Genomic DNA, 45,713 nt, shown 5'->3' on the forward strand with positions numbered 1-45,713 from the left:
GAAGAGGAAGGTCATGGTCAGTAAGGGCAAGCCACCCAAGTATACCTCTTTGAGGTGAATGTTGGGTTAGATTTTCAAATGAGTGATCTATTCCGTCTTCGGTAAGATTTTTATATGGGTTGACACGACATCACCGAACAAGACCGGTCCGCCGCCATTTTGTCACAGCGGCTGGGCATCCACAATCATCACCATACACCAGGCCGTCAGATAGATAAGGGAGAAGCGGAAAGTCCGCAATGCCCATGCTTCCTTGTTCGATGCCCAAAACCCGTATGCGGCAAGCCCCAAAAAGACCAATCCAAGCAACGTCATCACAATCAGGTAGATCCAGCCGACCAGTCCGCTAAACACCAGGATGAGCGAAGTCGGCAACAGCGCTGCGGTATACAGCAGGATTTGCCGGATGGTCGCATCCACCCCGCGAACGACCGGAAACATTGGAAATCCGCCCGCTTTGTAATCCTCCACCTTGAGAATCGCCAACGTCAAAAAGTGGGGCATCTGCCAGAAAAACATCACAAAAAAGAGCACCCAGGCGAAATAATCCATCTTGCCGACAACCGCTGTCCAACCAATGACAAACGGGATGGAACCCGGAATCCCGCCAAACAGGGTTCCCAGGGCGGTATAACGCTTTAATCCTGTATAGACAAGCCCATACGAAACGATTCCAATCAAGGCCAGAAGCGCCGGCAGCTCTCCTGCTCCGCCCAGCGCTGTCAGCCCTGCTCCCAGGATGATGAGGGAAAGGACCCCCATGATCACTGCCAGCAAGAGCGCCACATTCGGCGAAATGCGTTTCTGGGCCAGGGCACGGTGTTGCGTCCGGGGCATCAGAATGTCCCGATCCCGGTCGAAATAATTATTTAAAATGGCTCCAGAGGCGACCGCGAAATAGGTCCCAACCATGGTCAGAGCCAACATCAGCCAATCCGGTCTTCCACCTGAAGCCAACCAAAAGGCGGCAAAGGTCATCATCAGGTTGGCAAGGGTAATGCCAGGCTTGGTCAGCTCAATATAATCTCTCAGACTGGCTTGTCCGCCAGCATCTGCAACAGGCTTCTCCAATTCACCTGAACCGGATGAACGGGAATTGGCTGCCCGGATCAGATTTCCTCGCATCGCATGTTCTCCTTTCCATCGATCAAAAACCTTTCACGATTTGGGTAACCCTTGCCTTTGTCGATAAAACGCGGATGATATCTGAAAATACCCTCTCCAATGTACCATACCTTTTGATTTTATTGCAATGAAGATCATTCCCATCAAACCTCTGCCATCGGAAACAGATATGCCAGCGCATCCGGCAAATCCTTCTGCCAAAATCCCCAGTCATGCCCCCCTTCCTTCACCTGAAAGCATACCTTGATGCCGCATTCCCGGAGGATCTGCGCAACCTGCCGGTTCCATTCCAGGATGTTCAACCTCCCTCCCGGTGTCTCTGCCGGCGCTTCATGGATGCCGACCGTTTGGTAGACGTCAAGGGGGGCGTTTCTGCCGTTTTGCCGCAGCCATGCATGCATCTCCGGGTGGAACGCACCTGACTGGCTCAGCACAGCGCGAAAGGTGTGCGGCGACTGAATCGCCGTCATCAGCGCCTGTGTCGCTCCAAGCGAGGATCCGCCAATCACCCGCCCGCGAGCCGCGGGAATGGTTGCATAGACTCGGTCCATGTAGGGGATGATTTCATTGAGAAGAAACAATTGGTATTGCCGAAACCTGGCGCCCGCCGGACTGTATTCCGCCAAACGGCGTGCTCTCTCCACCGGAATACCGGCGATCAATAGCGGCTGGATTCGCCTCTCACGGATCAGCCGATTGGCTGTCGTGGCAATGCGGCCAAAGCGGAAATAATCTTCTCCATCCTGCAGGTACAACACCGGGTAGGCCCGCCTATCGGTATAATCCGGGGGCACGTAGACCTTTATCGCACGGCGTTCCTGCAGGTGGATGCTTTCCACTTGGTGTTTATCGATTCGCCGTTGATAGACGGGCTCGGTCATTGGAACATCCTCCTGCATCGTGTCATGGTATACAACAGTATAACAGCAATATAAATAATATATAACAGAGAATGATTTCCGTGCGAAAAAATCATTTTGTTCTCTCCAGCATAACTGATGTTATCCCTCATTGACAAATATTACTGGCGATCTGATATAGTATGTGTTAAGAAACGTAAAAATTATCTGTAATAATACAGTTAGTATGCTGATTATAACAGCGAGGTGAATAGGATGGGCTTTGCCGTCAAATTGCAAGAGGATTTTCCCGTCATTCAGATTCTCTCCCCGGAAGGAAAAGTGACCGATCCTGATCTGGTGCCGCCGCTTTCCGACGAGCAGCTTCGCCAGCTGATGAAAAACATGGTCTTCACCCGCGTCCTCGACCAGCGGGCCATCAGTCTCAACCGCCAGGGCCGGCTTGGCTTTTACGCGCCGGTTTCCGGACAGGAAGCCTCCATGCTGGCCTCCCAGTTTGCCCTGGAAAAAGACGACTTTATCCTGCCCAGCTATCGGGACATTCCGCAGATGATTTTTCATGGCTTCCCTTTGTATCAAGCCTTTCTCTTTTCCAAGGGACATATCCACGGCGGTCAGATTCCGGACGGCGTTCACGTGCTCCCGCCCCAGATCATCATCGCCGCCCAAGTGACACAATGCGTGGGAGTCGCCAGCGCCTTCAAGCTGCGCAAGGAAAAGCGGGTCGCCATCTGTTACTTCGGCGACGGCGCCACCTCGCAAGGTGACTTTTACGAGGGACTGAACTTTGCCGGTGTGTACAAGGTCCCTGCCATCTTTTTTTGCCAAAACAACGGCTACGCCATCAGTGTCCCCTTTGGCAAGCAAACGGCGAGTGCCACCATCGCGCAAAAATCGGTTGCCGCCGGCATTCACGGCGTGCGCGTGGACGGCATGGATCCGCTGGCTGTTTATGCCGTAACCAAAGAGGCCTTGGACAGAGCCAGGGCCGGAGAAGGCCCGACCCTCATTGAAGCGCTGACGTACCGATTTGGACCGCATACGATGGCCGGTGACGATCCGACACGTTACCGGACAAAAGAAGAAATGACCCTCTGGCAGGAGGAGCGTGATCCGATTGTCCGCTTCCGCATCTATCTGAAGGAGCGGGGTATCTGGTCGGAGCAGGACGAACAAGAGGCGGTCGAACAGGCCAAGGAAGAAATCGCCGCCGCCATGAAAAAGGCGGAATCCTACCCACCGATGACGATCCCGGAACTCATGGAAGCCATGTACGTGAAGATGCCCGAAAACCTGGCCGAACAGGCCGCTTTTCTGAGAAAGGAGGAATCGTGATGGCCAACCTGACGATGATTCAGGCGATTAACGATGCCCTGCGCACCGCGCTGAAAACCTACCCGGAAGTCCTCGTTTTCGGCGAAGACGTGGGCGTCAACGGCGGTGTTTTCCGCGCGACGGACGGCCTGCAAAAGGAGTTCGGAGAAGAACGGGTCTATGACACGCCGCTGGCCGAGTCTGCCATTATCGGTTCTGCAGTGGGGCTGGCCATCATGGGCTTTCGGCCGGTCGCAGAAATCCAGTTTTCCGGCTTCTACTTTGAAGCCTTTGACGCCCTTCTCAGCCAGGCGGCACGAATCCGTTTCCGTTCAGGCGGTCGTTACCATTGCCCAATGGTGGTTCGCTCCCCGTTTGGCGGCGGCGTCCGTACGCCGGAACTTCATGCCGACAGTGTCGAGGGCTATTTTCTGCACGCCCCGGGATTGAAAGTGGTCATCCCGAGCAATCCTTACGAAGCCAAGGGATTGTTGCTTTCGGCAATCGAGGAGGAAGATCCGGTCATCTTTCTCGAACACATGAAACTCTACCGCTCATTCCGCCAGGAAGTGCCGGAAGGATATTACACCATTCCCTTGGGAAAGGCCAATATCGCCAGGGAAGGCGCTGACGTCACCGTCGTCGCATATGGGGCAATGGTTCAGGCCGCTCTCAAGGCCGCCGAGGAACTGGAACAGGAGCGGCAGGCCAGGATTGAAGTGATCGATTTGCGTACCATAAGCCCCATCGACACGGAGACGATCATCCAGTCCGTGCAAAAAACCAATCGCGCCGTCATCGTCCACGAAGCTCCCAAGACCGGCGGCCCGGCGGCGGAAATCATCGCGCGGATCAACGAAAGGGCCATTCTACACCTGGAGGCGCCCGTGATGCGGGTCACCGGATACGATACCGTCTATCCCTTCACGATGATCGAAGACCAGTGGTTGCCGACGTCGGATCGCATCAAACAGGCCATCATCGACGTTCTGGATTTTTAGGATCGCATTTCACCTTTTTTAAGGAGGAACAAAGGGATGACGTTTGAATTTCGCTTGCCGGACATCGGCGAGGGAATCGCCGAAGGAGAAATTGTGAAATGGCTGGTGAAAGAAGGCGATCAGGTCAAAGAAGACGACATCATCGCCGAAGTGCAGACCGACAAGGCCGTGGTCGAAATCCCGTCGCCGGTCAACGGCAAAGTCCTGAAACTTCATGCCAAAGAAGGGGAGGTCGTCCGGGTCGGTTCCGTGCTTGTCACCTTTGCTACCGAAGAGGCAACGACCCAGGTTGACGGCCAGCCGCAGACGGCCGACGAAAAGCCGGCAGATCAAAACCAGTTTGCCATCGCCGAACAAGCACTCGAAAAAAGTGCTGCAAAACCGGTCCCCCCCTCCATCCAGCCTCCGGAACCGGCACAGAAGAACCAACCGGCCGGCGGTGAACAGCCAGCAGCGGACGATGACAAGCAACCTCCGGCCTCCGCACCTGGGCGTGCCATGATCTTGGCCACTCCTGCCGTACGCAAATACGCCCGTGAAAAAGGCGTCGATCTCTCGCTCATCCAGGGAACGGGCCGGCACGGTCAGATTACCAGGGAGGATGTCGACCGGGCATTGCGGGCAGCCGCTTCGGAGGCTTCTGAAGGCTCCAGAGAAGCAGGTACGCCAGCAACGGCAACAGTGCTGCAAGAACCGGTTCCAGCAACGGCAGCGGCTCAGCAAGCATCCAGGGAGAAAGACGCAGCGCGGGAACACCGGGTCCCCTTGCGTGGTGTGCGGCGGGCCGTGGCGGAGAGCATGGTCCGCTCCAAATACACCGCCCCTCACGTCACGATCATGGACGAAGTGGATGTCAGCCAGCTGGTAGCGCTGCGCACACGGCTAAAACCAAGGGCAGAAGAACAAGGCATCAAACTAACCTACCTGCCATTTGTCATCAAGGCGCTGATCGCGGCCGCCCGGCGCTTTCCGGAAATCAACGCCTCACTGGATGACGAGGCGCAAGAGATCGTCTATAAACACGAGTACAACATCGGCATCGCCACGGCCACCGAGCAAGGCCTGATCGTCCCCGTGATTCATCAGGCGGATCGCAAAAGCATCCTGCAACTGGCACAAGCGATCCAGGTACTGGCGCAAAAAGCCAGAGAACGCAAGATCTCCCTGGAAGAACTGCGCGGCGGCACGATCAGCATCACCAACATCGGCTCGGCTGGCGGTCTCTTTTTCACACCGATCATCAATCATCCTGAAGTGGCCATTCTCGGCGTCGGCCGGATCACGGAGAAACCGGTCGTCCGCAGCGGGCAGATCCTGGTGGCGCCGGTGATGTCTCTCTCCCTGAGCTTTGATCATCGCGTCATCGATGGCGAACTGGCCCAACGTGCGCTAAACTATATCAAGGAACTTCTCAAAGATCCAGAAAATTTGCTGATGGAGGTGTAACACAGGGTGGTTGTAGGCGACTTTTCACGTGAAGTGGATGTGCTCGTCGTCGGTGGAGGCCCAGGCGGCTACGCGGCGGCCATCCGTGCCGCCCAGCTGGGCAAGCAGGTGACGTTGGTTGAAAAAGAGGCTCTGGGCGGCGTCTGTCTCAACCGGGGATGCATTCCCTCCAAGGCGCTAATCAGCGTCGCAGAGCTGTATGAACGCATGCAACACGCGGAAGAGATGGGCATTTCGGTGCAGGGCCTCAAGCTGCACATGGACAAAATCCAGCAATGGAAAAACAAGGTGGTTCAGCAATTGACCTCAGGCGTCGCGTCGCTGCTCAAAGGCCACCAGGTGGAAGTCATCAAGGGGGAAGCCTACTTCACCTCGCCTCATGAGGTCCGCGTCGTCTCCGGATACGAAAATGAACGCCTCAGCTTCCGCCACTGCATCATCGCCACCGGCTCCCGGCCCGTCGAACTGAAAGCTTTTCCCTTCGACGAACAAAAAATCCTCTCCTCCACCGGTGCCCTCAACCTGCAGGACATTCCGCAGCGCTTCCTCGTCATCGGCGGCGGCTACATCGGCGTGGAGTTGGGAAGCGCGCTTAACAAACTGGGAAGCGAAGTGATCATCCTGGAAGGAATGCAGACCATCCTTCCCGGCTTTGACAAGGCGATGGTCCAGATGGCCGCGCGCCTGCTGAAAAAACAGGGCATCACCATTCACACCAACGCGACGGCTACTTCTGCCGACATCGAGGGCGAACGCGTCAAGGTCAAGGCCGAAATCGGCGGCAAGGAGGAAGTGTTTGACGTGGACGCCGTGCTGGTCAGCGTCGGGCGCCGGCCCAACAGTGACGAGCTGGGCCTGGAAGCCATCGGCGTGGAACGGAACGAACGCGGCTTCATCAAGGTGAACCAACAGCAACAAACGTCTGTCCCTCACATCTATGCGATTGGCGACGTGGTGGGAGAACCCATGCTGGCGCACAAAGCTTATTATGAAGCCAAGGTGGCCGCCGAGGCGATCGCGGGGTTGCCAAGCGCAACCGATTACCAAGCCATGCCCTTTGTCATCTTCAGCGATCCGGAAATGGCCAGTGTCGGCCTGACCAAAGACGCCGCCAAGGAACAAGGCATTGAAGTCGTCACCGCCCGCTTCCCCTTCCAGGCCAATGGCCGTGCGCTCTCGCTCAACAAACCGGATGGCTTCGTCCACATCGTCGCGGACAAATCGACGCAGCACGTCCTTGGCGTGCAGATCGTCGGCCCCGAGGCCTCGACGATGATCGCGGAAGCGGCCCTGGCCATCGAAATGGGAACAACATTGGAAGATCTCAGCCTCACCGTCCACCCGCATCCCACCCTTTCAGAAGCCATCGCCGAAGCGGCGGAAGTGGCGCTCGGCCGGGGCATACACATGATGAGCAAATAATCAAGGAAACCATACCCAGATCCTCCTGTCTGGGTATGTTCTTGTTCAAACGGGCCAATCTAAAAAACGAAATACACATCGATCCAGACTACAGCTCGGAAGGGATTCGCATGCCCAAATTCACACCATGGATACTGTTCATTGGCCTCTTGTTGCTCGGCCTCTTTTGCCTGCAGCCACCCTCTCATGCGTCTGCCGTGGAACCACCGGAAAGCTCGCACCAGCCTGTTCACATCTACATCAATCTTTGGCAACGCCAGCTGCACCTCATGGAAAACGGCCAGATTCGAAAAACGTACCGGATTGCCCCCGGCACGCCTGACACACCCACCCCCATCGGCGATTACCTGATCATCCAGAAATCGGCCGATTGGGGAGGGGGATTTGGCACACGCTGGCTGGGCCTGAATGTCCCCTTTGGCACTTACGGCATCCACGGAACCAACAAGCCCTATCTGATTGGCCAGTCCGTCAGCAGCGGCTGTATCCGGATGCGCAATCAGGATGTGGAAGAACTGTACACCCGCGTGCCGCTGAATACACCGGTTCGCATTGACGGCCCTGTGCTGGGGGCGGAAGGACTGAATTACCGCATCCTGGTGGAAGGTTCCAGGGGCTCGCTGGTACAAATCGTGCAAAACCGGCTCAAAGCGGGCGGGTATTATAAAGGAAAGGTCAACGGCATCTTCGACCGGCAAACCGAAAGTGCCGTCAAGCGTTATCAAGAAGACCATCATCTGCTGGTGACAGGGCAAATTCACTTTGCCGATCTGGTAGAACTTGGCATCGTCGAATAAAGGGCTTCCTGAAGCGCCTGTTCCTCAACCGGAATGCGCACCTTGAGCAAAAAAATCAGATTGAGCAACGCCGGCACAACAGCTGTAAACCAGGCCCCAAAGATCAGAGGGAGCGTGATCATCTCCACAATCACCACGATATAATTCGGATGCCTCATCCAACGGTACGGCCCTTTTTTGACAAGATTCATGCCTGGAACCACGTAAATCCGGGTATTCCAGTAAGGCCCCAACGTGTGCATCACCCATCCACGAACAAACTGTGCCAGGATGAACATCCCAAGCGGAAGCCACCACCATTCAGGCGCCACCGGCTGTACGATCACCACCTCGACCCACCATGAAACGAAAAACAACAGGTGAATCATCACCAAATACTTATAATGGTCACCTCCTACTTCGTATCCCCCCTTGTTTCGCAACACCCTCCCATTTCTTGCGGCGACCGACAATTCGGCCAGGCGTTGAACGATCACGCCAAGGAACAGGATCCAAAAGAGCCATCGCACCTCCGTCATCACCTCGCGATCCCTTTCACCACTGCAGCAATACCTGTTCAGCGCTGAAACCCGGCCCGAGGGCAAAAAGCAGCCCGTACTCCCCTGAACCCGCCTCTTTCATCGCCTCTTTCAAGACAAAAAGCACCGTCGGCGAAGACATGTTCCCGTAGTTCTTCAGCACATGCAACGAGGAGCTGAACTTGACCATGGGCACCTGAAACATATCGGCGTAAGCCTGAATGACTTTGACTCCACCCGGATGGGCAATCAAATGATCCAAGCACTCCAACCCCTTGAGCTGTTGTCTCTGCAAAAACCGCTTCACGGCATCAGGCAAATAGCGACGGACAAATGCCGGAATGTCTCGCGAAAAAATCACGTCCAAACCATCGTCCGTCACATTCCATCCCATCACATCCAGCGTATCATTCCAGGTCGTACTCATGCTGGCGAGCCATTGCGGCCCCTCTCCGCCCGCCGCATCCCCGCTGATCAAGGCAGCTGCGGCTCCATCCGCGAATAACGATGCGGCGATCAAGTTGCTTTTCGACACATCGTTGCGCTGAAAAGTCAGTCCGCACAATTCCACAGCCAGCAGCAGCGCACGGCCGCGGGGAAACGCTTTCGCCCATTCACAGGCCAATGTCAGTCCGACAGCCCCCCCTGCGCATCCGAGCCCCCAGATCGGCGTGCGGCGGATATCCGCACGGAAAGGCAAGCGATTCATCAGCCGTGCATCCAGGCTGGGAGTAGCCAGTCCGGTACTGGATACCACAATCAAATGGTCCACCTCTTCCGGCGAAAGATTACACGCCTTGAGGCAACTCATCGCCGCTTGCACGCCCAGGTCGCATGCCGATCGGACATACAAATCATTCTTTTCCGAAAATGAATGCGACTCTTCAAACCATTCCGGAAGGGTGCAAAAATATCTCCTCTCAATGGCGGCATGATCAAACACGGACAAGTATCGTTCCAATGAAGGGCGCATGCCCTGAAACAATTTTTCCGCCATTTTTTTGGCTTCCGTCTGATGAAGACAATAAGCTGGAACAGCCGTCCCAACCGCCTCGATGATCGGCACTCCTGCTCACCCCTTCCCTAGCTGGCCAGGTTGTTCCATAAGTCATAGAAATAGTACACCTCAGTCAGCACGGACTGTTCGTCCTCCGCCACAGCAGCGCCCCTGATTCGCGCCAGCGTTCCGCTGATCTCCATAATCATCTCCCGCTCCACGCTGAATTGAATCCTGTTGACCACATGATGCCACGCCTTGTTGGCCTCCACCGATTTTGCACGCGCCAAGCCCCAGTCCTTTTGCTTCACCACCTGTTCCAGCTCCCGGACCAGCCTGAAAACATCATCATCTGCCGCAAGCGGTTTTTTCAACAGGCTCCCGCTGGTCATCACCGCAATGCTCAATGCCAGAATCAATATGGGCACTCCGTATATAAACCATTTTGTATTCATGAACATCACCTCGCTAAAACGGCCCGCGATAATCCCCCATGTCGAACTCCTCTCCGACCCGATCGCTGTATTTGTCTACATACAGCTGGCCATCTGGCAAAATGGCCGCAAACGCAACCTCCTTTGGATCGCTCACCCCGTGCGCCTGCAGCTGCCACTGCAGCCACTGTTTATCCTTTTTCCGTTGCTTCAGATTTTGCTCCAGCAGCTGGCCATCCAGAATCAATTCGGTCATCAGCCCCGCCGGCTTTACCGGGATATTCAGATCTTTCGGCGTCACCGGTTGGTACTCCGCTTTTGGCAGCACCGAGAGATTGCCGTCCGGTTCATAAATGGCAAAAGCCACCTGCGTGATGTCAAACATGTTTTTCTGCCGCAGCAACATCAAAAGTTCATCTTTTTTGATCCTCGATGAGGCAATGTTCCTTTCCAGCATCTTTCCATTGTGAATGACCAAAACGGGTTGCCCGTCCACAATCTTGGCCAGATAACGGCTTTTCATCGTGATGAGTTGAAAGAGAATCGTCAAGACGACAAAGGTGCTCAAACCCATCCAATGGGCCCATGCCTTCGTGGACAAGTCGGTAGCCAGCGTGCCGGCCATCGAACCAATCGTAATGCCATTGATATAATCGAAAAAGGTGAGATTGGCCATTTGCTGCTTGCCGAGCAAGCGCGCATAAATCAACAGCGTGAAAAACGCAATAACGGCCCTTACAATGACGACAAATGTTTCTTCCATCATCCCGCCTCACCCCGTAATCTGCCGCCTGCTGTCAACTCATCCCAAACAATGCTTTGTTGTTATGATGTGAATAAACAGCCATGGATATGTATGTTCCGCCCGGATCATGGGACGGGCAAATGCGCTTTTTGCTCCTGACGCGACTCGGCGAGCAGTTCGCTCACTGTCACAAACCGAAATCCCTTTTTTTGCAACTTCCGGATCACCCTGTCCAACGCCTTCATCATCGTCTCCTGATGGCCGCCACCGTCATGCAAGAGGACAATATCGCCACTTTCAGCTTCAGTGACCAGCGTCTCTTCAATGATGGAGGCAGGATTCTTCATGTCCCAATCCTTCGGATCCACGGACCAAAGAACAATTTTAAAACCCAGTTGTTGGGCTGAAGCGACGACGTCACGATTCAATTTGCCGCCCATCGGGCGGAAATAGGCAACCTCTTTCCCCGTAATCTGTTTAATCAGCTGTCCCGATTTGGCCAAATCCTGATAGATTTCCACCGGAGACAACTTGGTCAGATCGCGGTGATAATAGCCGTGATTCCCCACTTCGTGTCCCTGGAGGACGATTTGTTTCGCCAGGGCAGGATGCGCCTTCACATGGTGCCCATTCAAAAAAAAGGTGGCACGAATCCCCTTGTCCCGCAACATCTTCAAGATTTTCCCCGTATAGACGGGATGCGGGCCATCGTCAAAAGTCAAGGCGATCACTTTTTCTTTGGTTTGGACGCGGTAAACGGGGGCAACGAGCTCATCATTGCCGGGGATCCCCCCGAACACGTCCTTCGATTCAGGAAAAAAAAGAAAGAGAAGGCTGGCCGCAAACACGGCCAACCCCATGCAACTCGGCAAGACAGACCTGCGGAACCACACTCTTGCGACCAGCTTGCGCATTTGCTGCTTCTCCTCATTTCTCGTTACTCGTCGGTCCACCCAACTGGAACACTTCCTTATTATCTGGCGAAAGAAAACATTTTATTCCCGGTATCCAAGCATCCGCAACCCGTTGAGAATGACGAGCAACGTACTGCCTTCATGTCCGATCACACCCAGCGGCAACGTGATGATCTGGAAAAAGTTGGACAAAATCAGAAGACAGATCACCGCGATTGAAAACACGATGTTCTGGCGAATGATCCGGTTCGTTTTTTGGGCCAGGCGGACCATGTAGGGCAGGCACGACAGTTCGTCCTTCATCAAAACAATATCTGCCGTTTCCAAAGCGACATCTGTACCGGCCCCCATCGCAATTCCCACCGTTGCACTCGCCAATGCCGGCGCATCGTTGACGCCATCACCCACCATGGCGATCTTCCCATGTTTTTTACGCAACTGTTGGATATACGCCACTTTCTGATCCGGCAAGCAATTGGCGTAATATTCATCCAGCCCGACCTCATTGGCCAACGCTTGCGCTGTCGCCAGCGAATCTCCGGTCAACATCACGGTATGGATTCCTTGCCGTTTCAATGTTTGGATGGCTTCCACGGCTTCCTGCCGGATGACATCTTGCACGGCAAACAATCCAACCAGCCGCTCATTCTGCTGTACAAACATCACCGTTTTTCCTTGTTTTTCCAACCGTTCAGCCGTTTCGATCGCGCCGTCGGAAAACGGCACTTCCATGTATTCACGCTTTCCGACTTTCCACAAACTCCCGTTCACGAAGGCCTGAACGCCAAATCCCGTCTCTGAGGACATCTCATCCGGGCGAAAAAGCCGCAGCCCTGATTCCCTGGCTTTTCTGACCACCGCCTCTGCGAGCGGGTGTGTCGAAAACTGCTCCACGGAAGCCGTCATCTGCAACAGTTCTTCTTCAGACAAATCATCCACCAGAGATACCACATCCTTGACTTCGGGAACCCCTTTGGTCAAAGTCCCCGTCTTGTCCAGAGCGATGACCTTGATCTGCTCCAGTGCCTGCAGCTGCGTCCCGCCTTTAAAAAGCACCCCGCGGCGGGCGCCATTGGAAATGGCGGAGAGAATCGCAGGCATGATGGATGCGACCAGGGCACAGGGAGAGGCCACGACAAGAAAAACCATCGCACGGTAAAAAGCCTGTTCCCACGTCCACCCTAAAAACAGCGGAGGAATCGCCGCAACAAGGAGGACAGCGAACAAAACCACCTTGACATAGGTTTTTTCAAAGCGCTCCACAAACGTCTGTTGCGGCGGTTTTTCCGTCTGCGCCCGCTGAACCAGCTCTATCATCCGCCGAAAAAGCGTCTGATTGTGCGGTTTATCGACGCGAACCAAAATGCCCCCATTCCCATTGATTGTCCCGGCCAGCACCTCATCTCCGGGATTTTTTTCCACAGGTACCGATTCGCCGGTAATGGCCGACTGATCGATGGTCGTGGAACCTTCGATAATCGTCCCATCCGCCGCGACCAAATCCCCCGGTTTGACCAGAATGACCTGCCCAACGCGCAACTCCTGCACGGGTACAGTTTTTTCCGCCCCATCCTCATACAGCCGCGCCTCCATTGGCTGTAAGGCCATCAGTTTGCTGACTTCCTGGTTGCTTCTGTTCATCGCATAAGTTTCAAGTGCCCCGCTGAGCGCAAAAATAAAGATCAGCATCGCCCCTTCTGCCCAATACCCGATGATGGCCGACCCCACCGCCGCCAGAATCATCAACAGGTTGACAGTCAGCTGCCGCTCAAAAATGAGTTCTTCCAGGCCTTCTTTCGCCTTGAAATAGCCGCCGATCGCAAAGGCGAGCAAAAAGGAGACGACAGATGCCTTTTGCCATCCAAAATGCCCCATCAGCCATCCGGCGATGATGAGCAAGCCGCTCGCCGCAACGGCAGAGATTTCCATATTTTGCCTGATCAAATCCCTGGTCGACTGAATTTCTGACGGGTTCATCTGCAACTCCTCCACTTTCGTTCATCCTCTCCCTGATAACGAATTTCATTCTTACAAAGTTCCTCTAAATGACGACATGCTGCCTTTTGTCAGGCAGCATGCGTCAAACCATCTCCAACTAATGTATACTTATTATAACTTAATAATTATTATAAGTAAAGGAGAGGCCATGCCCATTCGTCAATCCTCGATCCCCTCATACGCTTTAATGCGTTCCCTGACCACTTTTGGTATCGGTACGGCCTGGCGCGTCGTGAGGTCATATGATACATACACGATTTCCGCGAGCACGATCACCTCTTTGGTCTCTTCCCGTTGGATCGCAAACTGGACGGTGAAACTCGTATTTCCAAGGCGTGTCGTCCGGCAAAAGATGCGCAGGATATCATCGAGATAGGCACTCCCCTTAAACTCTATGGTCGTCTTTACCAGGACAAAATCAAATTCCTCCCCTTCCGGCAAGGGGCGCACCACTTCCCGGAAATATTCTGTAATCGCCACGTCCATATAGGTCATGTAGTGCGCATTAAAGACAATTTTCTGCCCGTCAATTTCCGAGTAACGAACGCGCAATGTGTGTGAAAACTTGTACCCTTCCATGATAAACTCCTTTCCGGCAGCCCATGATGAATCCTTTGAATCGTTTTATGTCATTATATAGACTTTTAACTGCTTTGAAAACATTGCATCGTCTCTATAAAACAAAAAAGTGATTCGGAGTACCCGAATCACGCCGTTTTTCGATGTATGGTCGGGGTAGCAGGATTTGAACCCGCGGCCTCTTGGTCCCGATCCAAGCGCTCTACCAAGCTGAGCTATACCCCGTCCCTTGAAGACAGTACCAATTGTACAACGGTCCGCAAAAAAAATCAAGAGGATATTGCAGCGATCCCCAAACGTTTCCCGATGCGGTGCGGCAATGCGTTGAAAAAGCGGCCGAGACATACAAATCCGGAGTACACCTCGGAGAACCCCCATAACGCAAAAAGTTGGATGGATAACTTCTGATTCTTCGGTTAACCTGTGAAGGAGGCATGAAAACGGCAAAGGAGAGCATCACCAGTGCATCGAATCAACGCGCCCACCCATCTCACTCTGGACGGGAAACTGACCTTGACCGGCGGACTCCTGCTTCCGGTGGCCACCATGTTCCACCCTCCGCTGACCGATCCTTGGGCTGGAGAGCTTGCGCTGGAGGCTGTCTCTAAATCTTTGAACTGGACGGGCGTGCATCTATTGTTCGGGTTCGGCTTGACATTGTGGCTGTTGGGCCTGTCACATTGTGAACAGAAGATATGCAGACCGCCAGCTGCCACGCCCCTGTGGATCGTGGCCCTCGGAATGTGGTATCTCATCCTCGTAGCCGAACTGGCTGTCATGCCACCGCTACTCACCGCTTTGACCACTTTCAGTGATCCGATCGGTCGCGCATCGCTTCAACCACTATGGGACGCTTGGTTTGCCTTTTCGCTGACAGGCGGGTATGTCGCCATGGGGCTCGTCTGGCTTGGAGTGATCCTGTGTTCCTTGCGGACTCTTGGTGCTGAAAACAGGCCTGGATGGTGGTTACACTGGGGATGGTTGAGCGGGGTTTGCGGAATCATTGGCTTAATAGGTGCTCTGCTGGTACCTGAGCAAGCTGTTATCCTTCTCTTGGTGACATCACTGCCACCTTACCTTTGGACACTGGTTTTCCCCTTTCAACTTTAGAAACTTTAAAAACGTCTTGTAAGCCCTTACATTTTACCGGCAAAACAAAAGCCCAACTCCAGCCCAAAAAGGCGTACACCGAAAGGTACACCCTTTTGAACGATTTGGGCATCATTTACGCTTCAAGCATCAACAGCTCTTTTCGCAGTTCCGAGAGATTCTCCTTGCAAAGTCGGATCGTCTCCTCATCCTGTTCCTGTAACGCTTCATACAAGACAGCCAACTGATAATCCATTTCCATGCGCAGCACTGGGATTCTTTTCTCCACGTCCTTGCGTTTCAACGCTTCCATGAGCTCTTTCACCATGTTGCGCACCCCTTTGAAGAAATATTCATTCTTCTTTGTCTAAACTCCTCTTTTGGCTTAATGAAGCTTTGGTTTTATAATAATATGCATGGGATAAAAAATCAATGCCTAATTCTGAATTGACGAAAGGGGTTATCGCATGACTCCACGCATGACTTCAGTTTTTGCCGCCTTCACCCAAAAGGACTTCGACATTTTTCAGATCCCTGGACTGGAACCCCGGATGACCCAAATCAAGGCGCATATCCGCCCAAAACTTGAGCAAATCGGCACGCAGCTGCAACCCTTTCTCTCCGAACTGCTAAGAGTTCCTGTTCATGTGCACGTCGCCAAACATGCCCGCCGAACCGTCAACCCCCCGGACAGCACCTGGGTGGCATGGTCCGCCAACGTACGCGGGTACAAGGCACATCCGCATTTTCAGGTCGGTCTCTGGTCCTCACATCTCTTTATCTGGTTTGCTTTGTTTCCGGAGGCAGAGAAAGCCAAACCGGTGTTTGCGCAAAACTTTTCCCGTCACTTGGACAAGCTTCTTGCCCAAATCCCGGAAAACTTCCTTTGGTCTTTCGATCACACCCGCCCGGATGCCAAAAGCCACTCAGATTTGAAAAAGGAGGATTTCCTGGATCTCATCCGCCGGCTGCAAACGGTGAAAAAATCTGAAGTGCTGTGCGGGATTCACCTGCCGAAAACGGAAACGGCCCTTCAACATCCCACGGAATTGGAACAAATCATTCAGCAAACCTTTCAGCAACTGGCCCCGCTTTACCGGCTGGCTATCAGTGATTGAAACCGGCACAGGGGCAGGCCGTCCCCGTAAGACGCTGCTGCCCCTGCTTGCCGATTTCCTCAAACTGTTGCCCTCAATACCCCGCCGATGCGGTGATAACCCTCGTTCATCTCCTTTACGATCCGCTCGAAGAGTTCAGCCACAGACGGGATGTCACGGATCAGGCCGACGCCTTGTCCGGCCCAGCTATGCCCTTCCTCCATCTTCCCTTCATGAATCGCCCGGCGATTGGCTTCCCCCGAAATATGGTCCTTCAATCCCTCGTAACCGACTCCCTTCGCCTCCAGCGCCAGTATTTCCTCCGTCGCCTTGCTCTTCAGCGCCCGCGCAGGAGCCCCAATGCTCTTTTTGATGATCACCGTATCGGTTTCCGAGGCTTCGAGAATTCTCTGTTTGTAATTTTCATGTGCGTGAACACATTCTTTGGTTGCGATAAAGCGTGTTCCCATTTCCACCCCTTCTGCACCCAGCGCCAGCGCCGCCAATATACCCCGGCCATCGACGATGCCGCCGCTGGCCAACACCGGAATCCGGACCGATTCGGCCACGCGCGGGACCAGGACCATCGTCCCGACCTCGTCTCTTCCCAGATGGCCGCCTCCTTCATTGCCCACGGCCATCACAATATTTGCTCCCAGCTCTTCCGCCTTTTGCGCCTGCCGCACGGAGGCCACCAGAACCATTGTCACGATGCCGGTTCCTGCGAGCCGATCCAGCAGCGGTTTCGGGTTCCCGCCTGTGATGCTGATCGCCGGAACCTTCTCCTCAATGGCCACTTCCAGATAATCTGGATAAGACTGGTTATGTTGTCCAATGGCAAAATTGACGCCAAACGGCTTGTCCGTCAAGGAACGCACTTTGCGAATCTCTTCCCTCAGCGCTTCCGGGCTGGGCAGCGTCAAGGCCGTCACTTGCCCTAGGCCGCCTGCGTTTGACACGGCCGCGGCCAACTCGGCATAGGCCAGGTGAGCCAGTCCCCCCTGCACAATCGGCAATTCAATCTTCAACAACTCGGTCACTCGGGTCTTCATCTCAATCTCTCCCTTGTTGCATTTTAAGGCCAATCTGGTATACTCAACCTGTTTGCTTTCCCAAATTTTTTTTGATTGGATAAGAGATGATGGCTTCCTTGTCGATCTTACTGTAAACTTTTTATGTTGTAAACTTCTGCTAAATCACGGATGCAATGATTTGTGGCAGCATCATATGAGGAGGAATGGATATACATTGTCGCAGGAAGAAACCCCCCTCTTTACAGGACTGATCAACCATATTCGCCGCAATCCCGTGCCCTTCCACATTCCTGGCCATAAAAAGGGGAGGGGCATGGATCCTCAGTTTCGCGAATTTGTCGGTGATGCGGTACTGGCCATGGACCTCATCAACATCAGTCCATTGGATGATCTCCATCATCCGACCAGCATCATCAAGCAGGCACAGGACCTGGCCGCCGAAGCTTTCGGCGCTGATCACACGTTTTTCTCCGTACAGGGAACCAGCGGCGCCATCATGACGATGATCCTGGCCACCTGTCGCCCCGGCGACAAAATCATTGTTCCCCGTAACGCCCACAAGTCGGTCATGTCGGCCATCATCCTGGCCGATGCCATCCCGGTCTTCATCCATCCCGTCCTGGACGAACGAATCGGCATTGCCCATGGAATCACTACCTCGGCTTTGGCCAAAGCCCTGAAAGAACATCCCGACGCCAAGGCTGTCCTGGTGATCAATCCGACCTACTACGGCGTCGCGGCCGATATTAAACAAATTGTTGACCTGGCGCATGCCCATCACCTCCCGGTACTGGTCGATGAAGCGCATGGGGTGCACATCCATTTCCATGAACGCCTGCCAATGTCCGCGATGCAAGCCGGAGCCGACATGGCTGCGACCAGTATGCACAAGCTGGGAGGTTCGCTGACCCAAAGTTCGATCCTCAACATCCAGGGACCGCGTGTGAACCCGCACCGGGTGCAAGCGATTATGAATATGTTGACAACCACCTCCACTTCATATATTCTTCTCGCTTCCCTGGACGCGGCCAGACGTTTTCTGGCAACACAGGGGCATGAACGGCTGACCTACGCCTTGGAATTGGCCACCTATGCCCGCCAGCAGATTAGCGAAATCCCCGGCCTGTACTGTATCGGCCCGGAGATCCTGGGCGGAGAAGCGACCCACGCCCTGGATCTGACAAAACTTCCGATCTGTGTCAAGGATCTGGGAATCACCGGATATGAAGCGGAAATCTGGTTGAGGGAACATTACAACATTGAAGTGGAACTCAGCGACCTTTACAACATCCTGTGCATCATCACCCCGGGTGACACGTATGAAACAGTCAACCTGCTGATTAAAGCGCTTCAGCACCTTTCCCGGGATTTTCGGCATCAGCTCAGCGCCTGTCCCATTCATGTCCACCTGCCGCCCATCCCCGTATTGGCGCTCTCGCCACGGGAAGCCTTCTATGCCGATACGGAGCTGGTTCCGCTGCGGGAAGCGGTTGGACGGATTATCGCCGAATTTATCATGGTGTATCCCCCGGGCATTCCCATTCTCCTTCCAGGAGAAATCATCGAACAGGAAAGCCTGGATTATATTCAAAAAAACATGGAGGCAGGGCTTCCTGTCCAGGGACCTGAGGATCCAACCCTGGAAAAAGTAAAGGTGATTAAGGAATACCGCCCGATTGCGTAAAACATCATGATAAAGGGATAAAGGGGATGGCTTTTGGCCATCCCCTTCCCACGGATTCAGAACCTTATCCAGATACGCTTTCCTGATTACCTGTCCCCCAGCGATCCCTTTGACGCATGCTCCTCTTCCTGGCAGGTGCAACAAACGGTGTAGCGCGTGCTCACCTTTTCATCTTCAAAAAAATCAACCGTCTCCTCGCAACGCTGACAAACCAAGATCCCCATCTACCGCACGTCCCCCTTCCCTTGAATCAACCCCATATATGCTATACTTTATTTTAAATGTGTTATACTTTATTTGTCAATCCTGAGCACGATACAAAAAAAAGCAATAAAAAAAGACGCGAGGCACACACCTCATCGTCTTCCATCGCTTCCTTCTCTATTCGCTATACTGCTCATATATCGGATTGGCGGGCAACACAGACTTGAAAAAGAAGGAAAGTTCCTCGGCCTCTTCATCATCTGGAATCTGGTAAACCTGCTTCAGGTGTTCGAGGTTTGTCGCATCCTCTACACCCAGCAGTGAAGAGCGGCCGGTTTGGGTACAAATGACCAATGGTTTCCCGAAAAACTGATGCGTCGAAACGATGCAGAAATCATAACGTGCCTTCTCGGTCAGCAACCCAACAAAACGAACCTGGCAGCGTTCGGTCTCATCATAAAGCCTCTCCATCGGTCCTACCCCTCCTTCTTTTTCTACATGTGCTCCATTATATCACAGAATTTCTTTTCATGTCACCAGCAAATTTCTCAAAGATTTGCTACAATCCGGTTGGCATGCCTCGCGTGTACTTTTTCCACCCCTTTTGATACAATAAAGGCGATCCAATTTAAACCAGCTGCTGATCACACATGCAGAAGAATGAGATACAGGAGTGAAGGGTTCGTGCCGAAAGCTGCCACATTGATTTTAAGTGAAGAATCTTCTGTCACAATGGAAGAAATCAAGGAACTGTTTCGCCGCTATGTCAACATGACCCGGCACACTGGCGAGCAACTAGATTGGGATTATGCAGCCGCCGCTTTCCCGTATACCATTGAAGATCATCCAGAGAAAAAAGGACAGTGGTTTATTCTGAAGGGAAACAATCCCAATTACCGGATGATCATCATTGGCATGGGGAAAAACAAGCAAAACCAGACCATGATCCAGATCATTCTCCCCGACGGAGCCACCCACGGCGACATCGCCAAAGGAAACGAGTTTACCCGGTACCTGGGCAAGGCGCTGAAAGCGGAAACGCGCTTGTTCAATGGCCGGACGATGTATTTCAACCGTTAAATCCCAACGAAAAAACAACGATTTATCCCATCGGTTCACAAGGGCTATCGGGGCGCCTCCAAGGCGCTTTGATGGCTCTTTTTTGCATAGCTGGAGCGCCTTTGCACATACTACAAAAGACACCCTGTACAGCCGCAAAGGAGGAAAACCGATCCATGGATGTCCTCACACAGGTGGAACTGCATCAGCTGGAAGAATTATTGCGAAGCGAACACGCAGCAGCGGCCAAATTTCGCATGTATGCCGACTATTCCTCCGATCAAGGAGTGAAAAAGCTCTGTGAACAACTGGCAGATCGGCACCGGGAACATTTCATCGCGCTGATGAGGCAGCTGCCCAAATCGGATACACGGATCCAGTGATTCCAACCAAAGACAACGCTGTGCCATTCGCAGCTGTTTCAGGAACCTGTACCTGTCAGCCAGTACATTCCAAGCGGAAGGATGTGATGAGATGACGGTCACGGAACGACCCAACACCCGGCTTCCGGATCAAGACTTGCTGCAGGACTGTCTGGATACCCTCAAGCACCTTTCCTCCTGTTACAGGCACGCAGCCACTGAATGTGATTCTCAGGACTTGCGGGAGGTTTTCTGGAACATCCTTCATGACAAGCTGGAGCTCCAAGCGGCCACCTTTCAATTCATGAACCAACGGGGATGGTACAAACCGGCCCGCGCTCCGCAAGAGGCGGTTCAGCAGATATACCGCCATTTTCACCCGCAATATGAAGCCATTCTGTCCTTCTATCAATGAGCATTTCCCTCCCGCATCATGGCCTTGCCCGCCTTATCTCCGCCCCGCCAACCGGCGGGCTTTCCTCGTTTTACCATTGAACGACAGCCCCCGATGGCCTATATTAGTGACAGATAAGGGAACATATATTCGATTTTGGGATGACCAGAAAGGACTGGGCACCATGATGGATTATCGCACCCTGCCTCGTCATCAGGTTCTCTGCCTCGATATGAAAGCTTTTTTTGCCAGTTGCGAATGCGTTCGGCGCCGGTTGGATCCGGAAAAGACCTATCTGGCCGTCGTCGGCGATCTGGAACGGAGCGGCAGCGTCGTCCTGGCCGCCACCCCCCGTCTCAAACAAGACTATGGCATCGGCACGGGAAAACGGTTGTTTGATGTGCCGCGGCTTCCTTTTATCCACATCGTTTCTCCCAGCATGCGGCACTATCTGCGCCAATCCCTCGAGATCACGCGCCTTCTGCACCAGTTCGTTCCCAAGGAGGCCATTCACCCCTACAGCATCGACGAATGGTGGATCTGCGTGGACGGGACCGAAAAGCTCTTTGGAGACGCCTGGTCGGTGGGCAGGAAGATACGCTCTGCCATTTACGAGCAATTTGGCCTGCCTTCCTGTATCGGAATCGGACCGAACAAATTTTTGGCCAAAGCCATCCTGGACATCGAGGGGAAGCGAACCGGCCTGGCAGCCTGTTCGTACGAAGAAGTTCCCGAAAAACTGTGGCCACAACCCGTTCAAAAAATCTGGGGCATCGGCCCGCGACTGGCCAGGCACTTGCAGCAAATGGGCATTCGCACCGTAGGTCATCTGGCCCATACCCCGCGGGAAATCCTGGAGAAAAAATTCGGCATGATCGGAAGCCAACTTTATTACCATGCCTGGGGCGTGGATCTGTCGCCAGTCATCGGCGCGGGAATGCGCGAAGTCCCCAAAAGCTTCGGACATGGCATTACGCTCCTGCGGGACTATCGCGACCCCGTTGAAATCCGGACCATCATTCTGGAATTGGCCGAAGAAGTGGCCAGAAGGGCAAGGGAGGCCAACATGGCAGGCCGTACCGTCCACCTCGGCATCGACTACAGCCAAAAGGAATCAAAGAGCGGCTTTCACTGCTCAAAAACGCTCAGTCAACCGACCAACGTCACCTTGGATATCTATCGCACCTGCCTGGAGCTGTTTGAACAACACTATACCGGCGAGATGGTGCGGCGCATCCGCCTGTCGCTCGGCCAGCTGTCTCCGGATGACCACATCCAGCTAAACCTGTTTGAAGATGTGATGAAAAAACGGGCCCTCGGTTACGTCATGGATGACATTCGCCGCAAATATGGATCCACCGCCTTGCTTCGTGCCCGCAGTTACACCTCCGGCGGCGTCATGCTGGAACGCTCAAGGAAGATAGGGGGCCACTGGGCATGATCAGGGATCGCGGGAACAAATAAAACAAGAGCGCCGTCTCCAAGAAGAAAACGGCGCTCTTTCCATATTACGACGGAACTTCGACTGGATTGGAACGGCTGATGGGATAAAACCGTCCTCCCAGCATGCGCACACCAAGATCCACACAGTAGACCCTGCCGCGTTCGATCCCGAACAAGATCCATTCGCCCGATTCATGATTGATTCCGTAGTCTACATAGGAGTCCAGCCCGTCTTCCTTTACTTCCCGCTCTGTAATATCATACAAACGCAAAGCAAAGGGAAGATCCGACCAAGGAATGTTAAACATCTCTTCAATTCGCTTCTTCCAATCCTGATGGATGTGCCAGGTGGCTACAAGTGAATTGGGATGCCGGAACAACATCCGTATAGCCGGATCATCAACTGACATCTTCTTGTCGGCTGGTTTCACCTTCATTCAGCATCCAAACCCCTTTAAACATGATAGTCAACACTATCATACCGCAAAAACTATTTTTTGAAAAGTCAAATCGCAAACTTATTCCTCGCGGGCACTAGCAAAGATCATCACATACTTGATCAATTCAAGCAAGGCCACCAGAGCGCTGGCCACGTACGTGAGCGCCGCGGCACCGAGCACCTTGCGAACCCCGGGCATCTCTTCCTGCCGCAAGAATCCCATCTCCACCAACTTCCGCCCGGCCCTTGCGCTGGCATTGAACTCGACGGGAAGCGTCACCAGCTGGAAAGCCACAGCGCCTGCGAAGAAAAGAATCCCAAGGCCAATGAGCCCCGTGGCTTTGAAAAGGAACCCGGCAATCAGCAGGAGCGGCGCCAGGGAAGAACCGAAATTGGCAATCGGAAAGATCCGATGGCGAAGAACCAGCATCGGATAGGAGACCTTGTGCTGAATGGCATGCCCCGTCTCGTGGGCAGCCACAGAGAGCGAAGCGATGGAATTCCCGTAATACACCTCCTCTGAGAGGCGCACCTTCCGCGCAATCGGATCATAATGATCGGACAACATGCCGCCGCGAGACAACTCGACGTCGACGTGATAAAGCCCTTCCGAATCGAGAATCCGCCGCGCCACCTCGGCTCCCGTCATCCCGCATGAGGAGCGCACCTGCGACCAGCGATTGAAGTTCCCCTTGACCTTAAATTGCGCCCATAACGCGATGCCGAAAGCGATAAATATGAGAAAGTCCATCGGATGAAATAAAATCATCATGCTGGATTACCTCCTCCCAATGAATGACCCGCGGCTGTATCAGACCATTTGAGAATGTGGACTTCACGAATGAGTTTTTCTCTATTACTCATTATAAAAAAAGAACACAAAAAATACACCCTGAAAATCGTGCCGAGATCCAATGAGAGGAGGCAAAACGAATGAAAAAGAAACAGCATCAGCTGTCGATACAACATCCGGTTCGAAAACCCTCTCCAAGCATCGCACCGGGCCTTGAGGACGATAACCTGGAAATACCCGCGGATGAAGAAGAGATCATCAGAGATGAATTCACATCCGTGACCAAACTGGTTCTTGACCGACTGACGGATCGTTAACCATTCTCAGCTTGCGAAAAGCTCAATCCATCACCAGACCGCCGTCAACCACTAGATTTTGCCCGGTGATCGCTCGCGCCCAAGGAGAGGCAAAGAACAGCACCGCATCCGCTACTTCTTCCGGGGTGGTCACTTTTCGCAAAGGAGTCGTCGTTTCAATCAATGCAAAAACTTCCTGCGAGGTGGCGGAGCTTGCGTCCGTCACCTTTAATAATCCACCTGACACCATATTCACTGTAATCCCGTACTGCCCCAGCTCACAGGCCATATTGCGCGTAAAACCGAGCAAGGCCGCTTTCGCTGTCGTATAATCATGATACGCCACGACAGGGTTTTGGAAAAGGTTCGTGCCGATATTGACGATGCGCCCGAATTTCATCTCTTTCATGTCGGGCAACGCCACCTGGACGGTGTTCAATGCCCCCTGAACAGCGCCTTCCAACTGTTTCCGGTAATCCTCCCAGCGAATCGACCATGCGTCTTTCTTTGCATCCGGATCAAAACGAAAATCAATCAGCGCATTATTGACCACCGTTGTAACGGGAGAAGCGAAATGTTCTTTTGCCCGGAAAAACATCTCCCGCACTTGCTCTTCATCCCGGACATCGGCCCGGAGTGCTACCGCACGGTCACCAAGCGACTCCGCCAATTCATTCGCTTTCTCTTCGCTTTGGAAATAATTGATGACCACTTTTGCTCCCTCACTTGCAAACGCTTTGGCAATCGCTGCTCCCAACCCGCGGCCCGCTCCTGTCACGAGAACGACTTGCTCTTGCAATGATTTTGCTTGCACAAAGATCTCCTCCTTGCGTGTTTTACCCTTGCATGTTTACCATTGATAACCATTATATCTGATGTTCTGGTTTTTTACTGAACCTTTATCACTTGATGTTGTGATAAATTAATTTATAATTGTACTCAGCCATATTTTATAATGTTAGAATTTTTTGTGGAGGAGGATCATTGTGAAAAAAAGACTGTTTTCCATTCTCTTATGGACGGCAGTGTCTGTCCTGGGGGCGGTCGGGTTCGGAATCCTGGCGCTGGCGCGTGGCGAAACCATTTCCGCCGCCTGGCTCGTCATTGCCGCCGTTTGTTCCTACGCTGTCGCTTATAGGTTTTACAGCAAATTTATCGCCCACAAGATCTTTGAAGTAAACGACAACCGGGCCACTCCCGCCGAAATCCACAATGACGGGAAAGACTACGTGCCGACCCACAAATGGGTCTTGTTTGGCCACCATTTTGCGGCCATCGCCGGAGCAGGACCGCTGGTGGGACCGGTACTGGCTGCACAGATGGGTTATTTGCCTGGCGCGCTCTGGATCATCATCGGTGTCGTACTGGCAGGCGCCGTCCAGGATACCGTGATCTTAATGGCGTCCATGCGCCGCAACGGAAAATCGCTTGGCCAAATCGCGAAGGAAGAAGTCGGACCGGTTGGCGGGATGATCGCCTCGTTCGGCATCCTGGCCATCATGATCATCCTGATCGCCGTGCTAGGCCTGGTCGTCGTTAAAGCGCTTGCCGATTCGCCGTGGGGCGTGTTTACGATTGCGATGACAATACCAATCGCTATATTTATGGGACTCTACATGCGTTATATCCGCCCCGGCCGCGTACTGGAAGGCTCGCTGATCGGTTTGGTATTGCTGCTTTTATCTTTATGGGCAGGTCAATATGTGGCAGCCGATCCGACTTGGTCAACATTTTTTACATTCAAAGCCGACCAGTTGGCCATCATGATTGCGATCTACGGCTTTATCGCGTCTGTCTTGCCAGTGTGGCTGTTGCTGGCGCCGCGTGACTATCTCAGCTCCTTTCTCAAAATCGGCACCATCTTCCTGCTGGCGTTCGGCATTTTGTTCGTATTGCCCCATTTAAAAATGCCGGCCGTCACCAAGTTTATCGATGGAACTGGTCCTGTGTTCGCCGGCCCGCTGTTCCCGTTTCTGTTCATCACCATCGCTTGCGGGGCGGTTTCCGGTTTCCACTCTCTGGTGTCTTCCGGTACCACACCGAAAATGTTGGTAAAAGAATCTCATTCACGCATGATCGGATACGGTGGCATGTTGATGGAATCGGGCGTTGCAGTGATGGCCCTGATCGCTGCCTGCGCGCTGGATCCGGGACTGTATTTTGCCATGAACTCGCCTGCTGCGGTCATCGGTACAGACGCTGCCGCCGCCGCTGCGAAGATCTCGTCCTGGGGATTCACGGTGACGCCGGATCAAATCACCCATGCGGCAAAAGAGATCGGCGAATCGACAATTCTGTCGCGGACAGGCGGCGCGCCGACGCTGGCGGTCGGGATGGCGGAGATTTTCTCGCAATTTCTGGCGGGAGCAAAAGCGTTTTGGTATCATTTCGCCATTCTCTTTGAGGCGGTCTTCATCCTGACCACGATCGATGCCGGAACCCGGATCGGCCGCTTCATGATCCAGGACATTATCGGCAACTTCTACAAACCGTTCGCCCGTACGGACGTGTTTGCGTACAATGTGATTGCGTCTGCTTTGATGACACTCGGCTGGGGCTATTTCCTGTATCAGGGCGCTGTCGATCCCTTCGGCGGGATCAACTCCCTGTGGGCGCTGTTCGGCATTTCCAACCAGATGCTGGCTGGAATCGCGTTGGCTGTCGCCACCACCATCATCATCAAGATGGGCAAAACCCGATACGCCTGGGTCACATTTGTGCCGTTTGTCTGGCTCTGTGTGACGACGTTGTCAGCCGCTTTCATGAAGCTGTTCTCCAGCGATCCAAAGATTGGATTCTATGCCCATGCAAAACCGTATGAAGAAGCGATCGCCCAGGGCCAACTCCTGGCACCGGCCCCCAACATGGATGTCATGCACCAGATTGTATTCAATGACAAACTGGATGCCGCAGTGACGATCATCTTTATCGCCGTTGTGGTTCTGCTCATCCTGAACGCTTTCTGGACCTGGTACAAAATCCTGATCCGCAAGGAAAACCTGCAACTGATGGAAACGCCGTTTGTTCAGTCGAAGATTGCATCGTCCGGAGGTAGATAGCCGTGAAACAGGTATTGGGATGGATCGGCCGGGCACGCTCAAACATCAAGACGATTTTTGGCATGCCGGACTACCAGAAATATCTGGAACACCACAGATCCACTCATCCGGACCGGCCTCCTATGACGGAGAAAGAATACTATCTGTACGCGCTGAAAAACCGCTACGAAAGTGGGTCGGTCAACCGCTGTTGCTAGGATGGTGCCGCTCCTGTTGCTCCCGGCTTGTTCGGGACCAGGAGCGGCATGTTTGTTTTCATCTGCGGCAGTCGTCCAATCAATAAATAGATAAATAGACTGTACAAAAAACAGAGAAAGGAGCAAAATAGAAATAATACGATATTAAACCACATTTTACTTCAGAAACTCATAGTCCAGCAAACAGCGAAAAAAGGAGCCTCATTCAGGATGAATTACGCACTCATCGTCTACGCAACCGGTTTTTTCAGCCTCGGTATCCAGCCGATGAACGCACTGCTCGTCCCGCTTTGGGCGGTTGCCCTGAACGCGCCCCCGGCCTTGCTCGGACTGGCTGTCAGCGCCGTCTCCCTGTTGCCGATCCTGTTGTCCATTTCATCCGGCGCGCTGGTGGATGAGCTGGGTTCGAAGCGGGTGCTTCTCCTGTGTGCCACCGTCATGGCTTTGTTGGCTCCGCTTTATCCGCTCATCCCTTCCATTTACGCGCTGATCGGACTCCAGCTCCTGTTCGGCATCATGCAGTCCATGGCCTGGATCGCCTCTCAGACGCTGCTCGTAGGCAGCAAGGTACAGGCTCAAAAACCGCATGCCGGGACCTACAGTTTTGCTTCCAACCTGGGCACCTTTATCGGTCCGCTGCTGCTGGGAGTATTGTGGGATCATCTGGGGCCCATCGGCGCTTTTTCGGCCATCGCGGTATGGAACGGATTGCTGCTATTGGTCGCATCCCTGTTGCCATCGGCTGAACCGGCCGGAGAAGTCCGGCAAACCCGCTTTATCCAGCAGCTTCTGCCCAACTGGAAGGATTATCGAAAGGCCTTCTCCCTGCTGGCGATTCCGGCTGTCGTGATCGTGATGTACGGCACCTTTTTGCGCTTGTCCAGTTCGGCCATCCGTGGTTCCTTTTATCTGGTGTACCTGGAACAGCTGAAGTTTTCGGCCACTGTGATCTCGTTGCTCTATTCTTCCATCGCCCTGGCGAGCATTTTTTCACCGCTGTTCATCCGCTGGTTCCACCGTTTTCTGTCGAGCTACCAGCTTTTGTTTCTAGCCGGCATCCTGGCCATCCTTCCACTTTGCCTTGTCCCGCTGTTTGAACAGTTCTGGGCGATTCTGGGGCTTTCTCTGCTGACCGGATTCGGCGTAGGAATGACGCTGCCGCTCTTGATCTCGCTGCTTTCACAGGCCGTGGACCCGGCTGAACAGGGATTGGCGGCAGGGCTGCGGGAAATGTTCAACCGGCTGGCGGCTACCTGCCTTCCATTCGGGTTTGGGGTGTTGGTGGAAGGCGTTGGTCTTCAGACTTCCTTCCTCATCGTCGCCGTCCTGCTTCTTTTGCCGATGGCAGGATTCATTCCATACTCCCTCGGTAAGAGGTATACCAGGGGAAGCGACAAAAGTCCCATTTTACAAAACAAGAAGTAGATTGAAAAAACGGCTACTTCACCAAGCCATGTTTGTACGCGTAAATGGCGGCCTGCGTGCGATCCTCCACTCCCAGTTTGGCCAGCAGGTTTGTCACATGGTATTTGACGGTCTTCACGCTGATAAACAGTTCATCCGCAACCTCCTGGTTGGACTTGCCGGCGGCGATCAGCCGCAGCACATCCATCTCCCGTTCCGTTAAATTCTGATGAGGGAGATTCTCCTGTTTCTCCTGACGGAACCGATTCATGATTTTGGAAGCCACCTGTGATTCGAGCACGGGCTGGTCGTTCATCGCCGCCCGGATGGCCTGGGAAATCTCCGTGGCACGTGATGTTTTCAGCAGGTAGCTGAAGGCCCCGGCTTCAATCACCGGGTAAATTTTCTCGTCATCCAAGTAACTGGTCAGCACGATCACCTTGCAAGCCGGGTGAATCGCAAGAATCCTGCGCGTGGCCTCAATCCCGTCCATCCCCTCCATGACCAGGTCCATCAGGACCACATCCGGCTTGTACTTCTCAACGATGCGAATCCCTTCTTCACCACTGCTGGCTTCTCCCACCAGCTCGATATCTTCCTCCGTTCCCAGAACAGCGGCCAGGCCGATCCGGACCATCTCATGATCATCGACCAGCAGGACTTTAATCGGCGTTTTCATTCTTCCTCTCCTCCCCCGTTAAAATCGGCACGCGGATATCAATCCGGGTTCCTTTCCCCGGAGCGGTAATGATGCTCAATGTTCCGCCAATTTCATTCACCCGTTCGCGCATCGACTCCAGGCCGTAAGAGGTGCGTTTTTTTTCATTTAAATCAAAGCCGACCCCGTTATCCTGAATCAACAGGCGGATCGTCTCTCCTGGACAATGCAGCTTCAGATCCAGTTTCGACGCCTTGGAATGGCGCAGCGCATTGGATAACGCCTCCTGAACGATGCGGAAAAGGTGATCCTCAATCCCCCGCGGCAGCTGAATTTCCTCCTCCATCTCCCACGTCATCTCAATCGGCACTTTGGCGCGCAGTTCATGCAGCAATTCCAACAGCCCCTCCGACAGCCGCTTCCCCTCCAAATGGACCGGACGCAAGTGGAGAAGCAACGCCCGCATTTCTGACTGGGCGACGGAAGCCATTTCTTCGATCAGATGGATCTGCCGCCGGGCTTTCTCAAAGTCCCGATCCATCGTGCGTCCAACCGCCGTCGCCGTCATGGAAATGGCAAACAACTGCTGGCTGACCGCATCGTGCAGTTCTCTTGCCAAACGTTGCCGCTCCTCGACAATCGCTGAAATCTTCGCCTTCTGCGCAAGCTGCGCATTATGATTGGACAATCGCTGCAGCGAAGTGACCTGTTCTTCCCATTTTTTTGTAATCCGATTCAATTGTTCCCCCAGCCGCCCAATCTCATCTTCTCCAAGCGGCGGCACAGTCCCTGTCAGATTCCCTCTTTCCAAATGCAGCATCGCTTCACGAAGTTTTTCCAGGCGAATCTGAATTCGGATAAAAGACCAATAGCCAAACGCGGCACCCGCCACGATCACCACAACGAACAGCGTCAGAATGAGCTGAATCCCTTCCCGCCAGGAGGAAAACAACACCAGATACCCCCGCGAATAAAGAAAAACCACGATACCGCCAAACAGGATGAGACTGAAAAGGATCGACTCGCCCATGCCCCGCCAGATAAGATTGGTTAACCTCTTGCCCATGAACGAGTCACCTCACAACCGTTTGATGTCGATATCGCCGGCGAGATAGAAGATCACCAGCTTCAGTTTCTGACTGCTCTGATGGTAACCAGGGGACTGCCACTGCACTTTGTTCAGCAACCCGGAATCCGTCTCCTGATCCAGCCTGATTCGGCCGGCCCCGACAAACGCATCCATCGTGATTCCATAATCACCCGGGATCAACAAGTCCACATCCCCGGCAATCCCGTGCAGTATGATGGTTGTCTCTTCCTGTTCCGGCATCGCCAAGGAAAAATCCAGGTTGATTTCCCCAGCCAGGTGCCACAAGCCCATGTTTTGCAACACCCAAGGATCACGATCACATTTCATGCTTTCCACTAGCTTTTGCTTTTGCCGGGAAACAGGATGGCGGTTCACTTGTTTTGATTTGATGTAAAACAATCCCAGCGAGATGAGAATCATCGCGATAACCAGTGTCAAATTGTTGCTGATGAGGATGATCACGCCGATGCACGCAAAGAGATATCCTTTTTTCTGGTCATTCAGTCCGTGCGCACGGTAAACGCCCAGGATGATCAGCAGGAGGGCGACAATTGTAACAAAACCTACCAGCTTATGCAGGAGCAAAAAAACGCCCGTTCCGATGAGCAGCAAAGACGTATTGCGTTGGCGTTGTTTTTTTGTCGCGTCCATGTCGCACCTCCCTCATCCTCTGAAAAAGGGCCTACACCGGCCAATGACACCGGAATGGCATGCAAGACGGAACAGGAAGAAAAGCCATAGAGCGGCAAGACTGCCCTATGGCCTCGTATCTTTCTATAACTATAGCACATCTTTCCGGCAAGATGACGTATAGGTCATGTACAGCCATTTTAATCGGTTGTCAGTTGTCCGAAAGTTCTTGTGGCTCTGTCCGGGTATCCTGTTCCGGGCGCACTTTTTCCCGCAACGCCTGCAACTGTTCTTCGATCTTCTGCTGTGTCGCGGCATCAGTGGCCTGATAAGGGTTGACAGCATACCCCTGTCCTAAATGGGGCTTGCGAAGAATTTCCGCCTCGATCTCCATTTGCATGATTTTCTCTTCCATACGGTGAAAGCCGCGTGCCGCCTGTCCTGTCTCCAGCACATTCGCACTGGATACCTGCGCCATATGCTTCCGTGTTTTCGCCAGCTGGGCACGCGCCGCAAGTTCATGGCGCTTGTTCCGCATCTGGTAATATTGATCTTTCATCTCGTGAAGCTGCTGCACCAATTCTTCCACCGTGTTCTTGGCTTGTAGGTGAAGGTCCCGGATCTCCTTCACTTTCTCATCATGATATAGTTTTTCTTCCAACCACATGCGGGCCCTGGATTCCTCCCCGTTTCTCAAGGCCTCCATGGCTTTCGCTTCCCGATCCATGCTCAGCCGCACGGACTCATCCAAACGCTGCCTCAACTTCCGTTCAGTGGCCATCTGCTTGGCAACGCCTACCTCTGCTTGCGCGATTTCCTCCTCCATATCACGCAGATACTGGTTCAACATGACTACGGGATCTTCCACCTTGTCCAGCATGTCATTCAGGGAAGCTCTTGTGATATCCTTAATCCGCTGAAAAACGCCCATCTCACTGATCTCCTTCCTTTGTGTTTGATTGGATCGATGTTTTGGTTTTCTTCTCGTACTCCTTCAGCTTGGCACGCAGCGCTTCAATTTCTTTTTCCAGCGCCTTTTTCTCAAGATCTTTCATCATCTCATCCAGATGCGAGTCTTTCGGCGGCATCCCAGCCGCTTCCTGGCTCACTGCCGGGCCGTCCATGCTGGGGGCATGTTCTCCCATCGTGCCCCAGCCGCCTCCCGTATGTCCCCAACCTCCACCGGATTTATGTCCCCACATTGAGCTGCTGTAGCCGCTCCAGCCTGGCGAGAACATTTGGTCCGGTTCTTTCGGAATCACCAGGCTGGCAATGATGTACAACGGGATGATCACACCTCCGGAAAAGAAGGCAGCCAATGCCACAACCAACCGCAGCAGGGTAGGGTCAACGTTGAGCACTTCCGCCAACCCGCCGCACAATCCTGTCAGTTTTCGGTCTCTGCTCGAACGATACAGCTTTTTCATCACTTACAGCCCTCCTGACTCAACCTCTGACGTAATCGATTCACTTCCTCCTCCACCGCCTGAAGCGCGGTACTGCTTGCGGCAACCGGTGCACTCCGGGTCATTTGCCGGACCTCACGCCATGCTTTCGATTCCAGCTCCAGGTCGGAAATGCGCTCCTCTATGCGACGAAACATCTGCCTGTCGGGCCTGAGCCCCATTTTCCCCGTCCACTGGTTCATCTGCTGCTGCAGGCGCACCGTCTCCAACCGTGCCTGAAAATACCCTCGGTGCTCCAGCAATTCCTGGTATTCCATCCTTAATTCCAGCAATTGATTTTCCATTTCAAGCAGCGATTTCTCGCTTTCTTCACACAATACGCGGTAATCCCTGCTTTTCTCCTCGTAGTGCACCTTCTCTTGGATAGCCAGGCGGGCCATTTCCTCTTCACCGGCTTTCATGGCAAGATAAGCCTGATGCTCCCTTTTTTGCTTCATCTCTTCGGAATAAACAAGCTGCCGTTTCAGGAACTGCACGTGAACCTGACACTGCCGGTACAAGCGTTCCAATTTATGGATTTGTTCCCGCAGTTCCGCCAAGTAGCGATCCATCAGTCGAATGGGATCCTCTGTCTGTTCCAACATCTCATGGAAAGTGGCTACGCCGATGTCTCGCATCCGTCTGAATACACCCAATCAAGCTCCCTCCTTTAATATTGCAACTACAAGAAAACCAACATCCTGGTTTCATTGTAGGGAAACCCCGGCTTTGCCAAAACCGACCCGCGGCGGTTTTTCCCCCTGGACCAAAGACCGGGAAACTTGTCCGACTTGTGTCGAACCAACCCCCTAATGCAATGGAAAACTGCGGAACCGTCACGGCATTTCTTCGTCCAAACAAATGAAAACGCAATGCACAGAAAGGGGAAACACAATGGAAAAAGCCAAGGCATGGAAAAAGAGATTGTTTACGGCCCTTAGCGTTTCATCCCTGTCGCTGCTTTTGGTCGGCTGCGGAACAACGGCACCGGAATCGGCGCCACAAGAACCCGCAAGCGCCAATGGCGCTCCTGCCCAAGAACCCGCTTCTGCGCAAGAACCAGTTGACCATCAAAACAAGCCGTCAGGTCAGGATCCGGATACACCGGTCGTAAAAAACCTGGAACGCCCCGAAAAAGCAGAGATCAAGCTGAACCTGGAAGGGATGGAAGAAACGGAAACGGGAACACTGACGAAAAGCAGCGATCAGAAATACAGCTTCTACTTGCTGCCCGGTTTTGAATGGACGGCCGAAGAACCGGGAAAGGATCTCATTTCCTTTAAGAACGATGATCGTTTCAACATGCGGATCGAAAAAATAGGTTCCGTCACCAACCTGGAAGATCTAAGGAAAAACATGGAAGAGGAACTGGCCATGATCGGAAAGGTGGAGGACGTCAAAAATGCCGGGATTTCGGAACCGTTCAAGAAAAACGCTATCCTTTACCTTCGCGCCTCATCCGAGGATCTGACAAAAAATATTGTCGTCACGGCGATTGACGGGACGATGTTCCGCTTCACCATGTCCCTGCCGCATACCGAAGCGGCCGAAGGAGTGGAGCCCCGCTTCTGGGCGATGCTGGAAACCTTGAAAACAGGGGATTGAGGAAGAATAAGAAAAATCCATATTGATAAAAAAGCAGGGTCCCGCTGAGGGGAATCCCTGCTTTTTCTTTAACATATGTATGGTGAAAGAAATAGATGATGGTATAATGACAGGGAGTGTAGATTTTTGTCAGTAAGATCGGCTTATTGTAGATCGTTGACTTTAGGAGGGCCGCTGATTGTTTTTTCAACAGATCCTCGATTTTCTGATGAATTTCGGCGCTTGGGGGCTTTTTATTCACGCCTTTATTGACGCAATCATCTTTCCGATACCCGCCTTTTTCCTGCAAGTGTCCCTGAGCTTGATCAATCCATCCTCCGCATTATGGCTTGCGACAGTTGGGTACATCGGCTGTCTCCTGGGAACACCGTTTGGCTATCTGATCGGAAAGTTTTTAGGAAATTCTCTGTTGTATAAATTGCTGAAAAAACAGTGGATAGAATCTGCGTCAGCAATGTTTCAACGAAATGGAGAACTGGCCATCCTGGTCGGCTCCTTTACGCCCATTCCATTCAAAGTGTTTACCATCCTGGCCGGATGCCTAAAATTTTCCCTTTGGCGGCTGATCGGATACGCGGCCATCGGACGGGCAGCCAAGTTTTACGTGGTTGGTGCGCTGTTCTTCGTGTATGGCAAGGCGGCAGAAGCCATGGTCAACGAGTACTTGAACTACCTTTTCCTTGGAGTGGCCTTGCTGCTGACGTTCGTGATCCTTTTCAAGAAAAGGATGCAAAAGAACAGGCAAGAGCAAAAAGAACAAACGGAAGAAATCTGACCTCCACCGTGTCAAGCGGCCAAACACATATGTTGGATTGGCGTGCGTCACGAAAACCCTTGATTTAAGAGGGTTTCTCTTTGGCAAAGGTTGAACCGGGGTTGTCAGGGCAAAAGGTGAGTAAAAAATCCGGACGGTTGCGCCCGGATTTCATTTTACACAATCATTCTTCTTTGGATTGCAACTGGTTAAGGAAGATCATGACGAACTTGATCAACTCGAGCACAGAGATCAACGCAGCCGCCACATAAGTCAGCGCAGCAGCACCAAGCACCTTGTCCACACCGTGCTCTTCCTCTTGAATGCAATGGTATGTATCGCGACTTGGGAAACGCCCAAATTTTCCAGCGGTTTCTCAATCAAACGGGCAACTGCCGGTTCGCCAACCCAACCAAGTCCAAGGGAAGCGAGCGTGATTCCCAGCTGGCAGGCGGAAAGGTAAGCGTCCAAGTTTTCAGTGATTTTCTGCGCGATTTTCGCTTTTCGATTCCCTTCCTCGACCAACTGCGCCAATCGGCTCGAACGGATTTTCACCATCGCAAACTCCGCCGCGACGAAAAATCCATTCATGAACACGAGAAAAAACACCAAAAACAAGTTAAACAATGTAAGACCCGGACCGTCCAAGTATTCGTCCCTGCAAAGAGGGACTCCACCTCCTGATATTTCATGTTTTTAAATGAACGGATGCGCTCCAATCAGAAGGTGCAGCGTGTGGATGAAAGAAGCGCATTGAACGGACATCTGTTTGGTGAGCACCCGCAATTGCTGTTCGTTTAATTTGGACAACAGCGGCTTTAATTCCAGAAGCCGATCCTCCAACAGATGAATTTGTTCACAAATTTCGCGCATCTTTTCGGAAACGTCCGCCGCGGGGAGTTTTTGTTCGTCAAGGACTCTTAATCGTTCCCGGATTTCTTCCAGCGACAGCTTCTCTTTTTTGAATAATTGAATCAGCCTTAACCGTTCCAATGCTTCTTCCGAATAATACCGATAATTCGATTCCGTCCGTTCGAAGGTCAGCAATCCCAGCTGCGTGTAGTAATCAATGGTGCGTTTCGAGACATTGGCGGCCTTTGCCAGTTCTCCTATGCGATACAATTTCCCATCTCAATCACCCTCTCGTTTGATTTAACCCCATTATAGGATTTTAAAAGTGTACAGTCAAACGTTATGGGTGTCGTTTTCCGGAGATCATGACCTGCAAACGTTCAAAGCCCCCACGGCATACTACCATGGAGGCTTCCTCATTTAGCCCCTGATTATTCCTCGCTGATTTGTGTGACCGCCCCGGCCCGGCGCGGCTACGGCCAGGAAGCCGGGCTTATGCCTATTTCTTCAAATGATACGGAACCGTCGTCACAATGACATCTTTCCGAAACAGCAAGTAAGCGTGTATCAGCAGGCCTGTTTGGTTATGAAGGATGTTGTGCCAGCCTTTCTTGGGTATGAACTGCGGAATGATGATCGTGACCTCGTAGTTCGATTGACTCGCTTTGCGTTGCACCGAATCAATAAATTTGCTTAGCGGCTGAATAATGCTCCTGTATGGAGAATAAAGCGTCACAAGCCGAATATCAGGCATCCACCGGTGCCATTTTTCTGCAAAACGCGACTCATCTTCCCTATCGAAAGAGACATAAACGGCGATGATCTGTTCCGCGTGAAGAGATCGGGCATAGTTTATGGAGTGCTCAACAACTTGCGTGATGCCTGACACGGGCAGAATGAACACATTTCCTTCGATAGGCACAACGGAATCGCAGGCTGACACTCTCAACTGTTCGCCGACAGCATCATAGTGTTTTCGAATGTGATGAAACAAGTAAATGATGAGCGGCAAGAAAACAAGCACCGGCCATACCTGCTGGAATCTTGTCAAAAAGAAGATGCCAGTCACGGTCATGCAAATCAGGGCGCCTGTCACGTTAATGAAAAGTTTTGGCATCCAGCCTCGCGGTTTCTCGCGAACCCATTTGACAATCATGCCTGTCTGAGAAAGGGTAAAGGGAATGAATACGCCGACAGCATACAGCGGAATCAGATGTTCGGTTTGGCCATGAAAGGCAATGATTAAAACGATGGATAAAACCCCAAGAAAAATGATTCCGTTTGAGTAACCCAACCGGTCCCCTCGAATGGTGAACATGCGTGGGATAAATTTATCTTTGGCAAGGTTGACGGCAAGTAACGGAAAAGCGGAATAAGCGGTGTTCGCGGCAAGGATTAAGATCAATGCCGTGATTCCTTGAATGAAGTAGTACATAAAGTTCCGGCCGAAGGTCTGCTCGGCGATCTGTGAGAGAACGGTCACCTCGGGCCTTGGGGTAATCCCGTAATAGTAAGCTAAAATGACAATGCCGGAAAATAACGCAGCAAGCAAGATGCCCATTGCGACCAACGTTTTGGCCGCATTCTTAGGTGCCGGATCTTTAAAGTTCGGTATCGCATTCGTAATGGCCTCGACTCCGGTTAAAGAGGAACTTCCTGAGGCAAACGCTCGAAGCAGCAAAAACAAGCTGATGCCGGCGATGGGCGTGCCGATGGGTGCATGCACATCCGGCGGAAGCTTACCGGTTATAACATTGTAAATGCCTGCTCCGATTAAGATGAACAACGCCAATACAAACAAATACACCGGATAGGCGAGAATGGAAGCGGACTCCCTGACCCCCCTTAAGTTGAGTAAAGTCAAAAACACGACAAAAGCGACGGCAATCGCAACCGTATGTTCATGTAAACCCGGAAAAGCGGAAGTGATCGCGTCTGTGCCCGCCGAAACGCTGACCGCCACCGTCAATATATAGTCCACTAACAATGAACCGCCGGCGATCAAGCCCGGGTACAACCCCAAATTTTCCTTGGATACGACATAAGCTCCCCCGCCATGAGGATAAGAAAATATGATTTGACGGTAGGATAAAATAAGGGCCAGCAATAAAATCAACACGCCGATGCCAATCGGAATGGAATACCAAAATGCAGCAGCGCCGACCGTCATTAAGACCAACAAAATTTGTTCCGGACCGTAAGCGACGGAAGATAAAGCATCCGAAGAGAGAATCGCAAGAGCCTTCGTCTTGTTCAGTTTTTGCTCGCCTATTTCCGTGGATTTCAAAGGTCTTCCAATTAAAAGTCTTTTCAAAGAAGCCAAGTTACTGACACCACCGAGTATGGATTCATGTTTGCATGAAATTTGCATGAAACCCTTGTTGCCAAAAAGTGAAAATCAACGGGCAAGCAGCAAGCTCTTCTGTCGATAATATCCCCATTTTTGTTTCCAACATAAAAAACCGCAGAGGTATCCCCTGCGGCCTAAATCGGACCGTAGACGTTTCACCCTCCCCACAGACGCTTACGAGGTTAGCTGACGGATTCGGGCGGTGAGAGACGCCCTACCCAAAACAGAGACTCCCTGACGCTCTGCTTCGGGATTCACCCCAGGTGACGCTTGCTCCGGCTCTCACACCAAAGCAGCTTCACCATTCGGTTCCCCCGCTTTCCTTGACGGAAATTCAGCGATTAGATTATGAAACTTGGTTATGAATTTGTTACGTATGTTACTCCTGCGAACGGAAACTGTAAAGTTATAAATGCGAAGATTTAATCCTTATTTCATGAAGGTGATCGAATAATCATGCTGATTATCGCTTTAATCTCTTCATTTCAATTCGTATCTCTTGATTTCTTCCTTTTATGGCCTGGCTAAGGGATGCCGGGAATTCGCACACCACGCTTGATGTGATTCTTGCTTAACAAGAATCCTTTGCCTCTGGATTGCACAAGAAGTTGGATGTAAGCTTAATATGATTTAATAGTTATACCGAACCTGATTGGCATGATTGACCGGCCAACTGTCCCACCCATTGCTGAACAAAGCCGTATGAACTATATCTATGCCTGTATAGGGGTATGGATAAGCCCATTTTGTTTGGTATTGTATGATATTTCCATTCAGATTTCGGGTAAGAAGATTCGCGATACGAAAGCTTACCCAATCCTCATATAAAGATACTTGTTGAGTGACACGTGGATGAATCTTTCGTTCCTTTGTATCTATAAATATTTTCCAGTCCAGGAGTTCATCAGTTGCAAAAGGGAGTGCGTGCTTGAACTCTGCACGATATCCCAAGTAGCCATTGTAACCTTTGATTTCGGTGGACCCTTCCAGCAAAAGGTAATCATAGAGCGGATCTATTATCTCTGGATCCGGATTATTGTTTAACTTATAATGGTCTATCAACCTACCAGCCAACAACCCTGATGAAGTATAGGTACTTCCAATTACTTCTACGTACCTAGGAAAAAACATATCGCTCTGAACCATCATCTCATTCAAATTCTCCCTATTTCTCTCCAACCAGCTTTTTTCCAAGCTCAGAATTTCTTGCAAATAGTAGTGTTCCGATGGGGTGTTTTCGAGCATCCCGACAGACATATTCACAGCAACAAGAGAGGATGTACTCAGCGAATAGCCAAGGATGTCGTAGACCCCGTCTCCAAGCTTTAGAGTCAGTTGATCCAACCCGACCAATTCAGCGTAGTCCTCTAAGGAAAGCCCCCCGTACAAAAAGACCTTTTTTCCCATGGCAAACTGTACTTGCACGTATTCCTGCATGTGAGAATCTGAACGAATTTCCTTCACATCTGCAATTAACACGTCAAAAGGACTTTCATCTGTATAAACAACTTTAATAAGGCCTTCGTCCATCACCATCCGCAACAGCGAAAGCGAATCGTCTCGCCTATTTTGCAAAATGTCTTCGACAACTGGTCTGCGATCTTTTTTGGAGTAAATAAACAATGTTTTATCTTCTGAAAACGGAAACTCTTCGATCGAGTAATCATTTGTGCCCTTTGCACAACCGGTTAACAAACAAGCCAAGCTGAAGACGAGAATGATCATCCCTTTTTTCATACAAACCCTCTTTTATGAAAAATATCAGCAATTCAATATGAGAATGAAATGTTAATGAATAATATGATGAAAAAAGACCGGCAATAAAAGCCAGTCTGATACATTTTTTACTTATGAATGATCCATCTCAAAAATTTCCCCAAAAAATACAAGCATCCGATGAAAAACAAGAACACGATTAATAAAAGCAATATTGTGATTATAAAATTCAAGAAGTGAAATGCCAAGTTATCACCTTCAAACTTTCCTGCATCATCAAGATAATCCTCTAAATTAATTATTTTATCAGATTTCGGCGGACAAGCTACGCTCTCATGCAAGTTACACATCCTGTTTGGTTACGTGCTTGGGATGGTATGAATTTGGCTGATTCCATTTTGCCAAGCAGAAAGGCGCTTTTTAGTAAAAAACACGATTTTTTATCCTAACAATCCATGAATGACGAAGATTTAATCGGATTATTCAAGCGCGAAAGTTGAGTTATACTACTGCTGCTTAATATTAAATTGTTTCATTTTCCTATATAGCGTGCTTCTTGAAATTCCTAACATTTCGGCTACCTCCTTTGCGGATGTTGTCTTCTGTAACGCCTTTTCAATGGCTTCTTTTTCCAATTCTTTAAGTTTGAATATTTTTTTATACGGTTGATGCATATTGTTCCCAGACTGTCCGATATCCAAACAAAGATGCTCAGGTTTGATTTCATTCTCTTTAAAAGCTAGAAAAAAAGCGCGCTCAATGGTGTTCTTTAACTCTCTGATATTTCCAGGCCAAGAATGTAGATGAAGTTGATGTAGACAATCGTTTGAAATGCGCATAGGACCCTGGCCATACTGATTGTAGAGCTCATGAAGCATCTCTGTGACCAAATGGGAAATATCCTCTTTACGATCTCTTAATGGCGGAATTTCAAGGGTAAATACATTCAGCCTATAGTACAAATCAGCCCTAAATGAGCGTCCATAAGCGATCTCTTCTTTAAGATTACGGTTGGTTGCACTAATGATTCGGACATTGACTGGTCTTTCGCGGTCATCACCCAGCCGGGTGATCGTCTTGTTGGCGATAGCACGTAATAAGTAAGCTTGAAGTTCCAATGGCATTTCTCCTATTTCATCTAAAAAGAGCGTCCCCCCGTCAGCCTGTTCAAATTTACCTTTCATCCCACCTTTTTTTGCTCCTGTAAAGGCACCTTCCTTATATCCGAACAATTCACTGGCGATCAGCTCTTTTGGGATGGCTCCCATATTGACAGCGACAAAAGGGGAATTCTTCCGTTCACTCTGTTCATGTATGGCCCGAGCCAATACTTCTTTCCCCGTCCCTGTTTCCCCTAAAATCAAAACATTGGCATCAGTACCTGCCGCTACTTTAGCTAATTGTAGCGTTTGCTGATAGGCAACATTTTTCGTCCGTATTGTGTGGAACTGAAAAATTTTCTCTTTCTTTTTATTCTTATGTGTTAATAATGAATGATCTGAAATCGAACAACCCAATAAGACCCGTAAAGGCTCATGATGATGAATCACTTGGTCAACTATCATGTTAAAATTTTTTCTAAGTTCATCTGAATCGACCTTCTTCCCTACACCAATATTTAACAATTGTTGAGCACGGGTACTGGCAAACAGCACTTTACTCTGTTGGTCCAACACAATCAGCACATCACCCGAGTGTTCCTTCCAAATATTCACAATCGCCATCCAGGGTAAAGGTTTAGGTAAGCTGATATTGTATTTGAAAAAAGGGTTAGGCTCAATCTCTGTATCAGAAGACCAAACCAAATCAAACTGCCCCTCATGATTTGCCCGGCCAATAAAAACCTGGCGGGATAAATGCATATTATTGGGGTCTACCTTTAAAACTCCATTAGGAGCCTTAAAAGATCTCCCCTTTAAGTACCGAAAAATATCCTGACGATGAACGTTTCCAGTTTTGTCGATGGCCTCTAACAGAAGACGAACTCCGATGTACGTATTCATCATGACTGAAGAGATCACGCTATCTTCTCCAATAAATTTCTTAAATTCGGCGATAAATTTCTCATTCTCTCGATTCGGTATCGATTGAAAGTAGCTGGCACATCCATAGTGGCCAGCGCCATATTTTTCACCCATGGCTTTAATCTCGATTTCCGATGTAATGGGACTGAAGATAGGTATTTCCGCCGGATCCACTCCCATGTCATAATAACACCGGTAAAAATATTTAACATTTTCTCCTACCAGAGTGGATAATATAGCGTCTGGTCTACGGGCTAAGATGTCTTTAATAATCTCTTCAAAACGATTTTGGCCAAATGACACATAACTTTCTCCCACCACTTCGCCATTCAGTTGAGTAATGTATTCATATATTTGACGATTGGTGTAATGCGGATATATATAATCCGTTCCAATCAAATATACTTTGGGACCAAAATGAGAAATCATGTAAAGTAACAAAGTGAAAATTTGCTGGTTAGGGACTTCACCTGTATAAAAAACATGAGGGTGGGCTTCCAACCCCTCATACAACGTCGGATACATTAACAATGAATCATACCTCTCGAGTACGGGTAAAAGAGCTTTGCGACAAGCTGAAGTATAACAACCGATGAAGATTTTCACTCCTGATTTCGCTAATTCTTCCGCTTGCCTCACACACTCATCCGGATCAGATCGGATATCACAAACTATCGTGTTCAACCGAACCAGCTGATAACTTTGTTGAAGATAACGATTGATAGCAAACCGGGCTGCCTGGTACTGTCCTTTTTCAGTTATGGATGTCACACCGGTGAGGGAAAACAATAATCCTAAGCTGATCTCATTCATCAAAAACCCCCCTTCGATTTGTGTCAATTTGATACACAGTGTGCCATAAAAGGACAGAACGCGTTCCCTCTGCTAAACTAGTAAATTTAGTATACATGATGATTTATTATTAACTCAACTTTCAAACTTGAAAATCCAGTTAAACTATTGTCACACATACGGATTATCTACACAAAAAATCGTGTTATTGACAGAAAAACACCTCTCTGTTCGGGAAAATGGAATCAGGCTAAATTAGAGAGTGTTTATTCAAAGTTGTTCAGTCTTAGTTTTCACTCCTTCTTTCGGCCAACTTCTTATTTGATTTTTTTGGAATGTTTCATTGGAAAATTGGCATCATTTTTGCTTTTTGGGATGTAGAGGGAAAGGAGGTGAAAATTGGTTTGTTTTACCATGGTTAACTATGGTTCTGATAAAGTCTGATTAAGGACTTAGAAAGTTTATGATGGAGGGATGATGATGAGCAAACTACACATAACTGTCGATCCGAACCGGCCGGCAGAAGAACAAAAAGAAGTGCTACAGAATCGGTGGCATCCTGACATTCCTGCCATTGCAGATGTAAAACCAGGAGATGACTTTATCCTTGAATGTCTGGATTGGACGGCGGGACAAGTGCGAAATGATGACAGCGCGGACGACATTCGTGATATGGATTTGACACCAAACCACCATCTTACCGGACCAATCTATGTAGAAGGCGCCGAACCAGGCGACCTACTCATTGTCGATATTTTAGATCTTGGGCCTCACCCCAAGCGTAATTGGGGATACACCGGTATTTTCTCCAAGTATAATGGCGGCGGATTTTTAACCGATCATTTTCCTCACGCCCATAAAGCCATCTGGGATTTTAACGGAGTGTATGCTACTTCCAGACACATCCCGGGGGTACGCATTCCTTCAATCGCACACCCTGGTATTTTGGGAACAGCCCCCTCCCACGACCTGCTTCAAAAATGGAATGAACGGGAAAGAAAACTGATCTCCCAAAATAGTAATCGAGTCCCTCCACTGGCCTTGCCGCCGGAGCCGAAAAATGCCATCCTCGGTAACTTAAAACCGGGCACCGGAGAATACGATCGCATCGCCAAAGAGGCCGCCCGCACCATTCCGCCGAGAGAAAATGGTGGTAACCGTGATATCAAAAATTTAACCCGTGGTGCAAGGGCTTATTTACCCGTATACGTGCCTGGAGCCAAATTAACCGTTGGAGATCTTCACTTTACACAAGGGGATGGGGAAATTACATTTTGCGGTGCCATTGAAATGGCAGGCTGGATCCACCTGCATGTGGATGTGATCAAGAATGGCATGAGCAAATATAATATCAGTCACCCGATTTTTATTCCTAGTCCCATAGAACCTCGGTTTTCAAAGTATATCGTCTTTGAAGGCTATTCTGTAGATGAGGAAGGAAATCAACATTACCTTGATGCACACGTGGCTTATAGACAAGCTTGCCTCCAGGCAATCGAATACTTGAAAGGATTTGGTTACAGTGGCGAAGAAGCGTATATGATATTAGGAACGGCGCCTATTGAAGGTCGAATAAGTTCTGTGGTGGATATCCCCAATGCGTGTTGTACCCTGTGGCTCCCCACTGACATCTTCGATTTTGACATTATGCCAACCGATGACGGACCGAAAAAAGTCATAAAAGGCGGTACTTTACCGAAAGCACTGTAATCAAGCGCTGAAGAGGAGTAACAGCTAGAGAACGCTGGTGTAAAACGACGCCAGCGTTCATCCCACTACAACCCACCCCCTTCCTCATTTAATCCTCTGGAGGTGGTTAAACTTGGATACTGTGGGCCTTTTTTATGTTGGAGCTGTCCTCTTCATTAATGGGTTAATGTTGCTGGAACGTGTGGATGCCAAGAGTGCAGCGATATTTAATCTTTTTGTTGGTGCCCTGCAAACGATAACACCCCTGTATCTCATTATGACAGCAGGTGAGAACCCCTGGCTAATCTTTAGTGCTAGCGGCATTTTGCTTTTCGGTTTCACATATCTCTACGTCGGTATTGTTACTTTACTAAACATAGATACGAATGGAATTGGCTGGTATTCCTTATGGGTTGCAATCGCCGCATGTAGTCATGCAGGTGTTAACATGATTTACTTAAAAAACATAAAATTCGGGATTATTTGGCTAATGTGGGCCTTTCTGTGGTTATTGTTCTTTCTATTACTTGGCTTAAAAAAAGATATCAGAAGATTTACAGGTTGGGTAACGTTGATCATAAGCTGGTTCACTGCAACCATTCCGGCATTTTTAATATTAATTAATGCCTGGGATATCGTCTCGAATGCCTTGTTCGCAGTGTTTGCCCTTTTACTGGTGATATGGTTTGTATATTTATATTTTAAACGGGGAACTGATTCCAAGAAACCATCTATGAGGTACAATGCTCCCACAGGCTGATACACGTGAGAAAAAATTATGCCCGAGTTTCAAAAGTTCTTTGCAAAAGCAATTTTGTAACGAAGTGAATTCCTAACAAGTATAAGAAACAAGGAAATTCCCAGATAAAAATCATGTTTTTTATAAACAAAAAGCCGGAACACTCCATTTCGGAGCAAATCCGGCTTCTTTTTACGTATCCATATATAGGTACGCGCATACCACCCTGAATATGGCACACGCATCCTCTTTCAACAAACACTTCCTGCCGTCACCTGGTGCTTGTTAGGCAAACCAGAACGTACAGGCAACCAGACCGGTGTTACCATAGCCGGCCTTCCCTTCTTCCTGCATCCCGGCACCGCGTCACATACGGTTTCCCGTATGGCTGGGATGAAGGTTCAAGGGCTATCCCTGGTGCGGAACAGGAAATCATACATCCAACCTTCCCGGCATGGGTCCGTTGGTATAAGCTTAGCAGTTATGTAAATTATAGCATATACATGACAAGAAGGAAACTATTGTTTGAAAAACAATTGGTAGTGTCAAGAAGTTTGTGTAAATCACTTAGGGCATCCAGTGGAATTGGACACGGAAGTCTTATCCTTCCTGGTAACTGCTTACGATAGCGGAAAGGTTCTGTCAAGGGCGAGCGCTAGCGAGGG

Annotated in this window: 47 protein-coding genes and 1 tRNA gene; 19 read left to right on the top strand and 29 right to left on the bottom strand. The window is 50.9% G+C overall.

Translation table 11 applies throughout. The annotated features are described in order from the left end of the window. Positions 1 to 162: 162 nt before the first annotated feature. On the bottom strand, positions 163 to 1,071 hold the full coding sequence (locus tag BAA01_04465; protein OUM84340.1) for a protoheme IX farnesyltransferase: 909 nt from the start codon (positions 1,069 to 1,071) through the stop codon (positions 163 to 165). A 197-nt stretch (positions 1,072 to 1,268) separates the two neighbouring features. Beyond that, the gene (locus BAA01_04470) at positions 1,269 to 2,006 is read right to left on the bottom strand and encodes a hypothetical protein (protein ID OUM84302.1); all 738 of its coding nucleotides are present in this window, start codon (positions 2,004 to 2,006) and stop codon (positions 1,269 to 1,271) included. 234 nt (positions 2,007 to 2,240) lie between these two features. Here BAA01_04470 and BAA01_04475 point away from each other — a divergent pair, with 234 nt between their 5' ends. From BAA01_04475 to BAA01_04495, 5 genes are all read left to right on the top strand, one after another. Continuing rightward, positions 2,241 to 3,320 carry a pyruvate dehydrogenase (acetyl-transferring) E1 component subunit alpha gene (locus BAA01_04475; protein ID OUM84303.1) on the top strand — a complete coding sequence of 360 codons (1,080 nt, stop codon included), beginning with the start codon at positions 2,241 to 2,243 and terminating at the stop codon, positions 3,318 to 3,320. After that, entirely contained in the window at positions 3,320 to 4,300 is a 981-nt protein-coding gene (locus BAA01_04480) for a 2-oxoisovalerate dehydrogenase (GenBank protein ID OUM84304.1), read from the top strand. Before BAA01_04475 ends, BAA01_04480 begins: the two co-directional genes overlap by 1 nt. 36 nt (positions 4,301 to 4,336) lie before the next feature. After that, positions 4,337 to 5,746 carry a dienelactone hydrolase gene (locus BAA01_04485; GenBank protein OUM84305.1) on the top strand — a complete coding sequence of 470 codons (1,410 nt, stop codon included), beginning with the start codon at positions 4,337 to 4,339 and terminating at the stop codon, positions 5,744 to 5,746. A gap of 6 nt (positions 5,747 to 5,752) precedes the next feature. Beyond that, positions 5,753 to 7,168, top strand: a complete 1,416-nt coding sequence (locus tag BAA01_04490; protein ID OUM84306.1) for a dihydrolipoyl dehydrogenase — start codon at positions 5,753 to 5,755, stop codon at positions 7,166 to 7,168. Positions 7,169 to 7,278: 110 nt separating this feature from the next. Further along, positions 7,279 to 7,965, top strand: a complete 687-nt coding sequence (locus tag BAA01_04495) for a hypothetical protein (protein OUM84341.1) — start codon at positions 7,279 to 7,281, stop codon at positions 7,963 to 7,965. Here the strand turns inward: BAA01_04495 and BAA01_04500 are convergent. The 8 genes from BAA01_04500 to BAA01_04535 form a co-directional block, all read right to left on the bottom strand. Next, positions 7,926 to 8,483 (bottom strand): hypothetical protein, encoded by a 558-nt coding sequence (locus BAA01_04500; GenBank protein ID OUM84307.1) that lies wholly within the window; start codon positions 8,481 to 8,483, stop codon positions 7,926 to 7,928. The genes BAA01_04495 and BAA01_04500 overlap by 40 nt on opposite strands. A gap of 16 nt (positions 8,484 to 8,499) precedes the next feature. Then, complete coding sequence (locus BAA01_04505; protein OUM84308.1) at positions 8,500 to 9,549, bottom strand: chalcone synthase; 1,050 nt, start codon at positions 9,547 to 9,549, stop codon at positions 8,500 to 8,502. 17 nt (positions 9,550 to 9,566) lie between these two features. Next, the gene (locus BAA01_04510; protein ID OUM84309.1) at positions 9,567 to 9,935 is read right to left on the bottom strand and encodes a hypothetical protein; all 369 of its coding nucleotides are present in this window, start codon (positions 9,933 to 9,935) and stop codon (positions 9,567 to 9,569) included. A 13-nt stretch (positions 9,936 to 9,948) separates the two neighbouring features. Beyond that, positions 9,949 to 10,677, bottom strand: coding sequence for a hypothetical protein (locus BAA01_04515; GenBank protein OUM84342.1), 729 nt, complete (start codon positions 10,675 to 10,677; stop codon positions 9,949 to 9,951). 107 nt (positions 10,678 to 10,784) lie between these two features. Continuing rightward, on the bottom strand, positions 10,785 to 11,573 hold the full coding sequence (locus BAA01_04520; GenBank protein ID OUM84310.1) for a hypothetical protein: 789 nt from the start codon (positions 11,571 to 11,573) through the stop codon (positions 10,785 to 10,787). Between the two features lie 81 nt (positions 11,574 to 11,654). Next, complete coding sequence (locus BAA01_04525; GenBank protein OUM84311.1) at positions 11,655 to 13,550, bottom strand: ATPase; 1,896 nt, start codon at positions 13,548 to 13,550, stop codon at positions 11,655 to 11,657. Positions 13,551 to 13,730: 180 nt separating this feature from the next. Beyond that, positions 13,731 to 14,150 carry a hypothetical protein gene (locus BAA01_04530; GenBank protein ID OUM84312.1) on the bottom strand — a complete coding sequence of 140 codons (420 nt, stop codon included), beginning with the start codon at positions 14,148 to 14,150 and terminating at the stop codon, positions 13,731 to 13,733. Positions 14,151 to 14,298: 148 nt separating this feature from the next. Continuing rightward, positions 14,299 to 14,375: transfer RNA gene (locus BAA01_04535), tRNA-Pro, on the bottom strand. A gap of 237 nt (positions 14,376 to 14,612) precedes the next feature. Between BAA01_04535 and BAA01_04540 the strand changes: the two genes are divergently transcribed. Beyond that, positions 14,613 to 15,260, top strand: a complete 648-nt coding sequence (locus BAA01_04540; protein ID OUM84313.1) for a hypothetical protein — start codon at positions 14,613 to 14,615, stop codon at positions 15,258 to 15,260. A 115-nt stretch (positions 15,261 to 15,375) separates the two neighbouring features. Here BAA01_04540 and BAA01_04545 read toward each other — a convergent pair whose 3' ends face one another. Next, positions 15,376 to 15,564, bottom strand: a complete 189-nt coding sequence (locus BAA01_04545; protein OUM84343.1) for a hypothetical protein — start codon at positions 15,562 to 15,564, stop codon at positions 15,376 to 15,378. Positions 15,565 to 15,718: 154 nt separating this feature from the next. Between BAA01_04545 and BAA01_04550 the strand changes: the two genes are divergently transcribed. Further along, positions 15,719 to 16,357: a hypothetical protein gene (locus BAA01_04550; protein ID OUM84344.1), complete on the top strand. Its 639-nt coding sequence runs from the start codon at positions 15,719 to 15,721 to the stop codon at positions 16,355 to 16,357. A gap of 59 nt (positions 16,358 to 16,416) precedes the next feature. Here the strand turns inward: BAA01_04550 and BAA01_04555 are convergent, their stop codons facing one another. After that, on the bottom strand, positions 16,417 to 17,388 hold the full coding sequence (locus tag BAA01_04555) for a 2-nitropropane dioxygenase (GenBank protein ID OUM84314.1): 972 nt from the start codon (positions 17,386 to 17,388) through the stop codon (positions 16,417 to 16,419). A gap of 196 nt (positions 17,389 to 17,584) precedes the next feature. On the opposite strand from BAA01_04555, the gene BAA01_04560 reads away from it, so the two are divergent. Then, positions 17,585 to 19,054 carry an arginine decarboxylase gene (locus BAA01_04560; protein OUM84315.1) on the top strand — a complete coding sequence of 490 codons (1,470 nt, stop codon included), beginning with the start codon at positions 17,585 to 17,587 and terminating at the stop codon, positions 19,052 to 19,054. 86 nt (positions 19,055 to 19,140) lie between these two features. Here the strand turns inward: BAA01_04560 and BAA01_04565 are convergent, their stop codons facing one another. Continuing rightward, positions 19,141 to 19,278 (bottom strand): phosphoesterase, encoded by a 138-nt coding sequence (locus BAA01_04565; protein OUM84316.1) that lies wholly within the window; start codon positions 19,276 to 19,278, stop codon positions 19,141 to 19,143. Positions 19,279 to 19,435: 157 nt separating this feature from the next. Further along, a complete protein-coding gene (locus tag BAA01_04570; protein ID OUM84317.1) occupies positions 19,436 to 19,729 on the bottom strand; it encodes a hypothetical protein in 294 nt (97 codons plus the stop codon). Between the two features lie 213 nt (positions 19,730 to 19,942). On the opposite strand from BAA01_04570, the gene BAA01_04575 reads away from it, so the two are divergent. From BAA01_04575 to BAA01_04590, 4 genes are all read left to right on the top strand, one after another. Continuing rightward, the gene (locus tag BAA01_04575; protein ID OUM84318.1) at positions 19,943 to 20,338 is read left to right on the top strand and encodes a hypothetical protein; all 396 of its coding nucleotides are present in this window, start codon (positions 19,943 to 19,945) and stop codon (positions 20,336 to 20,338) included. Positions 20,339 to 20,493: 155 nt separating this feature from the next. Further along, positions 20,494 to 20,700, top strand: a complete 207-nt coding sequence (locus BAA01_04580) for a hypothetical protein (protein OUM84319.1) — start codon at positions 20,494 to 20,496, stop codon at positions 20,698 to 20,700. A 91-nt stretch (positions 20,701 to 20,791) separates the two neighbouring features. Next, complete coding sequence (locus BAA01_04585; protein ID OUM84320.1) at positions 20,792 to 21,094, top strand: hypothetical protein; 303 nt, start codon at positions 20,792 to 20,794, stop codon at positions 21,092 to 21,094. 166 nt (positions 21,095 to 21,260) lie between these two features. Beyond that, positions 21,261 to 22,514 (top strand): UV damage repair protein UvrX, encoded by a 1,254-nt coding sequence (locus BAA01_04590; protein OUM84345.1) that lies wholly within the window; start codon positions 21,261 to 21,263, stop codon positions 22,512 to 22,514. Between the two features lie 67 nt (positions 22,515 to 22,581). Here BAA01_04590 and BAA01_04595 read toward each other — a convergent pair whose 3' ends face one another. The 3 genes from BAA01_04595 to BAA01_04605 form a co-directional block, all read right to left on the bottom strand. Next, a complete protein-coding gene (locus tag BAA01_04595; GenBank protein ID OUM84321.1) occupies positions 22,582 to 22,953 on the bottom strand; it encodes a DUF4912 domain-containing protein in 372 nt (123 codons plus the stop codon). Positions 22,954 to 23,034: 81 nt separating this feature from the next. Beyond that, positions 23,035 to 23,721: a peptidase gene (locus BAA01_04600; protein OUM84346.1), complete on the bottom strand. Its 687-nt coding sequence runs from the start codon at positions 23,719 to 23,721 to the stop codon at positions 23,035 to 23,037. Positions 23,722 to 24,087: 366 nt separating this feature from the next. Beyond that, the gene (locus BAA01_04605) at positions 24,088 to 24,864 is read right to left on the bottom strand and encodes a 3-oxoacyl-ACP reductase (protein OUM84322.1); all 777 of its coding nucleotides are present in this window, start codon (positions 24,862 to 24,864) and stop codon (positions 24,088 to 24,090) included. Between the two features lie 166 nt (positions 24,865 to 25,030). On the opposite strand from BAA01_04605, the gene BAA01_04610 reads away from it, so the two are divergent. From BAA01_04610 to BAA01_04620, 3 genes are all read left to right on the top strand, one after another. Further along, complete coding sequence (locus BAA01_04610; GenBank protein ID OUM84323.1) at positions 25,031 to 27,103, top strand: carbon starvation protein A; 2,073 nt, start codon at positions 25,031 to 25,033, stop codon at positions 27,101 to 27,103. Positions 27,104 to 27,105: 2 nt separating this feature from the next. After that, complete coding sequence (locus BAA01_04615; protein OUM84324.1) at positions 27,106 to 27,300, top strand: hypothetical protein; 195 nt, start codon at positions 27,106 to 27,108, stop codon at positions 27,298 to 27,300. A gap of 210 nt (positions 27,301 to 27,510) precedes the next feature. Further along, entirely contained in the window at positions 27,511 to 28,725 is a 1,215-nt protein-coding gene (locus BAA01_04620; GenBank protein OUM84325.1) for a hypothetical protein, read from the top strand. Between the two features lie 13 nt (positions 28,726 to 28,738). On the opposite strand, the gene BAA01_04625 is transcribed toward BAA01_04620, so the two are convergent. The 6 genes from BAA01_04625 to BAA01_04650 all read right to left on the bottom strand — a co-directional run bounded on the left by BAA01_04625 (position 28,739) and on the right by BAA01_04650 (position 33,183). Continuing rightward, entirely contained in the window at positions 28,739 to 29,383 is a 645-nt protein-coding gene (locus BAA01_04625; GenBank protein ID OUM84326.1) for a DNA-binding response regulator, read from the bottom strand. Then, positions 29,367 to 30,428: a histidine kinase gene (locus BAA01_04630; GenBank protein OUM84327.1), complete on the bottom strand. Its 1,062-nt coding sequence runs from the start codon at positions 30,426 to 30,428 to the stop codon at positions 29,367 to 29,369. Before BAA01_04630 ends, BAA01_04625 begins: the two co-directional genes overlap by 17 nt. A 12-nt stretch (positions 30,429 to 30,440) precedes the next feature. Further along, positions 30,441 to 31,103, bottom strand: coding sequence for a hypothetical protein (locus tag BAA01_04635; GenBank protein ID OUM84328.1), 663 nt, complete (start codon positions 31,101 to 31,103; stop codon positions 30,441 to 30,443). A gap of 190 nt (positions 31,104 to 31,293) precedes the next feature. Further along, a complete protein-coding gene (locus BAA01_04640; GenBank protein ID OUM84329.1) occupies positions 31,294 to 32,013 on the bottom strand; it encodes a phage shock protein A in 720 nt (239 codons plus the stop codon). Between the two features lies 1 nt (position 32,014). Further along, a complete protein-coding gene (locus tag BAA01_04645; protein OUM84330.1) occupies positions 32,015 to 32,509 on the bottom strand; it encodes a hypothetical protein in 495 nt (164 codons plus the stop codon). Beyond that, positions 32,509 to 33,183: a hypothetical protein gene (locus BAA01_04650; GenBank protein ID OUM84331.1), complete on the bottom strand. Its 675-nt coding sequence runs from the start codon at positions 33,181 to 33,183 to the stop codon at positions 32,509 to 32,511. Before BAA01_04650 ends, BAA01_04645 begins: the two co-directional genes overlap by 1 nt. Positions 33,184 to 33,421: 238 nt before the next feature. On the opposite strand from BAA01_04650, the gene BAA01_04655 reads away from it, so the two are divergent. Together BAA01_04655 and BAA01_04660 are read left to right on the top strand one after the other, a co-directional pair. Continuing rightward, positions 33,422 to 34,132, top strand: a complete 711-nt coding sequence (locus BAA01_04655; GenBank protein ID OUM84332.1) for a hypothetical protein — start codon at positions 33,422 to 33,424, stop codon at positions 34,130 to 34,132. Between the two features lie 208 nt (positions 34,133 to 34,340). Beyond that, complete coding sequence (locus tag BAA01_04660; protein OUM84347.1) at positions 34,341 to 34,907, top strand: hypothetical protein; 567 nt, start codon at positions 34,341 to 34,343, stop codon at positions 34,905 to 34,907. Between the two features lie 252 nt (positions 34,908 to 35,159). On the opposite strand, the gene BAA01_04665 is transcribed toward BAA01_04660, so the two are convergent. The 6 genes from BAA01_04665 to BAA01_04690 all read right to left on the bottom strand — a co-directional run bounded on the left by BAA01_04665 (position 35,160) and on the right by BAA01_04690 (position 42,641). Further along, a complete protein-coding gene (locus tag BAA01_04665; GenBank protein ID OUM84333.1) occupies positions 35,160 to 35,534 on the bottom strand; it encodes a hypothetical protein in 375 nt (124 codons plus the stop codon). Between the two features lie 48 nt (positions 35,535 to 35,582). Next, a complete protein-coding gene (locus tag BAA01_04670) occupies positions 35,583 to 36,008 on the bottom strand; it encodes a MerR family transcriptional regulator (GenBank protein OUM84334.1) in 426 nt (141 codons plus the stop codon). 229 nt (positions 36,009 to 36,237) lie between these two features. Beyond that, the gene (locus BAA01_04675) at positions 36,238 to 38,109 is read right to left on the bottom strand and encodes an amino acid permease (protein OUM84335.1); all 1,872 of its coding nucleotides are present in this window, start codon (positions 38,107 to 38,109) and stop codon (positions 36,238 to 36,240) included. Positions 38,110 to 38,718: 609 nt separating this feature from the next. Beyond that, a complete protein-coding gene (locus BAA01_04680; GenBank protein OUM84336.1) occupies positions 38,719 to 39,825 on the bottom strand; it encodes a hypothetical protein in 1,107 nt (368 codons plus the stop codon). A gap of 107 nt (positions 39,826 to 39,932) precedes the next feature. After that, entirely contained in the window at positions 39,933 to 40,145 is a 213-nt protein-coding gene (locus BAA01_04685) for a hypothetical protein (protein ID OUM84337.1), read from the bottom strand. A gap of 165 nt (positions 40,146 to 40,310) precedes the next feature. Beyond that, on the bottom strand, positions 40,311 to 42,641 hold the full coding sequence (locus tag BAA01_04690) for a hypothetical protein (protein OUM84338.1): 2,331 nt from the start codon (positions 42,639 to 42,641) through the stop codon (positions 40,311 to 40,313). A gap of 459 nt (positions 42,642 to 43,100) precedes the next feature. Between BAA01_04690 and BAA01_04695 the strand changes: the two genes are divergently transcribed. Together BAA01_04695 and BAA01_04700 are read left to right on the top strand one after the other, a co-directional pair. After that, positions 43,101 to 44,330, top strand: coding sequence for a formamidase (locus tag BAA01_04695; protein ID OUM84339.1), 1,230 nt, complete (start codon positions 43,101 to 43,103; stop codon positions 44,328 to 44,330). A gap of 166 nt (positions 44,331 to 44,496) precedes the next feature. Further along, positions 44,497 to 45,069 (top strand): transporter, encoded by a 573-nt coding sequence (locus tag BAA01_04700; protein OUM84348.1) that lies wholly within the window; start codon positions 44,497 to 44,499, stop codon positions 45,067 to 45,069. The last annotated feature ends 644 nt before the right edge of the window (positions 45,070 to 45,713 follow it).

The organism is Bacillus thermozeamaize (genome assembly GCA_002159075.1).
GTDB classification, from domain to species: Bacteria; Bacillota; Bacilli; order ZCTH02-B2; family ZCTH02-B2; genus Bacillus_BB; species Bacillus_BB thermozeamaize.

Bases quoted from the DNA above. Each gene is read 5' to 3' on its own strand.
- BAA01_04470 (OUM84302.1), bottom strand. From the start codon at position 2,006: ATGACCGAGCCCGTCTATCAACGGCGAATCGATAAACACCAAGTGGAA.
- BAA01_04475 (OUM84303.1), top strand. From the start codon at position 2,241: ATGGGCTTTGCCGTCAAATTGCAAGAGGATTTTCCCGTCATTCAGATT.
- BAA01_04480 (OUM84304.1), top strand. From the start codon at position 3,320: ATGGCCAACCTGACGATGATTCAGGCGATTAACGATGCCCTGCGCACC.
- BAA01_04485 (OUM84305.1), top strand. From the start codon at position 4,337: ATGACGTTTGAATTTCGCTTGCCGGACATCGGCGAGGGAATCGCCGAA.
- BAA01_04495 (OUM84341.1), top strand. From the start codon at position 7,279: ATGCCCAAATTCACACCATGGATACTGTTCATTGGCCTCTTGTTGCTC.
- BAA01_04500 (OUM84307.1), bottom strand. From the start codon at position 8,483: ATGACGGAGGTGCGATGGCTCTTTTGGATCCTGTTCCTTGGCGTGATC.
- BAA01_04510 (OUM84309.1), bottom strand. From the start codon at position 9,935: ATGAATACAAAATGGTTTATATACGGAGTGCCCATATTGATTCTGGCA.
- BAA01_04515 (OUM84342.1), bottom strand. From the start codon at position 10,677: ATGGAAGAAACATTTGTCGTCATTGTAAGGGCCGTTATTGCGTTTTTC.
- BAA01_04520 (OUM84310.1), bottom strand. From the start codon at position 11,573: ATGCGCAAGCTGGTCGCAAGAGTGTGGTTCCGCAGGTCTGTCTTGCCG.
- BAA01_04525 (OUM84311.1), bottom strand. From the start codon at position 13,550: ATGAACCCGTCAGAAATTCAGTCGACCAGGGATTTGATCAGGCAAAAT.
- BAA01_04530 (OUM84312.1), bottom strand. From the start codon at position 14,150: ATGGAAGGGTACAAGTTTTCACACACATTGCGCGTTCGTTACTCGGAA.
- BAA01_04550 (OUM84344.1), top strand. From the start codon at position 15,719: ATGACTTCAGTTTTTGCCGCCTTCACCCAAAAGGACTTCGACATTTTT.
- BAA01_04555 (OUM84314.1), bottom strand. From the start codon at position 17,388: ATGAAGACCCGAGTGACCGAGTTGTTGAAGATTGAATTGCCGATTGTG.
- BAA01_04565 (OUM84316.1), bottom strand. From the start codon at position 19,278: ATGGGGATCTTGGTTTGTCAGCGTTGCGAGGAGACGGTTGATTTTTTT.
- BAA01_04570 (OUM84317.1), bottom strand. From the start codon at position 19,729: ATGGAGAGGCTTTATGATGAGACCGAACGCTGCCAGGTTCGTTTTGTT.
- BAA01_04580 (OUM84319.1), top strand. From the start codon at position 20,494: ATGGATGTCCTCACACAGGTGGAACTGCATCAGCTGGAAGAATTATTG.
- BAA01_04585 (OUM84320.1), top strand. From the start codon at position 20,792: ATGACGGTCACGGAACGACCCAACACCCGGCTTCCGGATCAAGACTTG.
- BAA01_04590 (OUM84345.1), top strand. From the start codon at position 21,261: ATGGATTATCGCACCCTGCCTCGTCATCAGGTTCTCTGCCTCGATATG.
- BAA01_04595 (OUM84321.1), bottom strand. From the start codon at position 22,953: ATGAAGGTGAAACCAGCCGACAAGAAGATGTCAGTTGATGATCCGGCT.
- BAA01_04620 (OUM84325.1), top strand. From the start codon at position 27,511: ATGAATTACGCACTCATCGTCTACGCAACCGGTTTTTTCAGCCTCGGT.
- BAA01_04625 (OUM84326.1), bottom strand. From the start codon at position 29,383: ATGAAAACGCCGATTAAAGTCCTGCTGGTCGATGATCATGAGATGGTC.
- BAA01_04630 (OUM84327.1), bottom strand. From the start codon at position 30,428: ATGGGCAAGAGGTTAACCAATCTTATCTGGCGGGGCATGGGCGAGTCG.
- BAA01_04635 (OUM84328.1), bottom strand. From the start codon at position 31,103: ATGGACGCGACAAAAAAACAACGCCAACGCAATACGTCTTTGCTGCTC.
- BAA01_04640 (OUM84329.1), bottom strand. From the start codon at position 32,013: ATGGGCGTTTTTCAGCGGATTAAGGATATCACAAGAGCTTCCCTGAAT.
- BAA01_04645 (OUM84330.1), bottom strand. From the start codon at position 32,509: ATGAAAAAGCTGTATCGTTCGAGCAGAGACCGAAAACTGACAGGATTG.
- BAA01_04655 (OUM84332.1), top strand. From the start codon at position 33,422: ATGGAAAAAGCCAAGGCATGGAAAAAGAGATTGTTTACGGCCCTTAGC.
- BAA01_04660 (OUM84347.1), top strand. From the start codon at position 34,341: ATGAATTTCGGCGCTTGGGGGCTTTTTATTCACGCCTTTATTGACGCA.
- BAA01_04675 (OUM84335.1), bottom strand. From the start codon at position 38,109: ATGCAAATTTCATGCAAACATGAATCCATACTCGGTGGTGTCAGTAAC.
- BAA01_04680 (OUM84336.1), bottom strand. From the start codon at position 39,825: ATGAAAAAAGGGATGATCATTCTCGTCTTCAGCTTGGCTTGTTTGTTA.
- BAA01_04690 (OUM84338.1), bottom strand. From the start codon at position 42,641: ATGAATGAGATCAGCTTAGGATTATTGTTTTCCCTCACCGGTGTGACA.
- BAA01_04695 (OUM84339.1), top strand. From the start codon at position 43,101: ATGAGCAAACTACACATAACTGTCGATCCGAACCGGCCGGCAGAAGAA.
- BAA01_04700 (OUM84348.1), top strand. From the start codon at position 44,497: ATGTTGCTGGAACGTGTGGATGCCAAGAGTGCAGCGATATTTAATCTT.